The 52,597-nt window shown below is 70.5% G+C and carries 49 protein-coding genes and 1 pseudogene (1 of these 50 running past the window's edge); 25 read left to right on the top strand and 25 right to left on the bottom strand.

What is annotated here, in order from left to right; genetic code table 11:
- Positions 1-217: 217 nt before the first annotated feature.
- The 14 genes from rpsF (at position 218) to GAK38_RS06690 (ending at position 10,800) form a co-directional block, all read left to right on the top strand.
- Entirely contained in the window at positions 218-598 is a 381-nt protein-coding gene (rpsF, locus tag GAK38_RS06755; protein ID WP_325342576.1) for a 30S ribosomal protein S6, read from the top strand.
- Between the two features lie 39 nt (positions 599-637).
- The gene (priB, locus tag GAK38_RS06750) at positions 638-928 is read left to right on the top strand and encodes a primosomal replication protein N (RefSeq protein WP_325342574.1); all 291 of its coding nucleotides are present in this window, start codon (positions 638-640) and stop codon (positions 926-928) included.
- Positions 929-949: 21 nt separating this feature from the next.
- Positions 950-1,231, top strand: a complete 282-nt coding sequence (rpsR, locus tag GAK38_RS06745; RefSeq protein ID WP_325342572.1) for a 30S ribosomal protein S18 — start codon at positions 950-952, stop codon at positions 1,229-1,231.
- A gap of 20 nt (positions 1,232-1,251) precedes the next feature.
- Positions 1,252-1,704: a 50S ribosomal protein L9 gene (gene rplI / locus GAK38_RS06740; RefSeq protein WP_325342570.1), complete on the top strand. Its 453-nt coding sequence runs from the start codon at positions 1,252-1,254 to the stop codon at positions 1,702-1,704.
- Between the two features lie 197 nt (positions 1,705-1,901).
- Positions 1,902-3,314 (top strand): replicative DNA helicase, encoded by a 1,413-nt coding sequence (gene dnaB, locus GAK38_RS06735; RefSeq protein ID WP_325342568.1) that lies wholly within the window; start codon positions 1,902-1,904, stop codon positions 3,312-3,314.
- Positions 3,315-3,636: 322 nt separating this feature from the next.
- Positions 3,637-4,242, top strand: a complete 606-nt coding sequence (locus tag GAK38_RS06730; protein WP_443089169.1) for a hypothetical protein — start codon at positions 3,637-3,639, stop codon at positions 4,240-4,242.
- 5 nt (positions 4,243-4,247) lie between these two features.
- Entirely contained in the window at positions 4,248-4,469 is a 222-nt protein-coding gene (locus GAK38_RS06725) for a SlyX family protein (protein WP_325342565.1), read from the top strand.
- Positions 4,470-4,554: 85 nt separating this feature from the next.
- Positions 4,555-5,148: a hypothetical protein gene (locus tag GAK38_RS06720; protein ID WP_325342563.1), complete on the top strand. Its 594-nt coding sequence runs from the start codon at positions 4,555-4,557 to the stop codon at positions 5,146-5,148.
- Complete coding sequence (locus tag GAK38_RS06715) at positions 5,145-5,741, top strand: TlpA family protein disulfide reductase (RefSeq protein ID WP_325342562.1); 597 nt, start codon at positions 5,145-5,147, stop codon at positions 5,739-5,741. Before GAK38_RS06720 ends, GAK38_RS06715 begins: the two co-directional genes overlap by 4 nt.
- A 132-nt stretch (positions 5,742-5,873) precedes the next feature.
- On the top strand, positions 5,874-6,329 hold the full coding sequence (accB, locus tag GAK38_RS06710) for an acetyl-CoA carboxylase biotin carboxyl carrier protein (RefSeq protein ID WP_325342560.1): 456 nt from the start codon (positions 5,874-5,876) through the stop codon (positions 6,327-6,329).
- An 11-nt stretch (positions 6,330-6,340) separates the two neighbouring features.
- Positions 6,341-7,690: an acetyl-CoA carboxylase biotin carboxylase subunit gene (gene accC / locus GAK38_RS06705; protein ID WP_325342559.1), complete on the top strand. Its 1,350-nt coding sequence runs from the start codon at positions 6,341-6,343 to the stop codon at positions 7,688-7,690.
- Between the two features lie 4 nt (positions 7,691-7,694).
- Entirely contained in the window at positions 7,695-8,588 is an 894-nt protein-coding gene (gene prmA, locus GAK38_RS06700) for a 50S ribosomal protein L11 methyltransferase (RefSeq protein WP_325342558.1), read from the top strand.
- A gap of 40 nt (positions 8,589-8,628) precedes the next feature.
- Positions 8,629-9,858 carry a zinc-ribbon and DUF3426 domain-containing protein gene (locus tag GAK38_RS06695; RefSeq protein WP_325342557.1) on the top strand — a complete coding sequence of 410 codons (1,230 nt, stop codon included), beginning with the start codon at positions 8,629-8,631 and terminating at the stop codon, positions 9,856-9,858.
- Between the two features lie 42 nt (positions 9,859-9,900).
- The gene (locus GAK38_RS06690; RefSeq protein WP_325342555.1) at positions 9,901-10,800 is read left to right on the top strand and encodes a carbohydrate kinase family protein; all 900 of its coding nucleotides are present in this window, start codon (positions 9,901-9,903) and stop codon (positions 10,798-10,800) included.
- Here GAK38_RS06690 and GAK38_RS06685 read toward each other — a convergent pair.
- Entirely contained in the window at positions 10,770-11,189 is a 420-nt protein-coding gene (locus GAK38_RS06685; protein ID WP_325342553.1) for an ArsR/SmtB family transcription factor, read from the bottom strand. The two genes, GAK38_RS06690 and GAK38_RS06685, sit on opposite strands and share 31 nt — an antisense overlap.
- Positions 11,190-11,332: 143 nt before the next feature.
- Between GAK38_RS06685 and GAK38_RS06680 the strand changes: the two genes are divergently transcribed.
- On the top strand, positions 11,333-12,508 hold the full coding sequence (locus GAK38_RS06680; protein WP_325342551.1) for an MFS transporter: 1,176 nt from the start codon (positions 11,333-11,335) through the stop codon (positions 12,506-12,508).
- Positions 12,509-12,658: 150 nt separating this feature from the next.
- On the opposite strand, the gene GAK38_RS06675 is transcribed toward GAK38_RS06680, so the two are convergent.
- The 8 genes and pseudogenes from GAK38_RS06675 to GAK38_RS06640 all read right to left on the bottom strand — a co-directional run bounded on the left by GAK38_RS06675 (position 12,659) and on the right by GAK38_RS06640 (position 22,712).
- Positions 12,659-13,174, bottom strand: a complete 516-nt coding sequence (locus GAK38_RS06675) for a histone (RefSeq protein ID WP_325342549.1) — start codon at positions 13,172-13,174, stop codon at positions 12,659-12,661.
- Between the two features lie 196 nt (positions 13,175-13,370).
- Positions 13,371-14,546, bottom strand: coding sequence for a ribonucleotide-diphosphate reductase subunit beta (locus GAK38_RS06670; RefSeq protein ID WP_325342547.1), 1,176 nt, complete (start codon positions 14,544-14,546; stop codon positions 13,371-13,373).
- A gap of 138 nt (positions 14,547-14,684) precedes the next feature.
- The gene (locus GAK38_RS06665; RefSeq protein ID WP_325342545.1) at positions 14,685-17,618 is read right to left on the bottom strand and encodes a ribonucleoside-diphosphate reductase subunit alpha; all 2,934 of its coding nucleotides are present in this window, start codon (positions 17,616-17,618) and stop codon (positions 14,685-14,687) included.
- Positions 17,619-17,940: 322 nt separating this feature from the next.
- Positions 17,941-18,555, bottom strand: coding sequence for a 1,6-anhydro-N-acetylmuramyl-L-alanine amidase AmpD (gene ampD, locus GAK38_RS06660; RefSeq protein WP_325342543.1), 615 nt, complete (start codon positions 18,553-18,555; stop codon positions 17,941-17,943).
- Positions 18,539-19,956: pseudogene (locus tag GAK38_RS06655) on the bottom strand (sigma-54-dependent transcriptional regulator). The gene ampD and the pseudogene GAK38_RS06655 overlap by 17 nt, the downstream one beginning before the upstream one ends.
- Before the next feature lie 15 nt (positions 19,957-19,971).
- Positions 19,972-21,642, bottom strand: a complete 1,671-nt coding sequence (locus GAK38_RS06650) for an ATP-binding protein (RefSeq protein ID WP_325342541.1) — start codon at positions 21,640-21,642, stop codon at positions 19,972-19,974.
- Positions 21,643-21,684: 42 nt separating this feature from the next.
- Positions 21,685-21,906 carry a PP0621 family protein gene (locus tag GAK38_RS06645; protein WP_325342539.1) on the bottom strand — a complete coding sequence of 74 codons (222 nt, stop codon included), beginning with the start codon at positions 21,904-21,906 and terminating at the stop codon, positions 21,685-21,687.
- The gene (locus GAK38_RS06640) at positions 21,903-22,712 is read right to left on the bottom strand and encodes a cytochrome C assembly family protein (RefSeq protein ID WP_325342537.1); all 810 of its coding nucleotides are present in this window, start codon (positions 22,710-22,712) and stop codon (positions 21,903-21,905) included. Before GAK38_RS06640 ends, GAK38_RS06645 begins: the two co-directional genes overlap by 4 nt.
- 79 nt (positions 22,713-22,791) lie before the next feature.
- Here GAK38_RS06640 and ffh point away from each other — a divergent pair, with 79 nt between their 5' ends.
- Complete coding sequence (ffh, locus tag GAK38_RS06635) at positions 22,792-24,180, top strand: signal recognition particle protein (RefSeq protein WP_325342535.1); 1,389 nt, start codon at positions 22,792-22,794, stop codon at positions 24,178-24,180.
- Between the two features lie 64 nt (positions 24,181-24,244).
- On the opposite strand, the gene GAK38_RS06630 is transcribed toward ffh, so the two are convergent.
- Positions 24,245-25,909 (bottom strand): glucan biosynthesis protein G, encoded by a 1,665-nt coding sequence (locus tag GAK38_RS06630; RefSeq protein ID WP_325342534.1) that lies wholly within the window; start codon positions 25,907-25,909, stop codon positions 24,245-24,247.
- A 227-nt stretch (positions 25,910-26,136) separates the two neighbouring features.
- Here GAK38_RS06630 and bglX point away from each other — a divergent pair, with 227 nt between their 5' ends.
- The gene (gene bglX, locus GAK38_RS06625) at positions 26,137-28,482 is read left to right on the top strand and encodes a beta-glucosidase BglX (protein WP_325342532.1); all 2,346 of its coding nucleotides are present in this window, start codon (positions 26,137-26,139) and stop codon (positions 28,480-28,482) included.
- A gap of 33 nt (positions 28,483-28,515) precedes the next feature.
- Here bglX and GAK38_RS06620 read toward each other — a convergent pair whose 3' ends face one another.
- Positions 28,516-29,430 carry a LysR family transcriptional regulator gene (locus tag GAK38_RS06620; RefSeq protein WP_325342529.1) on the bottom strand — a complete coding sequence of 305 codons (915 nt, stop codon included), beginning with the start codon at positions 29,428-29,430 and terminating at the stop codon, positions 28,516-28,518.
- Positions 29,431-29,601: 171 nt separating this feature from the next.
- Between GAK38_RS06620 and GAK38_RS06615 the strand changes: the two genes are divergently transcribed.
- From GAK38_RS06615 to GAK38_RS06595, 5 genes are read left to right on the top strand one after another with little or no spacing between them, the layout of a single operon-like run.
- A complete protein-coding gene (locus tag GAK38_RS06615; protein ID WP_325342527.1) occupies positions 29,602-30,597 on the top strand; it encodes a tripartite tricarboxylate transporter substrate binding protein in 996 nt (331 codons plus the stop codon).
- Entirely contained in the window at positions 30,581-31,606 is a 1,026-nt protein-coding gene (locus GAK38_RS06610; protein ID WP_325342525.1) for a tripartite tricarboxylate transporter substrate binding protein, read from the top strand. Before GAK38_RS06615 ends, GAK38_RS06610 begins: the two co-directional genes overlap by 17 nt.
- Positions 31,607-31,646: 40 nt before the next feature.
- Positions 31,647-32,432, top strand: a complete 786-nt coding sequence (locus GAK38_RS06605) for an SDR family oxidoreductase (RefSeq protein ID WP_325342523.1) — start codon at positions 31,647-31,649, stop codon at positions 32,430-32,432.
- A 16-nt stretch (positions 32,433-32,448) separates the two neighbouring features.
- The gene (locus GAK38_RS06600; RefSeq protein ID WP_325342521.1) at positions 32,449-33,183 is read left to right on the top strand and encodes a ribonuclease activity regulator RraA; all 735 of its coding nucleotides are present in this window, start codon (positions 32,449-32,451) and stop codon (positions 33,181-33,183) included.
- A gap of 17 nt (positions 33,184-33,200) precedes the next feature.
- Entirely contained in the window at positions 33,201-34,643 is a 1,443-nt protein-coding gene (locus GAK38_RS06595; RefSeq protein WP_325342519.1) for an FAD-binding oxidoreductase, read from the top strand.
- A 33-nt stretch (positions 34,644-34,676) separates the two neighbouring features.
- Here GAK38_RS06595 and GAK38_RS06590 read toward each other — a convergent pair whose 3' ends face one another.
- The 4 genes from GAK38_RS06590 to GAK38_RS06575 all read right to left on the bottom strand — a co-directional run bounded on the left by GAK38_RS06590 (position 34,677) and on the right by GAK38_RS06575 (position 38,260).
- Complete coding sequence (locus GAK38_RS06590; protein WP_325342584.1) at positions 34,677-36,056, bottom strand: multicopper oxidase family protein; 1,380 nt, start codon at positions 36,054-36,056, stop codon at positions 34,677-34,679.
- A 181-nt stretch (positions 36,057-36,237) separates the two neighbouring features.
- Positions 36,238-37,575, bottom strand: a complete 1,338-nt coding sequence (locus tag GAK38_RS06585; RefSeq protein WP_325342517.1) for a TolC family protein — start codon at positions 37,573-37,575, stop codon at positions 36,238-36,240.
- A complete protein-coding gene (locus tag GAK38_RS06580; RefSeq protein WP_325342515.1) occupies positions 37,572-37,877 on the bottom strand; it encodes a hypothetical protein in 306 nt (101 codons plus the stop codon). The genes GAK38_RS06585 and GAK38_RS06580 overlap by 4 nt, the downstream gene beginning before the upstream one ends.
- Before the next feature lie 131 nt (positions 37,878-38,008).
- Positions 38,009-38,260, bottom strand: coding sequence for a hypothetical protein (locus GAK38_RS06575; protein WP_325342513.1), 252 nt, complete (start codon positions 38,258-38,260; stop codon positions 38,009-38,011).
- A 267-nt stretch (positions 38,261-38,527) separates the two neighbouring features.
- Here GAK38_RS06575 and GAK38_RS06570 point away from each other — a divergent pair, with 267 nt between their 5' ends.
- Positions 38,528-39,613: an LLM class flavin-dependent oxidoreductase gene (locus GAK38_RS06570; protein ID WP_325342512.1), complete on the top strand. Its 1,086-nt coding sequence runs from the start codon at positions 38,528-38,530 to the stop codon at positions 39,611-39,613.
- A gap of 3 nt (positions 39,614-39,616) precedes the next feature.
- On the opposite strand, the gene GAK38_RS06565 is transcribed toward GAK38_RS06570, so the two are convergent.
- From GAK38_RS06565 to GAK38_RS06545, 5 genes are all read right to left on the bottom strand, one after another.
- Entirely contained in the window at positions 39,617-40,606 is a 990-nt protein-coding gene (locus tag GAK38_RS06565; protein WP_325342511.1) for an ABC transporter substrate-binding protein, read from the bottom strand.
- A 47-nt stretch (positions 40,607-40,653) separates the two neighbouring features.
- A complete protein-coding gene (locus tag GAK38_RS06560) occupies positions 40,654-41,373 on the bottom strand; it encodes an ABC transporter ATP-binding protein (protein WP_325342510.1) in 720 nt (239 codons plus the stop codon).
- The gene (locus tag GAK38_RS06555; protein ID WP_325342509.1) at positions 41,370-42,218 is read right to left on the bottom strand and encodes an ABC transporter permease subunit; all 849 of its coding nucleotides are present in this window, start codon (positions 42,216-42,218) and stop codon (positions 41,370-41,372) included. The genes GAK38_RS06560 and GAK38_RS06555 overlap by 4 nt, the downstream gene beginning before the upstream one ends.
- 108 nt (positions 42,219-42,326) lie before the next feature.
- Positions 42,327-42,521: a heavy-metal-associated domain-containing protein gene (locus tag GAK38_RS06550; protein WP_325342508.1), complete on the bottom strand. Its 195-nt coding sequence runs from the start codon at positions 42,519-42,521 to the stop codon at positions 42,327-42,329.
- Complete coding sequence (locus GAK38_RS06545) at positions 42,514-44,988, bottom strand: heavy metal translocating P-type ATPase (RefSeq protein ID WP_325342507.1); 2,475 nt, start codon at positions 44,986-44,988, stop codon at positions 42,514-42,516. The genes GAK38_RS06550 and GAK38_RS06545 overlap by 8 nt, the downstream gene beginning before the upstream one ends.
- Before the next feature lie 69 nt (positions 44,989-45,057).
- On the opposite strand from GAK38_RS06545, the gene cueR reads away from it, so the two are divergent.
- A complete protein-coding gene (gene cueR / locus GAK38_RS06540; RefSeq protein ID WP_325342506.1) occupies positions 45,058-45,471 on the top strand; it encodes a Cu(I)-responsive transcriptional regulator in 414 nt (137 codons plus the stop codon).
- 66 nt (positions 45,472-45,537) lie between these two features.
- On the opposite strand, the gene GAK38_RS06535 is transcribed toward cueR, so the two are convergent.
- Positions 45,538-46,431: a LysR family transcriptional regulator gene (locus GAK38_RS06535; protein WP_325342505.1), complete on the bottom strand. Its 894-nt coding sequence runs from the start codon at positions 46,429-46,431 to the stop codon at positions 45,538-45,540.
- Between the two features lie 98 nt (positions 46,432-46,529).
- Here GAK38_RS06535 and GAK38_RS06530 point away from each other — a divergent pair, with 98 nt between their 5' ends.
- Positions 46,530-47,690 (top strand): MFS transporter, encoded by a 1,161-nt coding sequence (locus tag GAK38_RS06530; protein WP_325342490.1) that lies wholly within the window; start codon positions 46,530-46,532, stop codon positions 47,688-47,690.
- Between the two features lie 77 nt (positions 47,691-47,767).
- Here the strand turns inward: GAK38_RS06530 and mdoH are convergent, their stop codons facing one another.
- The 4 genes from mdoH to GAK38_RS06510 all read right to left on the bottom strand — a co-directional run.
- The gene (mdoH, locus tag GAK38_RS06525; RefSeq protein ID WP_325342488.1) at positions 47,768-49,774 is read right to left on the bottom strand and encodes a glucans biosynthesis glucosyltransferase MdoH; all 2,007 of its coding nucleotides are present in this window, start codon (positions 49,772-49,774) and stop codon (positions 47,768-47,770) included.
- Between the two features lie 248 nt (positions 49,775-50,022).
- On the bottom strand, positions 50,023-51,396 hold the full coding sequence (locus tag GAK38_RS06520; protein ID WP_325342486.1) for a sigma 54-interacting transcriptional regulator: 1,374 nt from the start codon (positions 51,394-51,396) through the stop codon (positions 50,023-50,025).
- 29 nt (positions 51,397-51,425) lie between these two features.
- Positions 51,426-52,088 carry a hypothetical protein gene (locus GAK38_RS06515; RefSeq protein ID WP_325342484.1) on the bottom strand — a complete coding sequence of 221 codons (663 nt, stop codon included), beginning with the start codon at positions 52,086-52,088 and terminating at the stop codon, positions 51,426-51,428.
- Positions 52,078-52,597, bottom strand: partial view of a sensor histidine kinase gene (locus GAK38_RS06510; RefSeq protein ID WP_325342483.1) — the 3' end only. Its footprint extends 911 nt past the window's final position; 520 of the gene's 1,431 nt are visible here — the last part of the coding sequence; the start codon falls outside the window, past its right edge — the gene reads right to left on this strand; its stop codon occupies positions 52,078-52,080. Before GAK38_RS06510 ends, GAK38_RS06515 begins: the two co-directional genes overlap by 11 nt.

Here is a 52,597-nt window from a genome sequence, read left to right as displayed (position 1 = left end):
TGAGGGGCTGAGCCATGGGTCCATGGGCCAACCGGGGGGGCCTCCGGCGGCCTGGCAGGGGCCTGATAGATCAACAGCCAGAAACCAGTTCACCAACCGCCTCACACACAGAAATACTGACAGCCCCGCACGCGGGATGGCTATAATCTCGCGCTTTGCCTTGCCGCACTGCTAACGACGCAGCAGGCGGCTTTCCATCCACAAGCAAGGGGTATCGATGTCGCGTCATTATGAAATCATCCTGCTGATCCACCCGGACCAGAGCGAACAGGTTCCAGCCATGCTGGAGCGCTACAAAGGCCTGATCACCGCCGGCGGCGGCAAGGTCCACCGTGTGGAAGACTGGGGTCGCCGCCAACTGGCCTACCTCATCAACAAGCTGGCCAAGGCCCACTACCTGCTGCTCAACATTGAGGTCGACCAGGCCACGCTGTCCGAACTCGAACTCGCCTGCAAGTTCAACGACGCCGTGCTGCGCCACCTGACCGTGCAGCGCAAGAAGGCAGACACCGGCCCGTCCGTGGTGCTCAAGGCCGTCGAGCGCGAGGAAGCCCGCCGCGCCGCCCAGCCCGAGCACGCCGGTGAACGCGACCGTTGACCGGACCGCGCCAGCCCACCGTTCGCCCGTGAAGAAGGAGTGGAGAACCGCATCGTCCTGAGCGCCTGCATCGCCGAGGCCAAGCCCCTGCGCAGCACGCCCGCCGGCATTCCCGCCATCGACCTGCAGCTCGAGCACCGCTCGCAGCAGCGTGAGGCAGGACAGCAGCGCGAGGTGGCCGCATCGATCAAGGCGGTGGCTTTCGGTGCGGTGGCCGAACGGCTTGCACGGCAGCCCATCGGCAGCGACTGGACCTTCACCGGATTCCTCGCGACACCGCGCAACGGCAGGCTCGCCGTGCTCCACATCCTCGATATCCAGCCCATCTAATTTTCGAAAAGAGGTCCCTCCATGGCCGCATTCAAGAAGTTCAACAAGGACAAGCGTCCGAAGCGCAACACCCAGTCGCTGCTGTTCAAGCGCAAGCGCTTTTGCCGCTTCACCGTCGCCGGCGTCGAAGAGATCGACTACAAGGATGTCGACACCCTGCGCGACTTCATCGCCGAGAACGGCAAGATCATCCCGGCGCGCCTGACCGGCACCCGTGCGATCTACCAGCGCCAGCTCAACACCGCCATCAAGCGTGCCCGCTTCCTGGCCCTGGTGCCCTATACCGACCAGCACAAGCTCTGAAGCCGGGAGGAAAACACACCATGCAAATCATCCTGCTCGACAAGGTCGTCAACCTCGGCAACCTCGGCGAAATCGTCAAGGTCAAGGACGGCTATGCCCGCAACTTCCTGATCCCCAGCGGCCGTGCACGCCGCGCCACCGCCGCCGCCAAGGCTGAGTTCGACGCCAAGCGCGCCGAGCTCGAGAAGGCCGCGGCCGCCAAGCTGGCCGAAGCCCAGGGCCAGGGCGAGAAGCTCGGCGGCTCGACCCTCAAGCTGACGCAGAAGGCTGGCGTGGACGGCCGCCTGTTCGGCTCGGTCACCAATGCCGACATCGCCGAAGAGATCAACAAGCTCGGCTACAAGGTCGCCAAGTCGCAGGTCCGCCTGCCCAATGGTCCGCTGAAGACCATCGGCGACAGCACCGTCAGCGTGGCGCTGCACACCGACGTGGTCGTCGACGTGACCGTCTCGGTCTACGGCGAAACCGCCTGAAGCCGCTGCGGCGCTTCCCCGTCGCCGCACGCACCCAGGAGCCGCCTTCGGGCGGCTTTTGTCTTTGGGGCCAGCGCCGGCCGTGCACCGCTGCCCACCGTCCTTCCACGCCTTACCCCAAGGTTTTCCACAGGCTTGTTCCATGACGCGCGGGCGTGCGAGCGCTAGCATGCAAGGTTGACCCAGGAGTGCTTTCCATGTCCGCCGTGTTCCCCCCGATCGAAGACAGCGGTTTCGTCGAGACCGACCGGCAGGTCGCCCAGCTGCGGGTGCCGCCGCATTCAATCGAGGCCGAGTCGAGCGTGCTCGGCGGCCTGCTGCTGGACAACGGCGCCTGGGACCGCGTGGGCGACCTGCTGATCGACAGCGACTTCTACCGCTACGAACACCGTCTGATCTTCACGGCCGTGGCCGCGCTGGTGAACGCCAGCAAGCCGGCCGACGTGATCACCGTCTTCGAGCATCTGCAGGGCCTGGGCCATGCGGAGGAGATCGGCGGGCTCGCGTATCTCAACTCGCTCGCGCAGTACGTGCCGAGCGCGAGCAACATCCGCCGCTACGCCGAGATCGTGCGCGAGCGCTCGATCCTGCGCAAGCTCGTGACCGCGAGCGACGAGATCGCCACCAACGCCTTCAACCCGCAGGGCAAGGCGATCGACCGCATCCTCGACGAGGCGGAGCAGAAGATCTTCAAGATCGGCGAGGAAGGCTCGCGCATGAAGCAGGGCTTCCAGTCCATGGAGACCCTGGTGGTGGATCTGCTCGACCGCGTCCAGGAGATGGCCGACAACCCGGTCGACGTGACTGGTGTGCCCACCGGCTTCCAGGACCTGGACCGCATGACCAGCGGCCTGCAGGCCGGCGACCTAGTGGTGCTCGCGGCCCGCCCGTCGATGGGCAAGACCTCGTTCGCGGTCAACATCGCCGAGCACGTGGCGCTCAACGAGGGACTGCCGGTGGCGATCTTTTCCATGGAAATGGGCGCCGCCCAGCTTGCGGTGCGGATCGTGGGCTCGATCGGCCGGGTCAACCAGGGCAACCTGCGCACCGGCAAGCTCAGCGACGACGAATGGCCACGGCTTACCGAGGCGATCGAGAAGCTGCGCAACATCTCGCTGCACATCGACGAAACCCCCGGTCTCACGCCCAGCGAACTGCGCGCCAACGCGCGGCGGCTCGCGCGCCAGTGCGGCAAGCTCGGCCTGATCGTGGTCGACTATCTGCAGCTCATGAGCGGCTCGGGCTCCAGCAGCTCCGACAACCGTGCGACCGAGCTTGGCGAGATCTCACGCGGCCTGAAAATGCTGGCCAAGGAACTGCAATGCCCGGTGATCGCGCTGTCGCAACTCAACCGCTCGGTCGAGACCCGCACCGACAAGCGGCCCATGATGAGCGACCTGCGCGAATCCGGCGCCATCGAGCAGGACGCCGACATCATCATGTTCATTTACCGCGACGATTATTACAACAAGGAAAGCAAGGAGCCGAACGTGGCCGAGGTCATCATCGGCAAGCAGCGAAACGGGCCGACCGGCACGGTGAAACTGTTCTTCCAGAAGAACCAGACTCGCTTCGAGAACCTGGCGATGGGCTACGGCGACGAGTATTAGAACGTTGGCGAAGGGGGCTGGTACTCGCTCGCTGCTGGATAGGGGCAGCGCGCGATGACGATGGTCATGCGGCAGGAGAATGCGTGGCGATCGATGCACGTGATTTGGGGCCGCAGTATGGCAATAGGCTCATGGGTTGCAAGAGCCGGTTCGGCCCTCGATGCGGCGGAGTTTCTCCAGGATTGCCGCCGGGTCAAAGTAAATGGATGATTTTGATCGAGCGATTTTTCGATTCGGCTTCTGACGAATCATGGATATCAAATCATCGGTGCGCGGGCCTCCTTGCGCGCTATATGGCACCGATACAATCGGCAGTATGGGTATCGACCTTTTCTTGCCCGCGCTGCTTGTGGCTGCGGGCTTCATGGCGCTGCGGCTGCGCGAGCAGCGCCAGCGCATCGTGCTGCTGGCCAGCCATCTGCGGCACTTCCAGATCGAGAAGCTCATGGAGAACCTGACCGAAGGCTATCTGCGCGGCCTGGGCGAGTCCGAGGCCGGGCGACGCGAGCAGGTCTGGCAGCTGCTGGGCAGCACCGAGAGCGCGTTGGCGGGCCAGGTCACCCGCTTTGCTGCCGGCTTCGCCAAGGTCGGCAGCGACGAGGCGCGGGTCAGCCGCCTGCCGTTCACGCTGCCCTATGCGGGCCGCTGGCTGCCGCGCACCACGTTCGACGTGCGGCAGGCCTTCGCCATCCACGCGCGTGGCCTGTCGGAAGTCGCTGCCAACGCGACGGGCCTGTCGCCGCGCGACAAGGCTTTCATGATGAGCGCCGAGCTGTTCCTCATGCAGCACACCTGTCACTGGTTCTGCAAGTCGCGCACCGTCGCTTCGGCACGGTTACTGGCGCGCCACAGAACTTCGTACGACCAGGTGACCGCCGCCGTCTCGCCGGCCACGCGACGCGACTACCTGGCTCTGGTCAAAGGATGAAATGCATGGATTCCAGCCACGGAGATACCGCCGCCCGGCTCGAAGCGCTGGAGATCAAGGCCGCCTTCGCCGAGGACCTGCTCGATCAGCTCAACCTGGTGATCTACCGCCAGCAGCGGCAGATGGAGGCGCTGACCGAGCAGCTGGCCCAGCTGCGCCAGCAGATGCCGGCGCCCGGTGAGGCGGCGGCACGCAACCCGCGCGACGAACTGCCGCCCCATTACTGACCAGGCTGGCGCGCAATGCCCCGCTGTGCCACGGCGAGCGCAAACATCGGACAATAAGCCGTCCATCTGCCGGGGGGATGAAGCCATGGTCACCGTCGCCGCCGAGATCGCCAACACCGCCGCCCGCCTCGTGGTGGAGGAGGGCGCCGAATACGCCCAGGCCAAGCGCCGCGCGCTCAAGGCCCTGGGCCTGCCGGCGCGCACCGCGCTGCCCGACAACGACGCGGTGGAAGAAGCCGTGGCCGAGTACATCGCTGTTTTCTGTGCCGACACCCAGCCTGGCGAGTTGCGCGCGCTGCGCCAGCTGGCCTTCGTCTGGATGGAGCGCATGGCGGAGTTCCGGCCGCATCTGGCCGGCGCCGTCTGGTATGGCACGGCCACGCGCCGCTCGGACATCTACATCCAGTTGTTCTGCGACGACCCGAAATCCGCCGAGATCGCGCTGATCGACCACCGCGTGGACTACGAACCGCGCACCGTCACCGGCTTCCGGGGCGAATCGGTCGAGGCGCTCTCCCTGTCGTCGTTCTCGCGCGAACTCGGCGAGATGATCGGTGTGCACTTGCTGGTCTACGACCTCGACGACTTGCGCGGCGCCCTCCGGCCCGATGCCCGCGGCCGCACGCCGCGCGGCGACCTGACGGCGGTGCGCCGTCTGCTACAGGAGATACCCTCGTGAGTAATGATCCACAGCGATTAGAAGACGAGCGCCATCAAGGTATACCCCTCGATTCGTCGCCGAGCCGCCGCAGCCTGCTGCGCTGGGGCGTGGCCGCCGCGGCGGTGGCCGCCGGCGCGACGGTGGCTTGGCGCCAGCGGCGGCCGCACGGCGAGCCGGCAGCCGCCGCCGAACCGGTGCCGGGGTTGTGGAGCCAGACCTTCGAGCAGCCCGGCGGCGGCACGCTCGCCCTCGGCGCGCTGCGCGGCAAGCCGTTGCTGGTGAACTTCTGGGCCACTTGGTGCGCACCGTGCGTGCACGAACTGCCGATGCTCCAGCAGTTCCATGCACAGCAGGCGGCCCGGGGCTGGCAGGTGGTCGGTCTGGCGATCGACCAGCCGTCGGCGGTGCGCAAGTTCCTCGACCGCATGGCGCTGGATTTTCCGATCGGCTTGGCCGGGCTGGGCGGCACCGATCTGGCGCGCCATCTGGGCAATGCCGAGGGGGGGCTGCCCTTCACCGTGGTCTTCACGGCGAACGGCACGGTACGGCAGCGTAAAATGGGCCAGCTGACGCAGGAAGAACTCACCCAGTGGGCTGCGGCGCCTGCCTGAAAAATACCCTTGCCCTCGAACAATTTTTGATCTCGTTCTTATGAGATACAAGAAATAGGACGAAGAAGTCAGAAATTGCGCGAAATTGGGGTACATTCGCGCGCTGTCTCAGTTTCTGACGTTGGAGTCCCCATGGATTTGCGCAAACTCAAGACGTTGATCGACCTGGTGTCGGAATCGAACGTCTCCGAACTCGAAATCACGGAAGCCGAAGGCAAGGTCCGCATTGTCAAGGGCGGCGGCACGGTCGTGCAGCAGTTCGTTCCTGCGCAGGCCGTTGCGGCCGCCCCGGTCGCCGCCGCGCCGGCACCGGCCGCCGCGGCCGCGGCTCCCGTGGCTGTCGAAGCGCCCAAGGGCCATACGGTCAAGTCGCCGATGGTCGGCACCTTCTACCGCGCCGCCAGCCCGGGCGCCAATCCGTTCGTCGAAATCGGCGCGCAGGTCAAGGAAGGCCAGACGATCTGCATCATCGAGGCCATGAAGATCTTGAACGAGATCGAGGCCGACAAGTCCGGCACCATCACCCAGATCCTCGGCGAAAACGGCCAGGCGGTCGAATACGGCCAGCCGCTGTTCGTCATCGAGTAATCAGGGCGCGCATGTTCAAAAAGATTCTCGTCGCTAACCGGGGGGAGATCGCCCTGCGGATCCAGCGCGCCTGCGCCGAGCTCGGGATCAAGGCCGTAATGGTCTATTCCGAGGCCGACCGCGAGGCCAAGTACGTCAAGCTCGCCGAAGAGGCGGTCTGCATTGGCCCGGCAGCCTCGCCGCATTCCTACCTCAACATGCCGGCCATCATCTCGGCCGCCGAGGTGACCGACGCCGAGGCGATCCACCCGGGCTACGGCTTCCTGTCGGAGAACGCCGACTTCGCCGAGCGCGTGGAGAAGAGCGGCTTCCAGTTCATCGGCCCCACGCCCGAGTCGATCCGCATCATGGGCGACAAGGTCTCGGCCAAGCAGGCGATGATCAAGGCCGGCGTGCCCTGCGTGCCCGGCTCCGAGGGCGAACTGCCCGATGATCCGGCCGTCATCAAGCGCATTGCCAAGTCGATCGGCTACCCGGCCATCGTCAAGGCCGCGGGTGGCGGCGGCGGCCGTGGCATGCGCGTGGTGCACACCGAGGCAGCGCTGGTCAACGCGGTGCAGATGACCAAGGCCGAGGCCGGCGCCGCGTTCGGCAATCCGGCCGTCTACATGGAGAAGTTCCTCCAGAACCCGCGCCACATCGAGATCCAGGTGCTGGCCGACAAGTACAGGAATGCCGTCTACCTCGGCGAGCGCGACTGCTCCATGCAGCGCCGCCACCAGAAGGTGATCGAGGAAGCGCCGGCGCCGGGCATCCCGCGCAAGCTCATCGAGAAGATCGGCGAGCGCTGCGTGGCGGCCTGCAAGAAGATCGGCTACCGCGGCGCGGGCACGTTCGAGTTCCTTTACGAGGACGGCGAGTTCTACTTCATCGAGATGAACACCCGCGTGCAGGTGGAGCATCCGGTGACCGAGTGGATCACCGGCGTGGACATCGTGCGCACCCAGATCATGGTGGCCGCCGGCGAGAAGCTGCCGTTCACCCAGCGCCAGATCCAGATCCAGGGCCACGCGATCGAATGCCGGGTGAACGCTGAAGATCCCTACAAGTTCACGCCGTCGCCGGGCCGCATCACCGTCTGGCACCCGCCGGGCGGCCCGGGCGTGCGCGTCGATTCGCACGTCTATGCGAACTACTTCGTGCCGCCGAACTACGACTCGATGATCGGCAAGATCATCGTGCACGGCGACACCCGCGAGCAGGCGCTGGCCCGCATGCGCACCGCGCTGTCGGAAACGGTGGTCGAAGGCATCCAGACCAACGTGCCGCTGCACCGCGAACTGATGGTAGACGCCAAGTTCGTCGAGGGTGGCACCAACATCCACTACCTCGAAGAGTGGCTGTCCCAGCGCAAGCGGTGATGCCATGTACGAACTGAGGCTGCTGGCACCCGAGGACAGCGTCGAGCCGGTGAGCGACGCGCTGGACGCGCTCGATGCGCTGTCGGTCAGCGTGGAAGACGCCGACGCGGCCACCGACGCCGAGCAGGCACTGTTCGGCGAGCCCGGCATGCCGCCGCCGCGCGAAGGCTGGCAGCGCTCGCGCATCGCGGCGCTGTTCCCGACCGAGGCTGCGGCGCAGGAAGCCGCCACGCTGGTGGCCGCGCAGGATTTCTTCGCCGGCAGCCGCGTGCTCGGCATCGCCGCCGTGCCCGACGAGGACTGGGTGCGCCTGACGCAGTCGCAGTTCGAGCCGGTGGAAATCACGCCCACGTTCTGGATCGTGCCGACCTGGCACGAGCCGCCGGGCCAGGCCGTGCGCACCATCCGGCTGGACCCGGGCCTGGCCTTTGGCACCGGCACCCATCCGACCACGCGCATGTGCCTGCGCTGGATCGCCCGCAACGGCGAGGGCGGCGCGGGCTCACTGGGCCGCGTGCTGGACTACGGCTGCGGCTCCGGCATCCTGGCCATCGGCGCGGCCAGGCACGGCGCCACCGACATCGACGCGGTGGACATCGATCCGGCTGCGGTGGATTCGGCCGCGCTCAACGCACAGGCCAACGGCGCCGTGCTGCGCACCGGCCTGCCCGAGCTGGCCCGGGGCGCCTACGACACGGTGCTGGCCAACATCCTGGCCACGCCGCTCAAGGTGCTGGCGCCGTTGCTGTGTGCGCATGTGGCCGAAGGCGGCCACCTGGTGCTGGCCGGCATCTTGGAGCGCCAGGCCGGCGAGCTCAAGGGGGCATACGCGCCTTGGCTCGCACTGGAGGTCGAGGACAGCGAGGATGGCTGGATCCTGATGACCGCGCGGCGCTGATGCACCGGGGCTTGCGCTGCATACATACAATGCCGCGCAGATGAGCCAGATCACGCGCTGTCCCTCCTGCGCGACCCTCTTCAAGGTCGTGCCCGACCAGCTCCGCATTTCGGACGGCTGGGTGCGCTGCGGGCAGTGCGGCGAGGTGTTCGACGCGGCGGCGCAGCTCCAGGCCGCCGCAGCGGCCGGACCGGCGCCGGCGGCCGTTGCCGGGCCGCTGCCCGAAGACCGGCCGGCGCCTCCCGTCTCCGAGCCGGAGGTCCCGGCCGGCGTCGTCCTGCCTGCGCCGCCTAGCGAAGACGATGGGCCGCCGTCCGCCGCACCGGTGGTCGCCCCCGAGCCCGAGCCGCCGCCGGTCGACGGGGGGGCGCCAATGCTCGTGCCGCTCGATCCCGGGCCGCCGGCCACGGGCGCAGAGGATGCCGATGCGGCCGACGAAGGCTACGAGCTGCCGTTGAGCCTGCTGCGCGAGGCGCCAGCGTCCGAAGGTCTCGACGACCAGGTCTTCGCCGCGGCGCTGCCGGCGCTCGACGGCCATGCGCCGCGGCGGGAAGGCTCGTCCCTGGAGCGCGATGCCGTCCCGGGCCTCCGGTCCGCTGCCACCGCGTCGGCGATCGGATTGCCAAAGCTGGTGCCGGACGCCGTCGAAGCGGACTTTGCCCGTCGGCAGCAGGACCGTCCGCCGCGTTTCGCGCGCAAGGTGGATGGCAGCGTGCCGGATGACGACGGCGACGGTCTGCTCGCACCGCACATCTCCTTCGTGCGCACCGCGCGCAGCCGCGCCTTCTGGCGGCACGGCGGCGTGCGGGCAGGACTGGCCGCCGCTGCGGGCGTGCTGGCCGTGCTGCTGGCGTTGCAGGTGGCCGTGCGCGAACGCAACCGGCTGGCAGCCCATTGGCCCGGAGTGCGGCTGGTGCTGGAGGCGCTCTGTGGGCCGCTGTCCTGCACCATCGACCTCCCGCGGCAGATCGAGGCCATCGTCATCGACAGCTCTTCCTTCGACGCAGTGCGTGCCGATGTCTATCGGCTCGGCGTGACGCTCCGGAGCCATGCCGCCACGGCCGTGGCCATGCCGTCGCTGGAGTTGTCCCTGAACGATGCCCAGGGCCGCACGGTGGTCCGCAAGGTGCTCGGTCCGGCACTGCTCGGTGCGCCGGCCGCGCTGGCGCCGCAGGGCGAATGGTCGGCCTCGCTGTCGGTCGCGCTGGGCTCGGAAGCCGGCGCGCTGCCGCGCGTGGCCGGCTACAGCCTCGTGGCCTTCTATCCCTGAGGACTTCCGTCCTCGCTTCCTTCACTTTCTGTTTTTTCCGCCATGGCAAGCATCATCTGCGGCTCGCTCGCATTCGACACCATCATGCGTTTTCCGGGCTGCTTCGCCGAGCAGATCCTGCCCGACCAGCTGCACATCCTCAACGTGTCCTTCCTGGTGCCGCAGCTGCGCCGCGACTTCGGCGGCTGTACCGGCAACATTGCCTACGGCCTGAAGCTGCTCGGCGGCGATCCGCTGCCCATGGCCACGCTGGGCCGCGACGGTGCTGACTACCTGGAGCGGCTGCACGCCCTGGGCATCCGCACCGATTTCGTCCGCTCCGTGGACGACACCTACACCGCCCAGGCGATGATCATGACGGACAGCGACAACAACCAGATCACCGCCTTTCATCCGGGCGCGATGATGCAGGCGCACCGGACGGCGATCGTCGCGCGCGACGACGTGAAGCTGGGCATCATCGCGCCCGACGGCCGCGATGCGATGGTCCAGCACGCCGAGCAGTTCGTGGCCGCCGGCATTCCGTTCGTGTTCGACCCGGGCCAGGGCCTGCCCATGTTCGATGGCGCCGCACTGGCGCGCTTCGTGGAGCAGGCGGACTGGGTCACGGTCAACGACTACGAAGGCAAGATGCTGTCCGAGCGCACCGGCTGGAGCCCGGCGGAGATCTCGCGCCGCGTGCGCGGCCTGGTCGTCACGCTGGGCGCGGAAGGCTGCGAGGTATGGGTGGACGGCGAGCGCACGCTGGTGCCGCCGGTGGTGGCCGCCGAGGTGGTCGACCCGACCGGCTGCGGCGACGCCTGGCGCGGCGGGCTGCTCTACGGTCTGGAGCGCGGCTGGGATCTGCTGCGCTGTGCCACGCTCGGCAACCGCGTCGGCGCACTCAAGATCGCGCAGCGCGGCCCGCAGAACTACCGGCTCGACTTCCTGCCGGAGGACTGAGCGGCTGCCGTCGGAAGCGGCCGGTCAGGCGGCGGCTCCCACTCCTGCACGAGCGCCAGCAGGCCGGGAAAACGCGCGTTCAGGTCTTCATGGCGCAGCCGGCTGCGCCGCTCCAGCCCGTACTGCCGCTGGCGGATGACACCGGCTTCGCGCAGCGCCTTGAAGTGGTGTGTCAGCGACGACTTGGGACGGTCGAAGCCGAACCAGCCGCAAGGGTGATCGTAGGCGTCGGCATCGCGCAGCAATTTGTGCACGATGGTCAGGCGCAGCGGATCGGCGAGCGCGCCCAGGATGGTCTCCAGCCGCAGTGCCTCGGCCGCCGGTTCCTCCAGCGGCGGTGGAAGGCCGGCGGGCGCAGCGGCTCGGAGATGGGGCGATGACAGGCGCATGGCCGCAGCCTAGCACTTGTACGGGTTTTTTCAAACATGCTATTGTTCGATAAAAATCGTACAGGAGGGGCCATGCCCGAATCCAATGCCCTGGTCGTCGTCGCCCATCCCGACCTGGGCCGCTCCCGCGTGAAGGCCGTGCCATGACACAGGAGATGCAGGAGCGCGCCGCCACCGTCCGCATGGCGGCGGTGGTGACGGCGGTGTTCATGCTGTCGAACTCGACCACGCCGCTCTACGTGCACTGGCAGGCGCGGCTGGGCTTTTCGTCGGGCATGCTGACGGTCGTCTTCGCGCTCTACATCGCCGGCCTGCTGGGCACGCTGCTGGTGGCCGGACCCTTGTCGGACCGCTACGGGCGCCGGCCTGTGCTGCTGCCGGGGCTGATCGCCGCGCTGCTGGCCTGCGGGCTGTTCGCCGGCGCGGCGTCGGTCGCCATGCCCGCCGCGGGCCGGCTGCTGGCCGGCATCGCCGTGGGCGTGATCGTCTCGGCTGGCATGGCGGCCGTGGTCGATGCCGGCGGTGCGCAGGGCAGGCGCCGCGCGTCGCTGCTGGCGTCGGTGGCGATGGTGCTGGGCGCGGGCCTGGGGCCGCTGCTGGCGGGCGCCCTGGCGCAGGCGCTGGCGCGGCCGGTGATTCCGATCTTCGCCGTCGAGGCGCTGGTGCTGTTCGGCGCCCTGGCCGTGGTCTGGCGGCTGCCGGCCCGCCCGCTGGCGGCGGACGGCTCCTTTCGCCTGCGCCTGCCGCAGGTGCAGGCGGCGAAGCGGCGCCATGTCCTGTGCGGCATCGCCGCCTTCGGCCCCGGCATCACCGCGACTTCGTTCGTGCTGGCCCTGGGGCCGTCGCTGCTGGCGCGGCTGCTCGGCGTGCGCAGCCCGCTGCTGGCCGGCGGCATGGCTTGCGCGATGTTCTTCGCCGCCGCCGGCGTGCAGTTCGCCGTGCGGCAGTGGCCGGTGGCGCGCATCTTCGCCGCCGGCACCGCTGCCACGGTGCTGGCGATGGCGGGGCTGGCACTGGCCATCCATGCTGCCTGGGCCCCGGCGCTCGTTGCTTGCGCGCTGCTCGCCGGCGCGGGGCAGGGGCTGGGCCAGCTCGGCGGGTTCACGCTGATCGGGCTGCACGTTCCCGACAGCCACCGCGCCCAGGCCAACGCGGTGCTCAACATCGGCGGCTATATCCCGGCGGGCCTGCTGCCGGTGGCGACCGGGTATCTGATCGACGCCGTGGGCCTGGCAGCGGGTGCCACGTCGTTCGCTCTGGCGTTGACCATGGTTTCGTTGATGGGGGGCGCCTGGGCCACGCGCCGGACTGGCGCCTGAAATGAAAAAGACCTCTCGGTCAACCGCTGCGCGGTTGCCCAGTCCCCCGGGGGCGCTTTTGTCTTGGAGCGGCCCGGCGACAAAAAACCCGGTGCCTTGCGACACCGGGTGGATGCGAAAGCGGTGCGGCAGGACGCCGCCCGCTGAACCTCAGGGCTTGTTGCCGGTCGGGAAGGGCCAGGCAGCCTGGGGGTTGAGGGTCGTCTGCGCTGCCGGTGCAGCAGCAGGCGCAGGGGCAGGGGCAGCAACCTTGGCCGCCTTCTTGGCGGGCGCGGCCTTCTTGGCAGCAGGTGAAGCCGCGGCCTTCTTGGCAGGTGCGGCAGCTTTCTTCGCCGGAGCAGCAGCCTTCCTGGCGGGCGCGGCTTTCTTTGCCGGAGCAGCAGCCTTCCTGGCGGGCGCGGCCTTCTTCGCCGGAGCAGCAGCCTTCTTGGTGGGCGCGGCCTTCTTCGCCGGAGCGGCGGCCTTCTTGGCGGGCACGGCCTTCTTCGCCGGAGCAGCAGCCTTCTTGGCAGGCGTAGCCTTCTTCGCCGGAGCAGCAGCCTTGGCGGTCGCTGCCTTCCTGGCGGGTGCAGCGGCCTTCTTGGCCGGCGCAGCAGCCTTCGGGGCGGCGGCCTTCTTGGCCGGAGTGGCGGCCTTCGTCGCCGCAGTCTTTTTCGCAGTTGCCATCATTTTCTCCTTGGTCGGATTTCAAAGAGCACTTTGCTGCGCGTCGACGATGGACGGCACAAAGCGATTCATGGCGCTGGGCCCATGCCCAACGCCATGAATGGGGAAGCGCCTCCCACGGCTGCAATCTGCGCTGCAGTCGGTGGAAGGCGCAAGGTTCGGAAACATCGCGTCGCTCAGGGGCGCCTCGGGGTCGTCAGTCCCATGACAGCGCACCACCCGACTGGTACTCGATGACGCGGGTCTCGAAGAAGTTGCGTTCCTTCTTCAGGTCGATCATTTCGCTCATCCACGGGAACGGGTTCTCTTCGTTCGGGAACAGGGCTTCCAGGCCGATCTGCGTGGCGCGCCGGTTGGCGATGTAGCGCAGGTAGCCCTTGAACATGGAGGCATTGAGGCCGAGCACGCCGCGCGGCATGGTGTCCTCGGCATAACGGTATTCGAGCTCGACGGCCTGCTGGAACAGCGCCTTGATCTCGGCCTTGAACTCGGACGTCCACAGGTGCGGGTTCTCGAGCTTCAACTGGTTGATGAGGTCGATGCCGAAGTTGCAGTGCATCGACTCGTCGCGCAGGATGTACTGGTACTGCTCGGCGGCGCCGGTCATCTTGTTCTGGCGGCCGAGCGCGAGGATCTGGGTGAAGCCGACATAGAAGAACAGGCCTTCCATCAGGCAGGCGAAGACGATCAGCGACTTCAGCAGCGTCTGGTCGGCCTCGTGCGTGCCGGTCTGGAAATTCGGGTCGGCGATCGCGTTGATGAACGGGATCAGGAACTCGTCCTTCTCGCGGATCGAGGCGATCTCGTTGTAGGCGTTGAAGATCTCGCTCTCGTCCAAACCCAGCGACTCGACGATGTACTGGTAGGCGTGCGTGTGGATCGCTTCCTCGAAGGCCTGGCGCAGCAGGAACTGGCGGCACTCTGGCGCTGTGATGTGGCGGTAGGTCCCCAGCACGATGTTGTTGGCCGCGAGCGAATCGGCGGTGACGAAGAAGCCGAGGTTGCGTTTGACGATGCGGCGCTCGTCCTCGGTCAGGCCGTTCGGGTCCTTCCAGAGCGCGATGTCGCGCGTCATGTTCACTTCCTGCGGCATCCAGTGGTTGGCGCAGGTGGCGAGGTACTTCTCCCAGGCCCACTTGTATTTGAAGGGGACGAGCTGGTTGACGTCGGTCTGGCCGTTGATGATGCGCTTGTCGGCCGCGTTGACGCGGTGGCGCTGGGACTCGGAAGAGACGGCAGCACCGGTGCGCGGTGCGGCCTGCGATGCATCGGAGGCGGCGGCGGGCGAAGCCTGCACCGAGCGGCCTTCGGCGGAGCCGCTGTGCAACGTTGTCGGCACAGAGGGCTTGACTTCGTCGTCCCAGTTCAGCATAGGTTTTCCAATATGCGGATTATGAAAGCAGCCATGCGAATTTGAAAGCGTCGCACCGGGCTGCCGATGTAATTTGTTGCTCCACTGCCGCACCGCACATACCCCAGCAAGGTGGAGTATGTGCCATGTACAGTGCCGTCACTGGCAGGCTTCGCAGCCCGGATCGTCGATCGCGCAGAACTTGATGTCGGTGGCCGGCACGGCGGCCGATTCGGCGCGTGCCGCGGCGGCTGCGGCTTCGAGTGCGCTGGGCTGTGCGGCCGCGGCGGCCTGCGGCGCGCTGCCGGACGACACCGAGTTCAAACGGCCTGCGGCGACGGTGGACTTCTCGGCGTGCGTGGCGCCCACGGTGCGCAGGTAATAGGTGGTCTTGAGGCCGCGCAGCCAAGCGAGCTTGTAGGTGTCGTCGAGCTTCTTGCCCGATGCGCCGGCCATGTAGATGTTGAGCGACTGGGCCTGATCGATCCATTTCTGGCGGCGCGCGCCGGCCTCGACGAGCCAGGTCGTCTCGACCTCGAACGCGGTGGCGTAGAGCGCCTTGATGTCCTGGGGCACCCGGTCGATCGGGCGCAGCGAGCCGTCGAAGTGCTTCAGGTCCATCAGCATTACTTCGTCCCACAGGCCCAGGCGCTTCAAGTCGCGCACGAGGTAGCCGTTGATGACGGTGAACTCGCCCGAGAGGTTGGACTTGACCGACAGGTTGCCGAAGCAGGGCTCGATCGAGGCGTCGACGCCGACGATGTTGGAGATGGTCGCCGTCGGCGCGATGGCCACGCAGTTGGAGTTGCGCATGCCGTCGGCAGCGATCTTTTTGCGCAGCGCGTCCCAGTCGAGGGTGGAGGAGCGGTCGACCTGCACGTACTCGGCGCCGCCGCGGGCCTGGGCCAGCAGGTCCAGCGAGTCGAGCGGCAGGATGCCCCGGTCCCACAGCGAACCCTTGTAGCTCGAATACTGGCCGCGCTCCCGGGCGAGTTCGGTCGATGCCCAGTAGGCGTGGTAGCAGATCGCTTCCATGGAGCGGTCGGCGAACTCGACGGCCTGCTGCGACGCGTAGGGAATGCGCAGCTGGTAGAGCGCGTCCTGGAAAGCCATGAGGCCTAGGCCGACCGGGCGGTGGCGCAGGTTGGAGTCCTTGGCCTTCTGCACGGCGTAGTAGTTGATGTCGATCACGTTGTCGAGCATGCGCATCGCCGTGGTGATCGTCTTCTTGAGCTTGTCGTGGTCGATCGCCCCATCCTTGATGTGCTGTGCCAGGTTGACCGAGCCGAGATTGCAGACGGCCGTCTCGGTGTCGCTGGTGTTGAGCGTGATCTCGGTGCAGAGGTTGGACGAATGCACTACGCCGGCGTGCTGCTGCGGGCTGCGCACGTTGCAGGCGTCCTTGAAGGTGATCCAGGGGTGGCCGGTCTCGAACAGCATCGAGAGCATCTTGCGCCACAGGTCCACGGCCGGCACGGTCTTGTTCGGCCGGATCTCGCCGCGCGCGGCGCGCTCTTCATAGGCCACGTAGGCGCGCTCGAAGTCGGCGCCGAACAGGTCGTGCAGGTCGGGCACGGAGGAGGGCGAGAACAGGGTCCACTGGCCCTTCTCGAGCACGCGGCGCATGAACAGGTCGGGGATCCAGTTGGCCGTGTTCATGTCGTGCGTGCGACGGCGGTCGTCGCCGGTGTTCTTGCGCAGTTCGAGGAATTCCTCGATGTCCAGGTGCCAGGTCTCCAGGTAGGTGCAGACCGCGCCCTTGCGCTTGCCGCCCTGGTTGACGGCCACGGCCGTGTCGTTGACCACCTTGAGGAAGGGCACGACGCCCTGCGATTCGCCGTTGGTGCCCTTGATGTGGCTGCCGAGCGCGCGCACGCGCGTCCAGTCGTTGCCGAGGCCGCCGGCGAACTTGGAGAGCAGCGCGTTCTCCTTGATCGACTCGTAGATGCCGTCGAGGTCGTCGGGCACGGTCGTCAGGTAGCACGACGACAGCTGCGAGCGCAGCGTGCCGGCGTTGAACAGCGTGGGCGTGGACGACATGAAGTCGAACGACGACAGCACTTCGTAGAACTCGATGGCTCGGGCCTCGCGGTCGGCTTCATTGAGCGACAGGCCCATGGTCACGCGCATGAAGAAGGCCTGCGGCAGCTCGATGCGGGTCTTGCGCACGTGCAGGAAGTAGCGGTCGTACAGGGTCTGGAGGCCCAGGTAGTCGAACTGCAGGTCGCGCTGCGGCTTGAGCGCCGCGGCCAGGCGCGGCAGGTCGAACTCCAGCAGCCTGGCGTCGAGCAGTTCGTTGTCCACGCCCTTCTGGATGAACCGGGGAAAGTAGTCCACGTAGCCCAGCGCCAGCTCGCCCTGGGTCACGTCGCGGCCCAGCACTTCCTTGGCGATCGTGTGCAGCAGCAGGCGGGCGGTGGCGTAGGTGTAGTCCGGGTCCTTCTCGATCAGCGTGCGGGCCGCGAGGATCGAAGCCTTGTAGACCTCCTCGACCGGCACGCCGTCGTACAGGTTGCGCACCGTCTCGGCCACGATGGGCTCGGCCTTCACGTCCGCGCCCAGGCCGGCGCAGGCGGCCTCGATGCGCTGGTGCAGGCGGGTCAGGTCCAGCGCCACGCGCTGGCCGCCGTCGATCACGTGCAGCAGCGGCACGCCGGCCTTGGCGGCCACCTCCTCGGCATGGCGGCTGCGCTCCTGGGTGCGGCGCTCGCGGTAGAGCACATAGGAACGGGCCACGTCGTGGTGGCCGCCGCGCATCAGGCCCAGCTCGACGTTGTCCTGCACGTCCTCGATGTGGAAGGTGCCGCCGTTCGGCCGCGAGCGCAGCAGCGCGCGCACGACGCCCTGGGTGAGCTCGTCGACCACTTCGCGCACGCTGGCCGAGGCCGCGCCCTGGGCGCCGCGCACGGCCAGAAAGGCCTTCATCAGCGCCACGGCGATCTTCTGCGGCTCGAACGGCACGACGGCGCCGTTGCGGCGGATGATCTGGTAGTGGCTGTAGGGGTTCTCGGCAACTGGCGAGGCGGCCGCGGGGGCGGCGGTGGAGGCCGTGTGCGCGGTGGGCGTGGAAGGGGTGTTCAGGACGGCGGACATGGATTTCCTCTTCTGCGTTTTTTCGGAGAGTCCGTGCGCGGAAAGGGCACGGGGCGATATGTCGGGGGTGTGCGGAGCCTGGGCTCCGCACACTATATCTAGGGGCTGGGCGGGATTCTAGACGCTACCGGTAGCGTGGCAATCACGAAGAACGCATTTGTTTGCAACACGTTTTTTCGGTAAGCGAAAAGGGGCGCGCGCGGGGGGATTGGCGGCCGCGCCTGGGCCTCGCCGTTGCTTGCATGCTGCCGCCGGCGCCAATGCCGGTGCCGCTTGCAGCGGACTTTCAGCCTGCGCGGCGCATGGATGCTGGACTTGAAGGCTACGCCGGATCGGAGGAGGCAGGCAATGGCGGGAAAAAAACCGCATCCCAACCAAGGTCGCGCCGCAGTCGGACCCAGTCGAAGCCCGGGCCGGGGTCGTGCTTGCGCCCCGGCGCGATGTGCTCGTGGCCGGCAACGTGGGCGATCGGATAGCGTGCCGCGATCGCGCGGCCGAGCCGGGCCAGCGCTTCGTACTGCGCCGGCTCGAACGTGTCGCCCTCCAGGCCTTCGAGCTCGACGCCGATGGAGTCGTCGTTGCAGTCGTCGCGGCCGCGCCAGTGCGAGCGGCCGGCGTGCCAGGCGCGCCGGTCGGCATCGACGAACTGCCAGACCGTGCCGTCGCGGCGGACGAAGAAATGCGCCGACACCTCCAGCCCGCGGATCTGTTGGAAGGAGGGATGCGCGTCCCAGTCGAGCGTGTTGAGGAAGAGCTGCCGCACTGCGTCGCCGCCGTATTCGCCCGGCGGCAGGCTGATGGAATGCAGCACCAGCAGATCGATCCGCGCGCCCTCCGGGCGCGGCCCGTGGTTGGGCGAGGGCGCCCGGCGGGCGCCGCGCAGCCAGCCGCCGTCCCAGAGTCCGCCGGCCGTTCGGGGTTCAGGCTTCGTCGTCATTCGCTTCGGTGTCGCTGGGCGTGGGGATGTGCAGCCGCGCGATGCGGTAGCGGATCTGGCGCAGGCTGATGCCCAGGCGCGCGGCGGTGGCCGTGCGGTTGAAGCCGTTGTCGCCCAGGGCGCGCACCAGGACCTCGCGCTCGATGCCGTCGAGCCAGGCCTGCAGGTCGCACGGCGGCTCACCCGGCGCGTTGTCCTGCGCCACGACGGCGGCGCCGTTGTGCGCCGGCGCGGGGGCATCGACCTGCAGTTCGCCGTCGTCGCCGAGGGCCACGGCGCGGTGCAGCACATTCTCCAGTTCGCGCACGTTGCCGGCCAGCGGCAGCTGCGCGATGCGCGAAAGCGCTTCCTCGGTCAGCGACGGCACGGCCGTGCCCGATTCGCGGGCGATGCGTTCCAGCAGCGCGGCGCACAGCGCCGGCAGGTCCTCGCGGCGCTCGCGCAGCGGCGGCACCGCGATCTCGATCACGTTGAGCCGGTAATAGAGATCCTGGCGGAAGCGGCCGGCCCGCACCTCGGCGGCCAGGTCCTTGTGGCTGGCGCTGACGATGCGTACGTCCACCGTCTCTTCCTGCGTGGAGCCGAGCGGCCGCACGCTGCGCTCCTGGATGGCGCGCAGCAGCTTGGACTGCATGGCCAGCGGCAGGTCGCCGATCTCGTCGAGGAAGAGGGTGCCGCCGCGCGCGGCCTGGAAGTAGCCCGGCCGGTCCTGCGTGGCGCCGGTGTAGGAGCCCTTGCGCGCGCCGAAGAACTCGGCTTCGAGCAGGTTCTCGGGGATGGCGCCGCAGTTCACGGCCACCAGCGGACCGGCGGCGCGCTGGCTGCTGGCATGCAGGGCCTGGGCGACCAGTTCCTTGCCGGTGCCCGATTCGCCGTGCACCAGCACCGGCGCCATGCCGCGGGCCACCTTGAGGATGCGCTGCTTGACGGCGCGCATGCCGGCCGATTCGCCGACGATGCGGTCGAGCGCGCGGGCCGCCGGCGCGGCGGCTGCGGGCCGTGCGGCACGGGGGGCGCTTCGGGCACGGGGACTTCGGATTGGCCCTGTACCGCCGAGGCCACGACCTGGCGGAACTGCTTCAGGTCCACCGGCTTGGTCAGGTAGTCGAAGGCGCCGGCCTTGAGCGCATCGACCGCGCTCTCGGCCGAGCCGTAGGCGGTCATCACCAGGCAGCGCTCGGCGCGCTGCTGCCCGCGCAGCTCCTGCAGCAGCGCGAGGCCGACGCCGTCGGGCAGGCGCATGTCGGTGATGACGGCGTCGAAGCGACGCGCGGACAGCTGTTCGCGTGCCTCGGCCAGCGAGGCGGCGGCCTCGACCCGGTAGCCCTCGCGCAGCAGCGTCAGTTCATAAAGCGTGCGCAGGTCGGGTTCGTCGTCGACGATGAGGATGGTGGCGGCCATGGCTGGGCGAGCGTATCAAACGACGAGGACGTCGAAGTCCGGGTCGGGGTGGGCGCGGCCGCCCGCGTTGCGGAAGGCCACCGAGAACGCGTTGCCGCCGCGCAGCCCCAGGGCGGTCTGCTGGTCGATGCGCTGGTAGGCGATGGCGGCGCCGTGGCGCTGGCACAGTTCGCGGCAGAGGAAGAGGCCCAGGCCGCTGGAGCGGCTCTCGGACGAGAAGAAGGGCTCGAACAGGTGGCGCTCCACGCCACGCTCCAGCGGCGCGCCGTCGCTCCACACGGCGAGCCGCGCCGGCCCGGGCGGGGTGGCCTGGGTGCTGACCTGGATCGCGTCATCGCTGGTGCCGGCGTAGCGCAGCGCGTTGTCGAGCAGGTTGACCAGCACGCGGCGCAGGTGTTCGGCATCGAACTCCACCTGTGCCTGCGGTGCGCCGGCGCGCAGGCGCACGCGGCGGCGCGCCGGCGCCTGCGCCTGCCAGTCGCGCAGCACCTGGGCGACCGTCTCGTCGAGCGCCACCGTGGAGGCCGGCGTGTGGCCGATCTGGTGCTGCACGCGGGCGATGTCGAGCACCTCGTCGGCGATGTGCTGCAGCCGCCGCGCGTTCTGCTCGACCATGGCCGACAGCCGCTGCTGGGCCGGGTCGCCCAATTCCTCGGCCAGCAGCGCGTTGGCCTGCACGATGGCCGCGAGCGGATTGCGGATCTCGTGCGCCACGGCGGCCGACATGCGGCCCATGGCGGCGAGCTTCTCGGTGCGCATGCGGGCCTCCAGCTCGCGCAGGTCCTGCAGGAACATCACGCACAGCCCGGCCGCGGCCGGGCTGGGCGCCGGCGCGAGCCGGGTGCGCACCTGCAGCCGCAGCGGGCGCTGCGCGGCCTGCAGCAGGGCGACCTCGGCCACCTGCGGCGCGGACTGCAGGAAGGTGGCGCGCGCCAGCACGGCCAGCGGCTGCCAGGGCGCGGCATCCAGGCTGAGGGGCAGCCGGGCCGCGGCCACCTCCAGCAGCCGGTGCGCGGCCGGGTTGGCCGCATGTACCTGCGTCTGCTCGTCGAGCACCAGCACGCCGTCGCCCAGGGTCTCGATCACCAGCTCGTTGACCTGCGCCTGCAGCGCCGCGGCCGAGGCGCTGCCGCGCGCGCTCTGCTCCTCGTGCACCAGGCGCGCGGCGAGCTGCTGCACCAGCGCCGCGACCGCGAAATAGCCCGCGCCCGACAGCGCAGCCTGCAGCAGCCGCGGGGCCGGATCGGCATGGAAGAGCAGCACCGTCAGGACCGCCTCGCCGAGCTGCAGCAGCGAGACCGCCGCCGCCGTGGCCAGCGCCAGGCGCAGCGAGCCGAGCACCGCCGCCATGAGGATCGGCAGCGCCAGCAGCGGCGCGTAGTTGAGGGCGCCCAATCCGATCCACGGCAGCAGCGTGAACACCAGCAGGTCGGTGCCGACCGTGGGCAGCCAGCGCCAGCCGCCGCCCGAACGCGGCGGCTGGCGTCCCTTCAGCCGCGCGGCCACGGTGACCACCAGGTAGCCCATGCACAGGGCCGCCGGCAGCACCGGCGGCTGCTGGGTGACCAGCAGCCCGATCACCAGCTGCAGCACCAGCAGCGCCAGCGCGATCATCGCGCGCGCCGTGAGGAAGCCATGCCACAGCCGGCCGAACGCCGTGTCGTGCGGGGCCGGAGCCGGTGTCATCCTGCCTGGGGTATAGGTCGTGAGCGCTGACAGAACAGACGCTCAGGGCCGATGCTCCTGGCAGTACCAGCGGCCCTGGCCGTCGCTCGCGGCCTCGGTGCGCGGCAGGTGCAGGCCGCAGGCGGCGCAGGCCACCATGGGCTGAGGCGCGCCCGGCCGGCTGCGGGCCGCGCGCTGCCGGCGCTGCTGCACTTCGGCGCGGCGCCTGTTGTTCCAGATGCCGAAGGCCGCGGCCAGCACTGCGAGGAGGACGAGGTACTTCATGTGGTGCGGTGGAGGATCACTTCGAGCACGAAGCGCGAGCCCACGTAGGCCAGCAGCAGCAGGATCGTGCCCACGTAGAGCACGCGCACGGCCACGCGGCCGCGCCAGCCGAAATGCCGGCGGCCGACCAGCAGCACGGCGAAGGCGATCCACGACAGCACCGAGAAGAGGGTCTTGTGGTCCCAGCGCCAGGCCTGGCCGTAGAGCGATTCGCCGAACAGCCAGCCGGCGGCCAGTGTGGCCGTCAGCAGCACGAAGCCGGCGGTGACGAAGCGGAAGGTCAGGCGCTCCAGCGTCAGCAGCGGCATGCCGCTGGCCGGGTCGGCCGCCTGGCGGATGCGCTGCTCGGCGCTGGTCATGATCCAGGCGTGGACCACGGCCGCGCCGAACATGCCGTAGGACGCGATGCCCAGCGCCAGGTGCAGCGGCAGCCACGGCGAGGTGCCGATGTGCAGCGGCGTGCCGGGGAAGACGAAGGCGAGCAGCACGGCCAGCGCGCCCAGGCCGGCGAGCGCGCGGCGCGTCTGCAGGCGGGGATAGAAGCGGCTTTCCACCGCGTAGACCGTGAGCACCAGCCAGGCCGTGACCGACAGCGCCGGCGCGAAGCCGAAGCGCGGCGGATGCTCGCCCGCCAGGCTCCAGCCCAGTGCGACCGCATGCAGCGCCCAGGCCGCGAGCAGCAGGCCGCGCGACGAGGCGGCGTTGAGCCGCTGGGCGATGGCGGCCGGCAGCGCATAGGCCGCCGCGGCGGCCAGACCGAGGAGCAGGCCGACGGGGGAGGCGCTGACTGCGCTGGGTAAAATCATGGGCCGATAGTTTATCGCTTGCGCCACCGCCGTCGTCCGGGCCCCGCAGGCGCGCCTGCACCTCCCATTCCCTTATCCCATGGCCTCCGCACTCACCGACAAACTCTCGCGTCTCGTCAAGGAAATGCGCGGCCAGGCCCGCATCACCGAATCCAACGTGCAGGACATGCTGCGCGAGGTGCGCATGGCGCTGCTCGAAGCCGACGTGGCGCTGCCCGTGGTGCGCGACTTCATCGCCCGCGTGAAGGACAAGGCGCTGGGCCAGGACGTGCTGGGCTCGCTCAAGCCGGGCCAGGCGCTGGTCGGCATCGTCAACAAGGAACTCGCGGCCACGATGGGCGAGGGCGTGTCCGACATCAACCTCGCGGCCCAGCCGCCGGTCGTGATCCTGATGGCGGGCCTCCAGGGCGCCGGCAAGACGACCACCACCGCCAAGCTGGCCAAGCACCTGATCGAAAAGCGCAGGAAGAAGGTGCTGACCGTCTCGGGCGACGTCTACCGCCCCGCGGCCATCGAGCAGTTGAAGACCGTGACGGCCCAGGCCGGCGCCGAATGGTTCCCCAGCACGCCGGACCAGCAGCCGCTGGACATCGCCCACGCCGCGCTCGACTATGCGAAGAAGCATTATTTCGACGTGCTGCTGGTCGACACCGCCGGTCGGCTCGCAATCGACGAGGCGCTGATGCAGGAGATCCAGCAGCTGCACGGCGCGCTCGACCCGGTGGAAACGCTGTTCGTCGTCGACGCCATGCAGGGCCAGGACGCGGTCAACACCGCCAGGGCATTCAAGGAGGCGCTGCCGCTCACCGGCATCGTGCTGACCAAGCTCGACGGCGATTCGCGCGGCGGCGCGGCGCTGTCGGTGCGCCAGGTGACCGGCGCGCCGATCAAGTTCGCCGGCGTCTCCGAGAAGATCGACGGGCTCGAAGTATTCGACGCCGAGCGCCACGCCGGCCGCATCCTCGGCATGGGCGACATCGTCGCGCTGGTCGAGCAGGTGGCGCAGGGCGTCGATCTGCAGGCCGCGCAGAAGCTCGCGAGCAAGGTCAAGAGCGGCGAGGGCTTCGACTTGAACGACTTCCTCGGCCAGCTCCAGCAGATGAAGCAGATGGGCGGCCTCTCCAGCCTGATGGACAAGCTGCCCGCGCAGCTCACCGCCAAGGCCGGCCAGGTCGACATGGACAAGGCCGAGCGCGAGGCGCGCCGCAAGGAAGGGATCATCCAGAGCATGACGCCGCTGGAGCGGCGCAAGCCCGACCTCATCAAGGCCACCCGCAAGCGCCGCATTGCCGCAGGCTCGGGCGTGCAGGTTCAGGACGTCAACCGCCTGCTCAAGGAATTCGAGCAGATGCAGGAGATGATGAAGAAGATGAAGGGCGGCGGCCTCATGAAGATGATGAAGCGCATGGGCGGCATGAAGGGCCTGGCCGGGCTCGGGGGCCTGGGCGGGGGCAAGCTTCCCTTTTGATACTCCCCCGGGAGGGCCGTTGAGACGGGCGTGGTCCGCCCGCTTCGGGCCTATACCCCCTTGCTTATTGCTGTGCAGGTGCCGCGGCGGGCGCGGCAGACGGTTCCGGCGCGGCTGCGGGTGCTGGCACCTGCCGCGGCACCGGCTGCGGCGGCAGCTGGTAGCTCCAGGTCTCGGTCAGCGTGCGGCCGTCGGGGCCGGCCAGTGCGGCCCGCAGTTCGCCGGCCTGGGCCGGGTCGGCATGCTGCACCCGCAGCGTCAGCCGCCAGCCGCGGATCGCCGGGTTGGCCTGCACCGTGGTGCCGACGATGCGCACCGCGGCATTGCCGCTGACGCTGGCGGTCACCGCCGTGCCGGCCGGCAGCCGGGCCAGCGACGGGCCTTCGAAATCGACGATCAGCGCGAGGCTGCCGTCGGTCTGGCGCACCAGGTTGGGCTGGTAGCGCTCGCCGGCGGCGCGCAGCGTCTGCCGCACCCAGGCAATGTCGCCGCCGCCGAACAGCGCGGCCTCATCGCGCGTCCAGTGGATGCGGTAGTCCAGCGCCAGCGGCGTGCCGGGCGCAGGCAGCACATCCGGCTGCCAGAAGGCGGCGATGTTGTCGTTGGTCTCATCGGGCGTGGGCAGTTCCAGCAGCGTGACGCTGCCCGGCCCCCAGTCGCCGCGCGGCTCGATCCAAGCGCTCGGGCGCAGGTCGTAGCGATCCTTCAGGTCCTCGAAGCGCGAGAACTCGCGGCCGCGCTGCAGCAGGCCGAAGCCCTGGAGGCTGTCGGCGCGGAAGTGGCTGGTCACCACCTGCGGCGGGTTGTTCAGCGGCCGCCACAGCCATTCGCCGTTGGCCGCGTGGATCGCCAGGCCGTTCGAATCGTGGATCGCGGGGCGGAAGTTCGGCGTGGCCGCATGCTGGCTCGGCCCGAACAGGAACATGCTGGTCAGCGGCGCCACGCCCAGCACCTTGGGCGCCGCGCCGCGCAGGAAGATGCGGGCGCGCACGTCGAGCAGCGAGTCGTCGCCGGGCGTGAGCGTGAATTCGTAGGCGCCGGTGGCGCGCGGGGAGTCGAGCAGGGCGTAGATCACCAGCTGCCGGTCCTGCGGCGCCGGGCGGCGCACCCAGAACTCGCGGAAGCGCGGGAACTCCTCCGGCTCGGCGAGGCCGGTGTCGATTGCCAGGCCCCGGCCCGACAGGCCGTAGACCTGGCCCTTGCCGATCACGCGGAAGTAGCTCGCGCCCAGCAGGCTCATGACCTCGTCGCTCTTGTCCGGCCGGTTGAGCGGATAGAGCACGCGAAAGCCCGCATAGCCCAGGTTGCGCGTGGCCTCGGCATCGATGGCCAGGCCGTTGAAATTGAAGCGTGACGGGTCGTAGGGCAGATCCTGCACCGCGTCGCCCACCAGTTCGTGGATCGGGACCGGCGAGGAGAACTGCATGCCCTGGTGGTAGAAGCCGAGCTTGAACGGCGTGGCGTCCTGCGCCCAGGCGAAGCCCTCGGGCCGCGGCTGGATCCTGATGTAGTCGTCGAACTGCATCTGGCTGAACGCGGGCGGCAGGTTGCTCTGCGGCTCCTGGTACGGCTTGGCAGCCAGCGCCAGCGCATGGGTGGTCAGGTCGTCGAGCGAGAAAGCGCGGGCGGGCGCGGCGCCGAGCAGCAGGCCGGCCAGCGTGGCCAGCAGCAGACCGGTGCGCCGCACCGGGGCGAAGATGGTCAACACGGGGAGAAAACTCCTGCACATCGCGGAAAACGGGGTGTCGCGGGCGCCGTGCGGTGCCCGCGTGCCGAGGGACTCGGCTTCTGCCGGGGTTACGGGCTGTCACCGGCATGCACACGCATAATGCCCGCCAGCCGGCCCGCTCCGGCAAGGGCCCGAAGCTTAGCAGCGCCCGCCCCGCACCTTCAGTGAAAACCCCCGGTTCCCCTCGGTCGCCCGTGGCCGCAGCGGCGCCCGAGCCCGATCGCCGCATGCACCAGACCTCCCCCCGCTCCTCCCGGCCTGCCGTCCGCCGCCGCACCGTGCTGGCCGCCGCCCTGGCCAGCGGCTTCGCCGCCGTGCCGGTCGTCCGGGCCGCCGGCACCAGCGTGCCGCCGCTGGAGAACAAGGCCGCGTTCATCGACGACTTGATCGCCCGCATGACGCTGGCCGAGAAGGTCGGCCAGCTGCGCCTCATCAGCATCGGCGGCGACAATCCCAAGCCCAGGCTGCTGGCGGAGATCGCGGCCGGGCGCATCGGCGTGATGTTCAACACCGTGACCCGCGCCGAGAACCGGCCGCTGCAGCAGGCCGCGGTGACGCAGAGCCGGCTGAAGATCCCGCTCTTTTTCGCCTACGACATCGTGCACGGCCACCGCACCGTGTTCCCGATCGGGTTGGGGCTGGCGTCGAGCTGGGACATGGAGGCCGTGCGCACCAGTGCCCGCATCGCGGCTGTCGAAGCCAGCGCCGACGGCATCGACGCCACCTTCGCGCCGATGGTCGACATCGCCCGCGACCCGCGCTGGGGCCGCACCAGCGAAGGCTTCGGCGAGGACCCGTACCTCGTCGGCGAGATCGCGCGGGCCAGCGTGCGCGGCTTCCAGGGCGATGCGCTGGCGAAAGCCGACAGCATCATGGCCGTGGTCAAGCACTTCGCGCTCTACGGCGCGGTGGAGGGCGGGCGCGACTACAACACGGTCGACATGAGCCCGATGCGCATGGCCAACGACTACCTGCCGCCGTACCGCGCCGCGCTCGATGCGGGCGCCGGCGGCGTGATGGTCGCGCTCAACTCGATCAACGGCGTGCCGGCCACGGCCAGCCTCTGGCTGCTGCGCGACCTGCTGCGCACGCAGTGGAAGTTCACCGGCGTCACGTTCAGCGACCACGGCGCGATCACCGAGCTCAAGAAGCACGGCGTGGCCGCCGACGACCGCGAGGCCGCGCAGCGCGCTATTCAAGCCGGCGTGGACCTGAGCATGGCCGACAGCGTCTACCTGGAGCAACTGCCGGGTCTGGTGCAGTCCGGCGCCGTGCCGGTCGCCACCATCGACGCGGCGGTGCGCGAAGTGCTCGGCGCGAAATATGACCTGGGCCTGTTCCACGACCCGTTCCTGCGCATCGGCCGGGCCGAGGACGACCCGGCCGACGTCGATGCCGACGACCGCCTGCACCGCGCCGAGGCACGCGCCGTCGCGCGCGATTGCCTCGTGCTATTGGAGAACCGCAACGCAACGCTGCCGCTGCCCAAGCGCGGCACCCTCGCCCTGGTCGGCCCGCTGGCCGACGCGCCGATCGACATGATGGGCAGCTGGTCGGCGGCGGGGAAGTCGAAGCATTCGGTCACGCTGCTGGCCGGCCTGCGCGACGCGCTGCAGGGCAGCGGCGCCACGCTGCTGCATGCGCGCGGCGCCAATGCCACCGACGATCCGGCACTGGTCGAATACCTCAACTTCCTTAACTGGGACACGCCCGAGGTGGTGCAGGACAAGCGCCCGCCCCAGGCCATGATCGACGAGGCCGTGGCCGCTGCCCGGCAGGCCGACGTGGTGGTCGCCGCGGTGGGCGAGACGCGCGGCATGTCGCACGAATCGTCGAGTCGCACCAGCCTGGAGATCCCTGCGAGCCAGCAGGCGCTGCTGGCGGCGCTGAAGGCCACCGGCAAGCCGCTCGTGGTGCTGCTGATGAACGGCCGCCCGCTCGCGCTGACCTGGGTCAAGGAGAACGCCGACGCGGTGCTGGAGACGTGGTACACCGGCACCGAAGGCGGCCATGCGATCGCCGACGTGCTGTTCGGCGATGCCAATCCGTCGGGCAGGCTGCCGATCACCTTTCCGCGTTCGGTCGGCCAGATCCCGCAGTACTACAACCACCTGCGCATCGGCCGGCCGTACACGCCGGGCAAGCCGGGCAACTACACCTCGCAGTATTTCGAGGAACCCAATGGGCCGCTCTACGTCTTCGGCTACGGGCTGAGCTACACCACGTTCGCGCTGTCCGAGGTGACTCTTTCGTCCGCCACGCTCGCCCGCGGCCAGCAACTGAGCGCGGCCGTGACGGTGACCAACACCGGCGCGCGCGCCGGCGCGACGGTGGTGCAGCTCTACATCGAGGACCCGGCCGCCAGCGTGGCGCGGCCGGTGAAGGAGTTGAAGGGCTTCGCCAAGCTGCACCTGCAGCCGGGCGGATCGCGCGAGGTGCGCTTCGCTATCGGCGAGGAGCAGCGTCGCTTCTTCGACGCACAGTTGCGCCACGTGGCCGAGCCGGGCCGGTTCAACGTGCAGATCGGGCTGGATTCGCAGGAGGTACGAACCGCCGCCTTCGCGCTGCGCTAGCCACCTGCCGCGCGGCGGCCTTGCGCCGCCCGGTCAGCTGGCCGGCGGGATGAAGCAGCGCGGCGTGCTGAAGCCGATCATGTCGGCCACGAGGCCGCGCATCTCGGCCACCGCATGCCGCGCATCGTCGCGCCGCCACTGCAGCACGTATTCGAGCGGCGGCACGTCCTCGCTGTCGTCGAGCAGCTCGATCTTGCCGAGTGCGGCCATGTCCTCCGCCCAGAGCCGCGGCATGAGGCCGAACCCCAGCCCCTCCGCGATGAGCCCGACGACGCCGCCCCAGCTGTTGCAGGCGAGCCGCTTGAAGACGGTCGTGCCGTGCTGCGCCGACCACCGGTCGAGTGCACGCGTCGGCCCCGAGCCCGAGGGCAGCGAGATGAAGGCAAACCGGTTGGCCATCGCCGCGGGCTGGCGGCTGCCGGCCCGCGCGATCAACGTGCCTGCGGCGACCCAGGCCAGTTCGGCGGATGCGACCGGCTGCGCCGCCAGCGTCGCGCGCGACGACAGGCCGGCGAGCACCGCGCAGTCAAGTTCGCCATCCTCCAGCCGCCGTTCGAGCAAGACGTCGTTGCCGACCACCGGTTCGAGTTCCAGGTCCGGGTGCAGTTCGGCGACACGCGCCACCAGCCGCGGCAGCCAGGTGAGGGCGCTCATCTCGCCCATGCCGATGCGCAGGCGGCCCACGAGACCGGTGCTGGCGCCCAGCACGGTGCGGATCGCCGCGGCCTGACCGAGCATCTCCTTGGCCAGCGGCAGCAGCCGCTCGCCATGCACGGTCAGCACGGCATTGCGGCCGCTCTTGTCGAACAACTGCAGCCCCAGCGACTCCTCCAGCTCGGCCAGGCGCTTCGACAGGGTGGAGCCGGAGACATGGCTGCGCTCCGCGGCCACGGCGAAGCTGATGCAGGTGGCAGCCCAGTAGAACGCCTCGAGTTGCTTGAGTGTCATGCCCCGGATGATTTCCAGAATCGAAAGAATCGCCTGCGGAAAAATTCACTTTTTTGCCGGCGGGCGGCAGTCTACATTGCCCTTCGTTCGCTCACCGTGCGCACTGCCAGCCGATCCGAAGGACGGCCTCCACGGCGGGACGACGTGACGAAGCCAACGGAGACAAGAACCATGCATCTCATCGCCCCGGGCCGCAGGCAGGCCCTGGCCGCCGCGGCCGTCGCCGTGCTGGCGCCGGCCCTTCCGGCCGCCGCGCAGCAGCAACCGTCCTGGCCCTCGCGCCCGATCCAGCTCATCGTGTCGTTCGCGCCCGGCGGCGGCACCGACCTGCTGGCCCGGCTGCTGGCCCGGCATCTCGAGAAGCAGCTCGGCGCGGCCGTCGTGGTGCAGAACCGCCCCGGCGCGGGCGGCGCCATCGGCCTGGCCGAGACGGCCAAGGCCGCGCCGGACGGCTACACGCTCGGCATCATCAACACACCGCCGCTGATGACGCTGCCGATCGAGCGCAAGACGAGTTTCTCGTGGAGCGGCTTCGACCTGCTGGGCAACCTGGTCGACGACCCGGTGGCGTTCGCAGTGCCGCAGTCCAGCGCCTTCCCCTCGCTGGCGTCGCTGGTTGCCTATGCCAAGGCCCATCCCGACGAGGTCACCGCCGGCACCGGCGGCGCGGGCACCGACGATCACCTGGGGCTGCTGCTGTTCGAGCGCGCAGCCGGAGTGCGGCTGTGCCACGTGCCGTACAAGGGCGCCAGCGACGTGCGCGTGGCGCTGATGGGCGGGCAGGTCATGGTGGGCGTCATCAATTTCGGCAAGGTGCTCCAGTTCCAGAAGGCGGGAACGGCGCTGCGTTTCCTCGGGCAGGCTGCCGCTGCGCGGTCGCCGATGGACGACAAGGTGCCCACGTTCCGCGAGCAGGGCTACGACGTGCTGCTGTCGGCCCTGCGCGGCGTCGGCGCACCCAAGGGCCTGCCGGAGCCGGTGCGGCACCGGTTGGCCGAGGCGATCGCCCGGATCGTGGCCGACCCGGAGTTCAAGGCACAGGCCGAAAGCATGTTCGCGCCGCTGCGCTACCTGAGGCCGGACGCCTACCTGGCCGAAGTGAAGAAGGGCGACGCCGAGTTCCGCCAGCTGTGGAAGGAGATCCCCTGGAATGACCAGCGCTCCTGACATGCGCGGCACATCCATTGCGCCGGCGCCCGCGGCAACATCGCGACGCCGCTTCTGCGGCGCCGTTGGTGCGGCGCTGGCCGCCCTGGGGCAGGGCGCGCTGGCGCAGGCACGCTATCCGGACCGGCCGATCAAGGTGCTGATCGGCTTCGCGCCCGGCGGCGGCGCCGACGCGGTGGCGCGGCTGGTCTGCAGTGCCATGGCCGAGGAACTGGGGCAGCCCCTGGTGGTGGACAACCGGCCGGGTGCCAATGCCAATATCGCGACGGACGCGGTGGCCAAGGCGCCGGCCGACGGCTACACGCTGCTCTACAACACCTCCGCGCTGGCCATCAGCCCTGCGCTGTATGCCCGGCTGCCCTACGACCCGCGGCGCGACCTGGTGCCGGTGGCGCAGGCGGCCGCCATCCCGCTGCTGCTGGTGGTGTCGCCGCGCATGCCGGTGAAGAACGTCAAGGAGTTCGTGGCCTATCTGGCCGCGAAGCGCGGCCAGCTCAACTACGCGTCGTCGGGCCGCGGCAACATCACCCACCTGGCTGCCGCCGAGATCCTGCGGCTGACCGGCAGCGAGGCCAACCACGTGCCCTACAAGAGCGAGGCGCCGGCCATCACCGACCTGCTCGGCGGACATATCGACTTCTATGTCGGCAATGCCAACACGCTGATTCCGCAGGCCCAGGAGAGGAAGCTCGTGCCGCTGGCCGTGACCAGCCTGCGCCGCATGCCGCAGCTGCCCGACGTGCCCACGCTCGACGAGTCGATCGCCAAGGGGCTGGAGATGGTGGCCTGGTCGGGTTTCATGGCGCCGCGCGGCACGCCGCCGGAGGTGGTGGCCCGCATTGCGGCCGCCGTGGAAGCCGCGACGCGGCGGCCTGCGGTGCGCAAGCGTGTCGAAGCGGGTGGCGCCCAGGTGCGCTGGGCCGGCGCTGGCGGCTACGGCCGCCTGATCGACGCCGAACTGCAACGCTGGAGCCGCGCGGTCAAGGCCGCAGGTATCCAGCCAGAGTGACCATCGAACCATTCATCTGGAACAAAAGGAAAGGCAGAACATGGATCTGGGATTGAAAGGCCGCACGGTGCTCGTGCTCGGTGCCGGCGGCGGCCTGGGACGGGCGATTGCAAGCTCGTTCGCGGCCGAAGGCGCGAACCTGGCGCTGGCCGACGTCGATGCGTCGGCGCTTGAGGAAACGGCGGCCGCGGTTCGCGCGCACGGCGTACCCGCCTGCGCGCTCGCATGGGATCTGGCAGACGCCGACGCACTCGAAGGCCATATCGCGCAGGTGGAGGCGCAACTCGGCCCGGTCGACGTGCTGATCAACAACACCGGCGGGCCGCCGCCGACGCCGGCGCATGGGCAGAGCCCGGCGCTCTGGCAGAAGAGCTTCGAGGCGATGGTGCTGTCCGTTATCCGCATCACCGACCGGGTGCTGCCGGGCATGCGGGCCCGGGGCTGGGGCCGCATCGTGACCAGCACCTCGTCGGGCGTGGTCGCGCCGATTGCGAACCTCGGCATCTCCAATGCGCTGCGGCTCTCGCTCGTGGGCTGGTCCAAGACGCTGGCGCGCGAGGTCGCGGCCGATGGCGTGACCGCCAACATCGTGTTGCCGGGGCGCATCGCCACGCCGCGCATCGGCTTTCTCGACCAGGCCAAGGCCGAGCGCGAAGGCCGGCCGGTGGCTGACGTGACGGCGGAGAGCACGGCGTCGATCCCGATGAAGCGCTATGGCACGCCGCAGGAATACGCCCAGGGCGTGGTGTTCCTCGCCAGCGATGCCGCCTCCTACATCACCGGCACGGTCCTGCGGATCGACGGTGGACTGATTGCCAGCGTCTAGCCGGAGCCTCATGGACATGGACCATCCGCAAACCACCGAGGCCCTCGCGCCCGAGATCGTGCGCACGCTGTGCGGCATTACCACGGCGACGATCAGCACCATCCTCTTCAAGGCCGGCCTGCGCAACGTCTGGCTGCGCGGGCCGATGCCGCTGCGCCAGGGCCAGCCCCGCGTCGCCGGGCGGGCCTTCACGCTGCGCTTCATCCCGATGCGCGACGACCTGGCGTCGCCGCAGGCATGGTCGTCGCCGAAGTCCACCCGCGTCGCGGTGGAGCAGATGCCCGCAGGCTGCGTGGCCGTCGTCGATGCGATGGGCGTGGTCGATGCCGGCATCTTCGGCGACATCCTGTGCGCGCGCATGCGCCATCGCGGCGTCGCGGGGCTGGTCAGCGATGGCGTGGTGCGCGACGTGAGCGGCGTCCTGGCCAGCCAGTTGCCGACCTGGACGCAAGGCACGGCGGCCCCTGCGGCCGTGGCCAGCCTGCACTTCGTCGGCTGGCAGGAGCCGGTGGCCTGCGGCGGCGTGGCCGTGTTCCCGGGCGACATCGTCGTGGCGGACGACGACGGTGCGATCCTGATTTCACCGGCCCATCTGGACGAGGTGCTGGCCGCCGGTCCCGAGCAGGAACGGCTGGAGGCCTGGATCCTGGAGGAGGTGCACCGCGGCGCGGCGCTGCCCGGCCTCTATCCGCCCAACGACGAGGCGCGTGCCCGCTACGAGGCGCGCGCCGCGCAGCCCCGTGGCGGCTGACGCCGGAGCGCCGACCGATGCCGTTCGATCTGCAAACCTTCGTCCAGCGTGCCGCGGCCCTCGTCGGGCCGGACCGCGTGCTGACCGGGCCCGACCGCACCGACAGCTACGAACGCGACTGGCGCGACCGCTACCACCAGAAGGCCGCGGCGGTGGTGCTGCCCGGCACCGTCGAGGAAGTGGCCGCCATCGTGCGCCTGTGCGGCGACGCCGGCGTCGCCGTCGTGCCGCAGGGCGGCAACACCGGGCTGACCGGTGGTGCCGTCGCGCCGGCCGACCGCCCGGCGATCCTGCTCAACGTCTCGCGGCTCAACCGCATCCGCAACGTCGACCTGCGCGACAACGCGATGACGGTGGACGCCGGCTGCATCCTCGCCGACGTCCGCGCCCGCGCCGAGGAGCACGGGCGGCTGTTCCCGCTGCTGCTCGGCAGCGTCGGCAGCTGCGAGGTCGGCGGGCTGGTGTCGACCAATGCCGGCGGCACCGGTGTGCTGCGCTACGGCTGCATGCGCGAACTGGTGATGGGGCTGGAGGCCGTGCTGCCCGACGGCAGCATCTGGAACGGCCTGCGCAGCCTGCGCAAGGACAACACCGGCTACGACATGAAGCAGCTCTTCATCGGTGCCGAGGGCACGCTCGGCATCGTCACGGCCGCGGTGCTCAAGCTGTTTCCGGCGCTGACGGCTTCGGCATCGGCCATGGTCGCGGCCGACTCGGTCCGGCAGGCGGTCGACCTGCTGCGCTTCCTGCAGGACCAGGTGGGCGACCGAATCGAGGCGTTCGAGGTCCTGTCGCGGTCGCAGCTGCAGATGGTGATGCAGCACGGGCACGGCCTGCAGGCGCCGATGCCGCTGGACGCGCCGTGGTACGTGCTGATCGAGATCGCCGACAGCGCCAGGGACTGGGATGCGGTCGCGCAGATGGAAGCCGCGCTGGGTGCGGCGATGGAGGCCGACCTGGTGGCCGACGCCGTGGTCGCCACCGACCAGGCGAAGGCGCGCAGGCTGTGGGAACTTCGCCACTCGGTGTCCGAGGCGAACAAACGCGCGGGCTTCTCGATCTCCAACGACACCTCCGTGCCGATCTCGCGGCTGCCCGAATTCATCGAGCGCGTGGAACGGCGCATGGCCGCCGAGGTGCCGCAGGCCACCGTCTGCCATGCCGGTCACATCGGCGACGGCAACGTGCACGTAATCGCCATCCTGCCGCGCGATGGCTGCTCCACCGCGGAGGCGCGCGAGCGTGCGGCCACGGTGGTGACCGGCATCGTCCATGCGGAGAGCGTCGCGCTCGACGGCAGCATCAGCGCGGAGCACGGCATCGGGCGCATGCACGTGGCCCGGCTGGAGGAGGTCAAGCCGGCGCGGGAGCTGGACATGATGCGATCGGTCAAGCAGGCGTTCGATCCGCTGGGGATCATGAACCCGGGCAAGGTGTTCCAGATGCCGCCGCAGGCGTAGCAGCGCCGGCGCCTTCGCACCGGGGCTGCGGCCTCAATGCCCGTGGTGGTGGCCGGGCTTGTGTACCTGCATGCCGGCCGCGCCGGCCGGCACCGGCGCGGCGGCCGCGCTGGGCGCCGCCGGCCCCGGGCCGGTCCATTCGCGTGCGACGGTGCCGGGCGGGGCGGCATACCAGCCCGGGTCGCGGTAGTCGTCGCGCGCCAGGCCGCGGCGCACCTTGAGCACGCTGAACATGCCGCCCATGCCCAGCGGGCCGTGCGGGCCGGTGCCGGTCATCATCGGCAGCGTGTTGTCGGGCAGGGGCATCCGGGCGCCCATCCCGGCCATGTCCTCCATGCCGCGCTCGCCCATGGCCATGTAGTCGGGCACCACGCGGGCGATGCGGCCGGCCAGGCCGCGGTGGTCCACGCCGATCAGGTTGGACACGTCGTGGCCCATCGCGTTTATGGTGTGGTGGCTCTTGTGGCAGTGCAGCGCCCAGTCGCCTTCCTCATCGGCGATAAACTCGATCTGCCGCATCTGGCCGCCGGCGATGTCGGTCGCCACCTCGGGCCAGCGCGCCGCGGGCGGCACCGGGCCGCCGTCGGTGCCGGTCACGGTGAATTCGTGGCCGTGCAGGTGGATCGGGTGGTTGGTCATCGTCAGGTTGCCGACGCGGATGCGCACCCGGTCGCCCTGGCGCGCAGGCAGGCTGTCGATGCCGGGGCAGGCGCGGCTGTTCCAGGTCCAGAGGTCGAAGTTGGTCATCTCCGACGGCCGCGGCGTGGCGCTGCCGGGCTCGATCGCATAGGCGTTGAGCAGGAAGGCGTAGTCGCGGTCCACGCGCGCGATGTGCGGGTGCGCGGCCTTCGGGTGGGTGATCCACAGGCCCATCATGCCCATGGCCATCTGCACCATCTCGTCGGCATGCGGGTGGTACATGAAGGTGCCCGGGCGCCGGGCGGTGAATTCGTAGACGAAGGTCCTGCCCGCGGGAATGGCCGGGTGGCTCAGCCCCGCCACGCCGTCCATGCCGCTGGGCAGGCGCTGGCCGTGCCAGTGCACGCTGGTCGCTTCGGGCAGGCGGTTGGTGACGAAGATGCGCACGCGGTCGCCCTCGACCACTTCGATCGTCGGGCCGGGGCTCTGGCCGTTGTAGCCCCAGAGCTGGGCGACCATGCCGGGCGCGATCTCGCGCACCACGGGCTCGGCAACGAGGTGGAATTCCTTGACGCCGTCGCGCGTGCGCCAGGGCGCGCTCCAGCCGTTCAGGGTGACGACGGGGCGGTAGGGCCGGCCGTCGGGCGGCAGTGGCGGCGCGGCGGTGGCGGCGCTGTCGCGCCGGGCGGGTTCGGGCAAGGCGGCGAGGGCCGCGCGGCCGACGGTGGCGGCGGCAACGGCGCTGGCTGCGCCGAAGAGGTGGCGGCGGGAGATGGGAGAGTGTGTTGTCATTGATCGTTAGGCGTATGTGTGGGTAGCACCCCAGGAAACCGTCGCGGCCCAAGGCCAGCGGACGCCGCGCAAGGGCCGTCCCGCCGCGCTGGCGTCGTCCTTCTTCCCGGAGCGCGCAGCGCGCAGAGAAAAGGGGGGAGCCGCGCAGCGGCTCGGGGGGTTGTCATCTGAAGCCCGACAAGGCGGCATCGAGTGCGGCATCGGCCAGCCAGAAGTCGCGGTGCGCGGCGATGGTTTCGTCCACGGCGGCGGCGAGGGCGCGTGCGTCGGACAGCAGCGTGAAGGGGCTGGCGAGCATGCCGTTGTAGCGCAGCAGGTTCTCGTCGGCCACGCGCCGGGCCAGCGGCACGATCTCCTGCTGCGCATGCAGCGCCACCGCGTGGCTGGTGCGGTAGCCGTCATAGGCGTCGCGCACTTCGGACCGGGCCACGATGGCCGCCTGTGCGGCCTGGTGCAGCGTCTGCTGCCATTGCGCCTCGGCACCGCGCGCACGGGCAGCGCCGGCGAACAGCGGCAGCGTGAAGCGCAGCCCGAAGCCGCGCGCGTCGGCCTCGCGGTTGGAATTCACCCGCTCGCCTTCGAGCTGCAGCACGTCGATGAAGCGCGTGGTGCGCGCCAAGCCCAGCGCGCGGGCCTGGCGCTCTACCGCGAGGCGCTGGGCCTGCAGGTCCAGCCGCTGGGCGACGGCGGCCTGCTCCACGCCGGCCTGTTCGCGCGGCGCGGCGGGCGGGTCGGGCAGGCGTGTGGGCAACTGCAGCCGCGCGGCTTCGTCGCCCCAGAGCCCGATGGCGCGCAGCAGCCGCTCGCGGGCCGCGCGGGCCTCGCGCTCGGCGCGGGCCTGAGCCTGCACCGCATGGGCGTCCAGGGCCTGTTCACGGGTCTGGTCGAGCCGGTTGATGTTGCCGACGGCGGCCATGCGGCGCGCGAGTTCGGCGCCGGCGCTGGCGGCATCGCGGGCGCGGCGCGATTGGGCGGAGCGCTCGTCGGCGGCCACGGCATCGACCCAGGCGCGGCGCGCGGCCGCGGCCACGCCGAGCGCATCGCGCGCCAGTGCCTGCTGCGCCTCGGCGAAGCGGCGGTCTTCCACGGCCCGGGCCTGCGGCAGCGTGAGCAGCCAGGCCAGGTTGATGCCGAGGCTGAAGCCCACCTCGGTCTCGTCGCCCTGGCGGCTGCGGCTGAGTCCGACGGTGGGGCCCGGCAGGCGCAGCGCCTGCACGCGCTGCGCCTCGGCCACGCCGAGTGCGGCAAAGCCGGCCTGCAGGCCGCGGTGGCGCAGCAGCGCGAGCTGGGCTGCGCCATCGGCCGTGAGCGGTGCGGCGAGCAGTTCGGCGCTGCGCTGGTCGATGGCATCGCGGTCGGCGGCGCTGCGCGCTGCGGGTAGCTCCAGCCCGCTGCGTTCGGCCACGGTGCGACGCGGCGCGCCCAGGCCGCCATCGTCGCTGAAGCCGGCGCAGCCGGTCAGTGCCAGGACGGCTGCACATACTGGCAGGAGGAGCCTCATGGTGCCCGCTCCTTGTGCTGGTTGTGGTCATGTACTGGTGGGGGATTGTTCTGAGTGCCTTGTTGCGCCTCGCGGGCCAGCGCGCGCCAGCCGCCGGCCTCGGCCACCGCGGCGTTGGCCTGCGGCCAGGGCACGCGTGGCGGGTCATCGCGGCCGCTCACGTAGCCGTCGAAGGCCGAGGGAGTGGGCGCGACGGGCGGCAGCGGTGCCTGCGCATCGAGTGGATCGGGCGCAGCGGAAACGGCGGTGCCCCACAGCAGCGGCACCGTACACAGGAAGAAGCGGAAATCGGAAATCGGCATGGCGTCCTCGCCAGGATCGAAGAGCCGTCCCTGTCGCAAGGGACGGCGGGGCGCAGGGCCGGCCGCCGAATCAACGGCGGCTGCGGCCCGGCACGGCGATCACGGACAGAAGCGCCCGCTGGGCGCCGCTGTCAGGCGAGGAGGTGTTTGGGCGGCCGGTCGAGCCCGCGCGGGATCACGCCCGCGGAGATCGCCAGGCCGGCTGGCCGCTGCGCAGCAACAGCCTCGGGCACCGGCGGCGCCAGTGCGAGCGGCAGCACGGCGCCGGCGGCCAGGCCGCAGGCCGCAGGCCGCGCAGTGCGCCATCGGCGGCGGCTGGTGGGCGGGCGGGCTGTCGTCCGCCGGGTGGCCGTGGTCCATCGCATGGTGGTCCATGCCGGCATGGTACATGTCGTCCTGCAGGACGACGGCCGTGGGCGCATGCCGCACCGCGCAGGCCAGTTGCGCCGCCACGGCCGCGAAGCCCTGCAGCGGCAGGGCCGCGAGGGCCAGCCACAACGGAGTCGACGCTAAACGGCGGAACAGGCGCATGGGTGGCGAGTATAGAAGGGCGGTCTGCGCGGGCTGCATAAAGATCGGCGAAGGCCTTTGTGGCGCCGGGGCCGCAGGCGCGGGAAGATGGCCGGTCCCGCTATTCGTTTCGACCGCCGATGACGCATCCCACCGATCCCACCGCTTCCTCGACCCCGTACAGCCCGCGCTTCGGCATCTGGGCGCTGGTCCACGGCAGCCGCGCCGCCCGCCAGGACCCGGACGAGCCCTACGACGCCTCCTGGCTGCGCAACCGCGCGCTGGTGCTGGAGGCCGAGCACCTCGGCTACGACTCCGTCCTCGTCGCGCAGCACACGGTCAATCCGCACGACGGCACCAGCGCGCAGCTCGAAGCCTGGACGGCCGCCGCCGCGCTGGCGGCTCTGACCGGTCGCATCGAGATCATCGCGGCCATCAAGCCCAAGCTCTACCACCCGGCCGTGCTGGCCAAGCTGGCGCTGGGCATCGAGGAGATCAGCGGCGGGCGCTTCGCGATCAACCTGGTCAACGCCTGGAACCGGCCCGAGCTTGAGCGCGCCGGCATCGCGTTCGGCGAGCACGGCGACCGCTATGCCTATGGCCACGAATGGATCCGCGTGGTCGAGCCCCTGCTGCGCGGCGAGGCTGTGACCCATGCGGGCGAGCATTTCCAGCTCGACGGCTACCGGCTCGCGCCGGCCGGCCAGTACCGCCCGCGGCCACGCATCTACGTGGGCGGCGAATCGGAGCCCGCGCGCGCGCTGGCGGCCGGGCAGGCCGACGTGTGGTTCATCAACGGCCAGCCGCTGGCCGACGTGCAGGGGTTGATCGCCGACCTGCGCCGGCGCGAGCGCGGCGGCCGCCCGGCGCTGCGCTATGGCCTCTCGGCCTTCGTGATCGCCCGCGAGACCGACGGGGCCGCGCAGGCCGAGCATGCCCGCCTGCATGCGCTGGCCGCGCTCGACGACCCCGAGCGCGCCAGGGCCCAGGCCAACATCGATCCCCAGGCCGCGATGTTCGCCACCTTCGCCAAGAGCCCGCGCGTGGGCTCCAACGGCGGCACGGCGGCGGGGCTGGTCGGCAGCTACGACACGGTGGCGCGCCGCATCGCGGCCTTCCATGCGGCGGGCATCGGGCTTTTCATGCTCCAGTTCCAGCCGTTCGAGGCCGAGATGCGCCGCTTCGCGGCCGAGGTGCGGCCGCGGGTGGCGAACTACCTGGAGTAACCGTCAGAGCTTTGCCAGGTGATCCGAGACCTGGATGGCGCGCGGCAGGATCTTGCGCTGCGCCAGCCAGTCGGCCGCCTGCTGGAACTTCTGCAAGAACGCCTTGTCGTCCACGCCGTGGAATTCCCAGCGGCGCTTGTAGGCGGCCTGGTGGTCGCGCACCGCGTCGCTGTAGCCGGCCTCCTTCTGGTTGATGGCCTCGGCCTCCTGGGGATGGGCCGTGACCCAGCGGCCTTCTTCCTGGTAGGCCGCGTTGACGGCGCGCACCAGCTCCGGGTTGTCCTCGGCGAAGCGGCGGGTGGTGACGTAGGAGTTGAAGTCGATCAGGAAGTCCAGGTCGCGGCCTTCGAAGAAGATGTCGTGCGCCTTGTATTCGCTGCGTGCGATGTCCACCGCCGGCGACCACATCGCCCAGGCATCGACCTTGCCCTGGGCGAAGGCCGGGCCGGCGTCCGGCGGGTTCAGGTAGACGAAGCGCACCTTGTCGCGTGGGATGCTGTGCTTCTCCAGCGCGGCGACCAGCAGGAATTCGCCGAGCCCCGAGCGGTTGACCGCCACTGACTTGCCCACGAGGTCCTGCACCCGGTCGATGCCCGAGCCGTCCTTGGCGATGATGGCCGTGCTGCGCGGCTCCACCACGGCGAACTGGGTGAACACCAGCGGCGAGCCGGCCAGGATGGCCGCCAGCGCCGGCGTGGTGCTGCCGCCGAAGCCGAAGTCGGCGCTGCCGCCGGTCACGGCCTGCAGCGACGGTGCATGGTTGGGAAAGGGGCCGATCCACTGCACCTTGATGCCCTGCCGGGCAAGGTTCTTCTCGAATTCGCCGCGCACCTTGGCGACGAGCGGCAGGCCGCCGCGGCCCCAGCCGAGGCGCACGGTGTCGGTCCTGCGGCCCTGCTGCGCGAGCGCGGGCAGTACGGCGGCGCTGCCGGCCGCGAGCAGCGAGCCCTGCAGGAAGGTGCGGCGCGAAGGGGCGAGGATGGAAAGGCTCATGTCGGCAAATGCTCCCTGGCTATCGGACGTTGGAAAGAAAGGATCAATCAGCGCGCTGCCACGCCCAGCTCGGCCAGCAGCGTCTCGCGCAGCGCGGCCGCCTCGGGGGCCGCGCTGTGCGTGTTGGCCAAGGGCGGCACGGCATGGCTGCTGGCGATGGCGCCGTCGCGCATCACCAGCACGTGGTGCGACAGGGCGATGGCTTCGTCCACGTCGTGCGTGACCAGCAGCACGCCGGGGCGGTGGCGCTGCACCAGTTCCTGCACCAGCGCATGCATGCGGATGCGCGTGAGCGCATCGAGGGCGGCGAAAGGTTCGTCGAGCAGCAGCAGCCGGGGCTCGCGCACCAGGGCGCGGGCCAGCGCCACGCGCTGGGCCTGCCCGCCGGAGAGGTTGCGCGGCCAGTCCTCCTCGCGTCCGGCCAAGCCGACCTCGCGCAGCGCGGCCTGGGCCAGTGCGCGGCCGCTGCGCTCGTCCAGGCCCAGCGACACGTTGCGCCAGAGGTTGTCCCAGGGCAGCAGGCGGTGTTCCTGGAAGACGACGGCCGGCTGGCGCGGGCCGTCGATGCGGCCGGCGTCCACCGGGTCGCGGCCGGCCAGCGCACGCAGCAGCGTGGTCTTGCCGCAGCCGCTCTCGCCGAGCAGCGCGACGAACTCGCCACGGGCGATGTCCAGGTCGAGCCGGTCGATCACCACGCGCTCGCCGTAGGCGCGGCGCAGGCCGCGCACGCTGACGGCGCTCTCGGCCCGGGAGGGCAGGGCGCTCATCGCGCGGCCTCCCGGGCGGCGTAGTTCGGATGCCAGCGCAGCCAGCGGCGCTCCAGCGCACGGGCCACGGCGTCGGACAGCACGCCGATCAGCGCGTAGACCACGATGGTCAGCACGATCACGTCGGTCTGCAGGAACTCGCGCGCGTCCATCGCCAGAAAGCCGATGCCGCGCGTGGTGGCGATGGTCTCGGCCACCACCAGCGCGAGCCAGGCCACGGCCAGCGCATAGCGCACGCCGGCCAGGATGGAGGGCAGCGCGCCCGGCAGCACGATGCGGCGCACCAGCTGCCAGGTATCGAGCCCGGCCACGCGGCCCAGCTCCAGCAGCTTCGGGTCCACCTGGCGGATGCCGAGCACCGTGTTGATGTAGATCGGGAACAGCACGCCGAGCGAGACGAGGAAGATCTTGCCGCCCTCGTCCACGCCGAACCACACGATCACCAGCGGCAGCGCAGCGAGGAAGGGCACGGCGCGCACCATCTGGATGCTGCGGTCGAGCAGCGCCTCGGCCACGCGCGAGAAGCCGACCGCGGTGCCGAGCGCGAAGCCGAGCGAGCCGCCGATCGCGAAGCCCGCCGCCGCGCGCAGCAGGCTCACGCCCAGGTCGGTGAGCAGCCGGCCTTCGCCGATCAGCTCCCAGGCCTTGGCGGCCACGCGGCTCGGCGCAGGCAGCACCTGGGGCGACAGCACGCCGGCGCGGGCCAGCACCTCCCAGGCCGCGAGCAGCACCAGCGGCGCGAGCCAGCTCAGGGCGAGCAGGCCGCGCGCGCCGGGGCGCGGCCGCGCGCCGCGCCTCGGCGGTGCCGGTGCCGCAGTGAGCCCGGCGGTTTGTGCGATACCCATGTGTATCCTCCTCCGCATCGGCCGCACCATGCGGCGAGCGGAGGAGTACAGCACAGGGCCATGTAATAACTAAATAATCCGGGCGAGGAATGTCCGCGCCCTGCCGCGTCAGGCCTGCGGCGGATAGCCTTCCTGCGTCAGCTCGGCGACGAAGTCAGCGGCTGGGCGGGCGCTGTCGATCGTGACGTGCCTGGTCGGCAGGTCCACCGTGACCTGCGCGCCTGGATCGACCCGCCGGGCGGCTTCGGTGACGCTGCGCACGCAGTGCTGGCAGCTGATGGCGGGGATGGTGAATTCAGGCATGGCGGGGCTCCTTGAAAGATGCGGGCGGCGGCGCCCAGCGCCGCAGGCGCAGGGCATTGCCGAGCACGAAGACACTGGACAGCGCCATCGCGCCGGCGGCGAGCACCGGCGAGAACAGCGTGCCGTTGACGGGATACAGCACGCCGGCGGCCACAGGTATCAGCGCGGCGTTGTAGGCGAAGGCCCAGAACAGGTTCTGCCGGATGTTGGCGAGCGTGGCCTGCGACAGCGCGATGGCCCGGGGCACGCCGGCCAGGTCGCCCGACATGAGCACCACGTCCGCCGCCTCGATGGCCACGTCGGTGCCGGTGCCGATCGCGATGCCGACGTCGGCCGCGGCCAGCGCCGGCGCGTCGTTGATGCCGTCGCCCACATAGGCCAGCCGGCCGTATGTACCCTGCAGGCGCTGCACCGCATCGACCTTGCCTTCGGGCAGCACCTCGACCACGACCTCGTCGATGCCCAGGCGCCGCGCGATCGCCTCGCCGGTGCGGCGGTTGTCGCCGGTGACCATTGCGACCTTGAGCCCGAGCGCATGCAGCGCGGCGATGGCCGCGGGCGAGCTGTTCTTGAGCGGATCGGCCACTGCGACGATAGCCGCGAGCCGGCCGTCGATGGCCGCGTAGAGCGGCGTCTTGCCTTCTTCGCCGAGGCACTGCGCGTCCGCGGCGAACGCGGCCACGTCCAGCCCGAGCTGGCGCATGAAGCGGTCGGCGCCGACCTCGACGCGGCGGCCGTTCGCGGTAGCGCGCACGCCGCGGCCGGTGACCGATTCGAAGCGTTCCACCGCGGGCACGGCCAGGCGCTCGGCCTGCGCTGCGGCCACGATGGCGCGCGCGATCGGGTGTTCCGAACGCGCCTCCACCGCGGCGACCAGTGCGAGCACCTCGGCGCGATCGAAGCCCGGCGCCAGCGCCAGATCGGTCAGCGCGGGACGGCCCTCGGTCAGCGTGCCGGTCTTGTCAACCGCGACGACCTGCGCGTCGCGCAGCAGCTGGAGCGCCTCGCCCTTGCGGAACAGCACGCCGAGCTCGGCCGCGCGGCCGGTGCCGACCATGATCGAGGTCGGCGTGGCGAGCCCCATCGCACAGGGGCAGGCGACGATCAGCACGGCCACCGCGTTGACCAGCGCCAGGCCCAGCGCTGGCGCCGGGGCGAAGACCATCCATGCCACGAAAGTGAGCGCGGCCACGGCCATGACCGCGGGCACGAACCACATCGTCACCCGGTCGACCACGGCCTGGATCGGCAGCTTGCCGCCCTGGGCCTGCTCGACCAGGCGCACGATCTGCGCGAGCACCGTGTCGGCGCCGACCTGCGTGGCCCGCACGTCGAGCGCGCCGCGCTGGTTGACCGTGCCGCCGATCACGCGCGCGCCGATCTGCTTGGCCAGCGGCACCGGCTCGCCGGTGACCGTGGATTCGTCGACGTAGCTGTCGCCGGCCGTCACTTCACCGTCGACCGGGATGCGCTCGCCGGGGCGCACCTCCACCGTGTCGCCGGGGCGCACCGCATCGATCGCGACCTCTTCCACCGCGCCGCCCGCACGCCGCACGCGCGCGGTGCGCGGCTGCAAACCGACGAGCCGCTGAATGGCCTGTGAGGTGCGGCCCTTGGCCCGCGCCTCCAGCCAGCGGCCCAGCAGGATCAGCACCACGATCACTGCGGCGGCCTCGTAGTACACGTTGACCGTGCCCGCGGGCAGCCAGCGCGGCGCGAAGGTGGCGACCAGCGAATAGCCGTAGGCCGCGGCGGTGCCGACCGCGACCAGCGAATTCATGTCGGGCGCGGCGCGCAGCAGCGCCGGCAGGCCCAGCGCAAAGAAGCGCCGGCCGGGCCCGGCGAGCACCGCCGTCGTGAGCGCGAACTGCAGGAGCCAGCTGGCCTGCATGCCGATGGATGTGGCGATCGCGTGGTGCAGCGCCGGAACCACGTGGCCGCCCATCTCCAGCAGGAAGACCGGCAGCGCCAGCACAGCGGCGGCGACCAGGCTGCGGCCCAGCGCGGTCTGTGCGGCGGCGCGGCGGGCGCCGGCGTCGTCGCCGCTCCGGGCCAGCGGATGGGCCGGATAGCCCGCGCGCTCCAGTGCCTGGGCCAGCACGGCGGCGTCCAGGCCTGGTACCGTGCGGACCCGGGCGCGCTCGGTCGTGAGGTTGACCGTGGCCTCGGTCACGCCGGGCACGGCCTTCAGCGCACGCTCGACCCGGCCGACGCAGGACGCGCAGCTCATGCCCTCCACCGCCAGTTCGACCGTGTCGCCGGGCACGGCGTAGCCGGCATGCTCGATCGCGGCGATGGCGGCCGGTGCGTCGGGCGCGCCGCCGAAGGTCACGTCGGCGCGCCCGGCCGCCAGGTTGACCGTGGCCTCGGTCACGCCGGGCACGGCCTTGAGCGCTCGCTCGACGCGGCCGACGCAGGACGCGCAGCTCATGCCTTCGACCGGCAGCTGCAAGGTGGCGGATGTCATGCGGCACAGTATGAACCTTGCCATCGTGGTAAGGTCAACCGGCTTTTTTCGGACGAAACGGAGCACGCCATGAACATCGGCCAAGCGGCCCAGGCCAGCGGCCTGTCGGCCAAGATGATCCGCTACTACGAATCGGTGGGCCTGCTGCCGGGCGCGGCGCGCAGCGAATCGGGCTACCGCGTCTATGGCGAGGCGGATCTGCATGCGCTGCGCTTCATCCGCCGCGCGCGCGACCTGGGCTTCACCGTGCCGCAGACGTCGGAGCTGCTGACCCTGTGGCGCGACCGCTCGCGCGCCAGCGCCGACGTGAAGGCGATCGCGCTGCGTCATGTGGCCGAGCTGGAGGCCAAGGCCCGTGCGCTGCAGGCGATGAGCGACACGCTGGAGCACCTGGCCGCCTCCTGCCAAGGCGACGGCCGGCCCGACTGCCCGATCCTCGACGACATCGCCGGCAATGTCTGCTGTGCGCCGCGCGGCCATTAGAGGATGGGAGTATATTCTGAAAGGGATTTACTGAAGCGCGTTTGCAGGCATTAGGGTAGGGAGTATCTATTGCCAGCCGCCCTGCGCCAGCGCCTGCGCGAGCGCTGCCACGCGCGGCGAGCACTGGCGCGAGCGCGGATAGAGCAGCGACAGCTCCCGGCTGCGCCCCGCGAACGGCTCCAGCAGCCGCACCAAGCGGCCGTCGGCCAGCGCGTCGCGCACCGCGAACTCCATCACCTGCGCGATGCCCCAGCCGCCGAGCGCGCCGTCGACCAGCGCGTCGCCGAGGTCGAACACGAGGTTGCCCGCCACCTCCACGTCCTGCGGGCGGCCGGCGGCGTCGAGGAACTCCCAGGGCTTGGTGCGGCCCGTCTGCGGCGTGCGCACCGTCAGGCAGTTGTGGCGGCGCAGGTCCTCCACCGTGCGCGGCGCGCCGCCGCTGCGCGCGAGGTAGGCCGGCGCGGCCACCGTCGCCCAGGCCAGCGGCGCAAGTCGGCGCGCGACGATGCGCGCGTCCTGCACCGGGCCGGTGCGGACTGCGGCGTCGAAGCCGTCCTCCACGAGGTCGAGCAGGCGGTCGCTCAGCACCGTCTCCACGCGCAGCGCCGGATGGCGTTCGGTGAGCGCGCCCAGCAGCGGCAGCAGCACCACGCGGCCGAAGGCCGACGGCGCAGTGATGCGCAGCGGTCCGGCCGGCTCGGCACGGCGGTCCTGGAGCATGCGGCCGGCTTCCTCCAGCTCCGCGAGCAGCGGCGCGCCGCGCGTGTGGAACGCCTCGCCGTCGGGCGTGAGGCGCACGCTGCGCGTGCTGCGGTGCAGCAGCCGCACGCCAAGCTCGGCCTCCAGCCGTGCCACGGCGCGCGACAGGCCCGACTGCGTGAGGCCGAGCGCAGCGGCCGCCTGGGTGAAGCTGCGGGCCTCGGCCACGCGCACGAGGATGCGGACGGCATTCAGATCCATGACTCGATGCATCAGTAAAAGGAGCAGAGGCGGTTTATCACGGCTGCAGCATGGATGAGACTGCGAGGTCTTTTCTCCACCGAACTTCCTGCCTGCCGATGCACCGACCGCCATCCATCCCCTTCGTCGTCCGCCTGCTGGGCCTGACGATCTTCTGCCTGGTCACCGCCGAATTCATGGTGGCCGGCATGGTGCCCGCGCTGGCCGCCGCGCTGCGCGTGTCGGTGGGCGCGATCGGCAACCTGATCGCGCTCTACGCGCTCGGCATGGCAGTCGGCGGGCCGGTCGTGGTCGCGCTGATGCTGGCGCTGCGGCTGCCCCACAAGCCCGCGCTGCTCTGGCTGCTGGCGCTCTACGTGGCCGGCGCGGCCGTGGCGGCCGCCGCCGGCGGCTATGGCACCATGGCCGCGGGGCGCATCGCCATGGGCATGGCGAGCGCGGCCTGCTTCGGCGTGTCGCTGACCCTCTGCGCCGAACTGGTCGCGCCCGAGGCGCGCGGCCGCGCCGCATCGCTCGTGCTGGCGGGCGTGATGCTCGCGCCGGTGTTCGGCGTGCCGGCCACCGCCTGGATCAAGCAGCGCTGGGGCTGGCGCACGAGCTTCTGGGCCGTGGCGGCACTGTCGGTGCTCTGCACGGCCGTCGTTGCCTGGCGCGTGCCGGCCCCGCGCGGGCAGGAGCATGCCGGCCTGGGTGCGGAGTTGCGCGCGCTGCGCAACGGCCGGCTCTGGGCGGCCTATGCCACCAGCGCGCTCATCATCGGCGCCACCTTCGCGGCCTTCAGCTACTTCTCGCCGATCTTCACCGGCGTCACCGGGTTTGCGGCGCCGGCCATCCCGTGGCTGCTGATGGCCTACGGCATTGCCAACGTCGCCGGCAACTTCGTCGTCGGCCGGCTGGCCGACCGGCACATGATCGGCGTGCTGGCGGGTGGCCTGGGCGTGATGGTGGCGGCGCTGGGCGCCTTCGCGCTGTTCGCGCACAGCGCGCCGGCGAGCGTCGCCGCCTTCCTGGCGCTGGGACTGACCGGCGTCGCGCTCAACCCTGCGATGGTCGCGCGCGTCATGCGGGCCGCCGCGCCGGGGCCGCTGGTCAACACCATGCACGCATCGCTGATCACTACCGGGCTCGCCTTCGGCACTTGGGCCGGCGGCGCGGCCATCGACGCGGACCTGGGACTGCGCGCGCCGCTGTGGGTGGGACTGGCGCTGGCCGTGGCGGGGCTGCTGAGCCTGGCGCCTGCCGCGGCGCGGCGCGCCTGAAGCACCGCAGAAAAAAGAAAAGGGCCCGCACCCTCGTGCGGGCCCTGGTCCGCGCGGCGCGCGGCGCGCGGCCCGGGTCAGGCGGCCAGCGCAGCCGGCGCGGTGGCCGGGCGGGCCAGACGGCTCGCATGCATCCAGGCGCGGCGCAGCACCTTGGGCGACCAGCGCTCCTCGGGGATCAGCAGGAAGCCCTGCTGGCGCATCGCGCCGCCCAGGCCGATGTGGCTGGTGTAGACCGTCACGGGAATAGCCAGCAGCAGCGGCAGGCCCACCGGAATCAGCCAGACCAGGGCGCTCGCGTCGATCAGCGCGATGCCGGCGGCCAGGGCGGCGATCACCAGGCTCATCGGCGCCAGGCTGCGGGCGGCATCGCGCCAGCCCAGCGCGGCGGCTTCGCGGGGGGGCGACTTCCAGTCGAGCTTGATGCCGGTGATGGCGACCACCACGAACAGCGAGTGGGCCAGCATGCGCACCGGCGACTGGAGCATGGCCAGCACGCTTTCGAGCGCAGCGCTCTTGAGCAGGCCGCCGACGCCGCCGAACAGGCGCTGCTCGCCCTTCATCAGCACGGCGATGATGCCCAGGATGCGCGGCAGGAACAGCATCGACAGCGTGAACAGCCACAGGCCCACGAGTTCCACCGGCAGCACGTCGGCCTGCAGCACGCTCACCGAGCGCGAACCGGCCAGCCAGAGCGCGGTGCCCAGCGTCAGGAATGCGAGCCACAGTGGGGCCGACACGTACGACAGGGCGCCGGTCACGAACATGGCGCGGTGCACGCGGTGGATGCCGGGCTCGGCCATCAGGCGGGCGTTCTGCAGGTTGCCCTGGCACCAGCGGCGGTCGCGCTGGAGCTCGGAGATCAGGTCCGGCGGCTGCTGCTCGTAGCTGCCGACGAGGTCGGACACGAGCCAGACGTGGTAGCCGGCGCGGCGCATCAGCGCGGCCTCGACAAAGTCGTGCGACATGATGCCGCCCGACATACCGCCGGTGCCCTTGATCGGCGCCAGCGCGCAGTGGTCCATGAAGGGCTTGACGCGGATGATCGCGTTGTGGCCCCAGTAGTGCGATTCGCCGAGCTGCCAGAACTGCATGCCGAGCGTGAACAGGCGGCCGGTCATGCGCGAGGCGAACTGCTGCGAGCGGGCATGCAGCGTGACGTGGCCGATGGCCTGGGTGGCGGTCTGGATGATGCCGGCCTTCGGATGGGCTTCCATCAGCTTGACCATGTTGGTCAGGCAGTCGCCGCTCATCACGCTGTCGGCGTCGAGCACGACCATGTAGCGGTAGTCCTTGCCCCAGCGGCGGCAGAAGTCGGCCACGTTGCCGGCCTTGCGGTGGGTGCGGCGCTTGCGCAGGCGGTAGTAGACCTCGACCTGCGGCTGCTCCGGATGCTGGGCCAGGGCGGCGCGCAGGTCCTCCCAGGCGCGGCGCTCCTCGTCGGCCTTGCCGGGCTCGTAGCTGTCGGACAGCACGAACACGTCGAACTGGCGGGCATGGCCGGTGGCGGCGACCGATTCGCAGGTGGCGCGCAGGCCGGCGAACACGGTGGCCACGTCTTCGTTGCAGATCGGCATGATGATGGCCGTGCGGGCCTCGGGGTTCATCGCGTGGTCGCGTACCTCGCGCACCGACAGCGTGTGCGCGTCGCCGCGCACGCTGACCCAGAAGCCCATGAGCGCGGTGGTGAAGCCGGTCACGACCCAGGCCGACAGCAGCGCGAACAGCGCCGTCTGGCCCCATTCGAGGAAGGCGTTGTCGTAGTCGGGCTGGATGCCGGCGAACAGCGCGGTGGCCACGCCGGTCGTCAGGATGGTGATCAGCAGGAAGGCCAGGCGGCGGCGCGATGCCGCGTGCTGCCAGGCTTCGAGCGGTTCGCCATCGTTGGCCGCAGCGCGGCCACGGCCGGTCAGCGACATCAGGATGGCGGTGCCGATGCTGTTCCAGAAGCCGCGCCAGGGCACGGGGGTCATGGAGCCGCGGTGCACCGGCGGTGCGGTGACGGCGTTCGGATGGCGTTCTTCGCGAACGCTGCTGCGTTGGCGCGAAGCGGAGGCAGTAGCGGAGGCAGGAAGTGTGTTCATGCGTTCCGTTATGCAACTGCCATGCCAGCCGTTTTTTACCTTTCAAATCAACAGGTTGGCATGTTTCATCATGTGTTTTTGGGGCGCAGCCTCCAAAATGCCGCCGCCGGGGCCCTTTTTGTCGCCGTATCACGACAGGGCTTGGCGGAAATCTAGGAAAACCCTTGTGTATCAACCGTTTGGCGGCGTCGGATACCGGCGACAGACTTTCGGAAAACAGCGACAGGCCCTCAGAAGCGGCCCGCCGGCTACTTGAGGGCCTCGGCCTTGAAGTTGCCCGGCGTGAGCTCGTGCTTTTGCAGCAGCCGGTAGAACTCGGTGCGGTTGCGGTCGGCCAGGCGGGCGGCGTCGGCCACGTTGCCGTCGGTGATCTTGAGCAGGCCGACCAGGTAGTCGCGCTCGAAGCGCTGCTTGGCCTCGGCATAGGTCAGCACCTCGACCTGCGGTGCGCGCAGCGCGCGCTGCACCAGCGTCAGCGGCACCAGCGGCGTGGTCGACAGAGCGCTGACCTGCTCGACCACGTTGTAGAGCTGGCGCACGTTGCCCGGCCAGGGCGAGGCGTTGAGCGCCTTGAGCGCCTCGGGCGCGAAGCCCGACAGCCGCTTGCCGTACTTGCTGGCGAGCTTCTGCAGGAAGTGGTTGGCCAGCAGGCCGATGTCCTCGCGCCGCTCGCCGAGCGTGGGCAGGGTGAGCGTGACGACGTTGAGCCGGTAGTACAGGTCCTCGCGGAACTGGCCGGCGGCCATGGCGGCATCCAGGTCGCGGTGGGTCGCCGAGATGATGCGCACGTCCACCGGAATCGACTGGCTGGAGCCGAGCGGGCGCACCGCGCGCTCCTGCAGCACCCGCAGCAGCTTGACCTGCAGCGCCGGCGGCATGTCGCCGATCTCGTCGAGCAGCAGCGTGCCGCCGTCGGCCGCCTGGAACAGGCCCTTGTGATTGCTCACCGCGTCGGTGAAGGCGCCCTTGACGTGGCCGAACAGCTCGGATTCGAGCAGGTTCTCGGGGATGGCGCCGCAGTTGACCGCGACGAAGGGCTTCTTCGCGCGCGGGCTGGCCTTGTGGATGGCACGCGCAAGCAGCTCCTTGCCGGCGCCGCTGTCGCCGCGCAGCAGCACCGATGCGTCGGACTGCGCGACCATGCGCGCCTCGGCCAGCACCTCGGCCATGCGGGCCGAGCGGCTCACGATCTCGCTGCGCCAGCTCTCGTCGGCCTGGGCCGCGGGCAGCGGCGGGGCCGACAGCGCGAGCGCCTGGCCGATTTTGTCGAGCAGCTCGCGCGCGTCGAACGGCTTGGTCAGGTAGCCGAACACGCCGCGCGCCGTGGCCTCGACCGCGTCGGGAATGGTGCCGTGCGCGGTCAGCAGGATCACCGGCAGCGACGGGTGGCGCTGGCGCAGTTCGTCGAACAGGGCCAGGCCGTCCTTGCCCGGCAGGCGCACGTCGGAGAGCACGAGCTGCGGCCGCTCGGCGTCGAGCAGCGCGAGCGCGGCCTCGGCCGAGGTGGCGGTGCTGATGCGGTAGCCCGCGCCCTGAAGGCGGATCGACAGCAGCCGCAGCATGTCCGGGTCGTCGTCGACGACGAGGATATGGGATGGGTGGGTATCCTTGGCTTGCGGCATGATCAGGCGCACTTCGGGGCTATACCCCCTCAGGGTTTGGGTTGCGCCGGCGGCGGGTTGCCACCGTGGCCGCGCGAGGTCAGGCTGCGCTCGATGGCGCGCACCGCCTCCAGCCGCTCGTTGAGCTGGTCGATGCGGCGCTGGCTGTCGCGCAGCTGCTGGCTCTGGCGGTCCAGCAGGTCTTCCACGCGGCGCTGCTCGGCATAGCGGGCCGCGAGCAGCCGGGCGATCGGATGCAGCCGATGCGCCGCTTCGGACGCGTCGGCCAGCACGCGCTGGATCAGCGGCTGGGCGCGCTGTACGTCGGCGGCCAGGTGCGTCTGGCCGAGCGCCACGACAAGCTGCAGATCGTTGAACGGCACGCGCTGGCTGTCGGGAATCTCGGCGAGCCGGGCGATCTCGGGCACGAGTTCCTGCGGCGTCATGCTGCGCACGCGGTCGGCATAGGCGAGCAGGGCGTTGGGGCCATCGGCGCGCGGGCGGGCCGGCTCGGGCGGGGGCGGCGGCAGGTCGATGAGCGGCGGCGGCGGCGGGGCGGGTTGCTCGGCCGGCACCAGCGGCGGCGGCGCGACCGGGTGCTGCGCGGCGCAGCCGGCCAGCAGCAGCGCCGCGCCGGCCAGCAGCAGCGCCGCGCCGGCCACGGTCGAGGTCAGGCAGCGCCGGAGGGCCTGCGGCGGGAAATCACGATGCATGGGGCAATTCGATCCGGAAGTGGGCGCCGGGCCCGTCGGACAGGAGCGCGATCCGGCCCCCGTGGGCCGCAATGTACTCCTGCACGATCGACAGGCCGATGCCGGTGCCGCGCACGGCATCGACGGGCTGGTGGATGCCGCGGTAGAACGGCTCGAAGACGCGGTCGCGGTCGGCTTCGGCGATGCCGGGGCCCTGGTCGCGGATGTCGATGCGCACCACGCCGTCGCCGCGCGTGAGCGACAGGGCCAGCCGAGCGCCGTGCGGCGAAAAGCGGATCGCGTTGGACAGCAGGTTGGCCACCGCGGTGGCGATCTTGCCGGCGTCCACTTCCAGCGTGAGCGGCCGGCCCTCGACCTGCACGTCGAGCGCGCGGGCCTGCCACTGCAGGCGCTGGGCGTCGACCTGCTCCTCCAGCAGCGCCAGCAGCTCGGTCTTTTCGCGCTTCAACTGCCGGGCCTCGAACGCGGCCGCGTTGAAGCGCAGCAGCGCCTCGATCTGGCCCTGGAGC

The organism is Xylophilus sp., from assembly GCA_009914555.1.
In the GTDB taxonomy this organism is placed as follows: Bacteria; Pseudomonadota; Gammaproteobacteria; order Burkholderiales; family Burkholderiaceae_C; genus WNDY01.
Note: the sequence above shows the minus strand (reverse complement) of the source record. Positions and strands in the feature narration are given on the sequence as shown.

Coding starts and splice junctions, on each gene's coding strand:
- ffh (WP_325342535.1), top strand. CDS start 22,792: ATGGCCTCCGCACTCACCGACAAACTCTCGCGTCTCGTCAAGGAAATG.
- GAK38_RS06690 (WP_325342555.1), top strand. CDS start 9,901: ATGGCAAGCATCATCTGCGGCTCGCTCGCATTCGACACCATCATGCGT.
- GAK38_RS06650 (WP_325342541.1), bottom strand. CDS start 21,642: ATGACACCGGCTCCGGCCCCGCACGACACGGCGTTCGGCCGGCTGTGG.
- GAK38_RS06720 (WP_325342563.1), top strand. CDS start 4,555: ATGGTCACCGTCGCCGCCGAGATCGCCAACACCGCCGCCCGCCTCGTG.
- GAK38_RS06610 (WP_325342525.1), top strand. CDS start 30,581: ATGACCAGCGCTCCTGACATGCGCGGCACATCCATTGCGCCGGCGCCC.
- GAK38_RS06645 (WP_325342539.1), bottom strand. CDS start 21,906: ATGAAGTACCTCGTCCTCCTCGCAGTGCTGGCCGCGGCCTTCGGCATC.
- GAK38_RS06670 (WP_325342547.1), bottom strand. CDS start 14,546: ATGCTGAACTGGGACGACGAAGTCAAGCCCTCTGTGCCGACAACGTTG.
- cueR (WP_325342506.1), top strand. CDS start 45,058: ATGAACATCGGCCAAGCGGCCCAGGCCAGCGGCCTGTCGGCCAAGATG.
- bglX (WP_325342532.1), top strand. CDS start 26,137: ATGCACCAGACCTCCCCCCGCTCCTCCCGGCCTGCCGTCCGCCGCCGC.
- GAK38_RS06685 (WP_325342553.1), bottom strand. CDS start 11,189: ATGCGCCTGTCATCGCCCCATCTCCGAGCCGCTGCGCCCGCCGGCCTT.
- dnaB (WP_325342568.1), top strand. CDS start 1,902: ATGTCCGCCGTGTTCCCCCCGATCGAAGACAGCGGTTTCGTCGAGACC.
- GAK38_RS06575 (WP_325342513.1), bottom strand. CDS start 38,260: ATGCCGGCATGGACCACCATGCGATGGACCACGGCCACCCGGCGGACG.
- GAK38_RS06515 (WP_325342484.1), bottom strand. CDS start 52,088: ATGCATCGTGATTTCCCGCCGCAGGCCCTCCGGCGCTGCCTGACCTCG.
- GAK38_RS06570 (WP_325342512.1), top strand. CDS start 38,528: ATGACGCATCCCACCGATCCCACCGCTTCCTCGACCCCGTACAGCCCG.
- GAK38_RS06555 (WP_325342509.1), bottom strand. CDS start 42,218: ATGGGTATCGCACAAACCGCCGGGCTCACTGCGGCACCGGCACCGCCG.
- GAK38_RS06605 (WP_325342523.1), top strand. CDS start 31,647: ATGGATCTGGGATTGAAAGGCCGCACGGTGCTCGTGCTCGGTGCCGGC.
- rpsR (WP_325342572.1), top strand. CDS start 950: ATGGCCGCATTCAAGAAGTTCAACAAGGACAAGCGTCCGAAGCGCAAC.
- GAK38_RS06615 (WP_325342527.1), top strand. CDS start 29,602: ATGCATCTCATCGCCCCGGGCCGCAGGCAGGCCCTGGCCGCCGCGGCC.
- GAK38_RS06535 (WP_325342505.1), bottom strand. CDS start 46,431: ATGGATCTGAATGCCGTCCGCATCCTCGTGCGCGTGGCCGAGGCCCGC.
- ampD (WP_325342543.1), bottom strand. CDS start 18,555: ATGACGACGAAGCCTGAACCCCGAACGGCCGGCGGACTCTGGGACGGC.
- mdoH (WP_325342488.1), bottom strand. CDS start 49,774: ATGAACACACTTCCTGCCTCCGCTACTGCCTCCGCTTCGCGCCAACGC.
- GAK38_RS06580 (WP_325342515.1), bottom strand. CDS start 37,877: ATGCCGATTTCCGATTTCCGCTTCTTCCTGTGTACGGTGCCGCTGCTG.
- accB (WP_325342560.1), top strand. CDS start 5,874: ATGGATTTGCGCAAACTCAAGACGTTGATCGACCTGGTGTCGGAATCG.
- prmA (WP_325342558.1), top strand. CDS start 7,695: ATGTACGAACTGAGGCTGCTGGCACCCGAGGACAGCGTCGAGCCGGTG.
- rplI (WP_325342570.1), top strand. CDS start 1,252: ATGCAAATCATCCTGCTCGACAAGGTCGTCAACCTCGGCAACCTCGGC.
- rpsF (WP_325342576.1), top strand. CDS start 218: ATGTCGCGTCATTATGAAATCATCCTGCTGATCCACCCGGACCAGAGC.
- GAK38_RS06520 (WP_325342486.1), bottom strand. CDS start 51,396: ATGCCGCAAGCCAAGGATACCCACCCATCCCATATCCTCGTCGTCGAC.
- GAK38_RS06725 (WP_325342565.1), top strand. CDS start 4,248: ATGGATTCCAGCCACGGAGATACCGCCGCCCGGCTCGAAGCGCTGGAG.
- GAK38_RS06550 (WP_325342508.1), bottom strand. CDS start 42,521: ATGCCTGAATTCACCATCCCCGCCATCAGCTGCCAGCACTGCGTGCGC.
- GAK38_RS06630 (WP_325342534.1), bottom strand. CDS start 25,909: ATGTGCAGGAGTTTTCTCCCCGTGTTGACCATCTTCGCCCCGGTGCGG.
- GAK38_RS06560 (WP_325342510.1), bottom strand. CDS start 41,373: ATGAGCGCCCTGCCCTCCCGGGCCGAGAGCGCCGTCAGCGTGCGCGGC.
- GAK38_RS06600 (WP_325342521.1), top strand. CDS start 32,449: ATGGACCATCCGCAAACCACCGAGGCCCTCGCGCCCGAGATCGTGCGC.
- GAK38_RS06595 (WP_325342519.1), top strand. CDS start 33,201: ATGCCGTTCGATCTGCAAACCTTCGTCCAGCGTGCCGCGGCCCTCGTC.
- GAK38_RS06585 (WP_325342517.1), bottom strand. CDS start 37,575: ATGAGGCTCCTCCTGCCAGTATGTGCAGCCGTCCTGGCACTGACCGGC.
- GAK38_RS06545 (WP_325342507.1), bottom strand. CDS start 44,988: ATGACATCCGCCACCTTGCAGCTGCCGGTCGAAGGCATGAGCTGCGCG.
- GAK38_RS06665 (WP_325342545.1), bottom strand. CDS start 17,618: ATGTCCGCCGTCCTGAACACCCCTTCCACGCCCACCGCGCACACGGCC.
- GAK38_RS06640 (WP_325342537.1), bottom strand. CDS start 22,712: ATGATTTTACCCAGCGCAGTCAGCGCCTCCCCCGTCGGCCTGCTCCTC.
- GAK38_RS06530 (WP_325342490.1), top strand. CDS start 46,530: ATGCACCGACCGCCATCCATCCCCTTCGTCGTCCGCCTGCTGGGCCTG.
- GAK38_RS06695 (WP_325342557.1), top strand. CDS start 8,629: ATGAGCCAGATCACGCGCTGTCCCTCCTGCGCGACCCTCTTCAAGGTC.
- GAK38_RS06620 (WP_325342529.1), bottom strand. CDS start 29,430: ATGACACTCAAGCAACTCGAGGCGTTCTACTGGGCTGCCACCTGCATC.
- accC (WP_325342559.1), top strand. CDS start 6,341: ATGTTCAAAAAGATTCTCGTCGCTAACCGGGGGGAGATCGCCCTGCGG.
- GAK38_RS06675 (WP_325342549.1), bottom strand. CDS start 13,174: ATGGCAACTGCGAAAAAGACTGCGGCGACGAAGGCCGCCACTCCGGCC.
- GAK38_RS06680 (WP_325342551.1), top strand. CDS start 11,333: ATGACACAGGAGATGCAGGAGCGCGCCGCCACCGTCCGCATGGCGGCG.
- GAK38_RS06565 (WP_325342511.1), bottom strand. CDS start 40,606: ATGAGCCTTTCCATCCTCGCCCCTTCGCGCCGCACCTTCCTGCAGGGC.